The organism is Halocynthiibacter sp. SDUM655004, assembly GCF_026015885.1.
In the GTDB taxonomy this organism is placed as follows: Bacteria; Pseudomonadota; Alphaproteobacteria; order Rhodobacterales; family Rhodobacteraceae; genus Falsihalocynthiibacter; species Falsihalocynthiibacter halioticoli.
Map to the genome: position 1 here is coordinate 573406 of NZ_JAPDUG010000002.1, position 55066 is coordinate 628471.

Sequence of the window (55066 nt, forward strand, 5' to 3'; positions counted from 1 at the left end):
ATGCGCGCGTGAATGCCCCTCTGGCGCAATCACCGCTGGCCTGAAGGCGATGTTCAACGGCTATGAAATCTGGAAGAGCGACAGCCAGAAATGCACCACCTATCGTATTACCAACGAAGCCGGAGCCATGTGTGGGCGCTGCATGAAAACCTGCCCTTGGAACCTTGAGGGGCTGTTTTCCGAAGCGCCATTCCGCTGGGCCGCGATGAACTTTCCATCGAGCGCCAAGGCTTTGGCTAAGATTGATGACGCGCTTGGAAACGGCGAAGTTGTAGAGGGCAAGAAATGGTGGTGGGATCTTGAAATGCGCGATGACGGCGCTTACCGCCCACCTCTGAAACCTCCGAGCGATCGGCCCCTACAGAAGTCTCTAGACTTGAAGTTCGAAGATCAAACTCTGGCGGTTTACCCCGCACCGCTCGCGCCGCCGCCATATGCTTGGCCCTTCCATATGGATAGAGAGGCCGGCATCAAGGCATATAAAGCCATGATATCGGCGCAAGAGCATAAGGCCCGTCGCGCCAAAGGAATTCCAGCAGAACACATCTACTCACCCTCGGACGAGGACTCGCCAGTGATGCAGCTCGTCATCTCTAAAGCCGAGCAGATGAGCCCGCTGGTCACGAAGTATGAATTTGCGTCACCCGATGGCGCGCCGCTCCCTGAGGCAACGGCGGGCGCACATATCGACGTTGTCGTCGCCCCAGAGTTCTTCCGCCAGTACTCGCTATCCGGTGACCCTGCAGACCGATCCAAATACCAGATTGCAGTCCTCCGAGAAGATGAAGGGCGAGGTGGCTCTAAGCTCATGCATAGGATTTTCACCGAAGGCCGCCGTGTCTTTATCTCAAAACCGATTAATCACTTTCCATTGGTCGAAGATGCTTCCATGTCATATCTGATGGGTGGCGGGATTGGCATCACGCCGATGATTGCAATGGCACATCGATTGCATGCCCTTAACAAAGAGTTTTCAGTACATTACAGCTGCTCAAACCGACAAGACGCAGGCTTTTTGAACGATCTCGCCCAAGTACCGTGGAAGGATCGCGTCAGCATTCATATCTCCGAAGAAGGCACACGCGCAGATTTGGGGAAACTCCTCAAATACCAACCAGAGGCGCACATTTATACATGTGGCCCTGACGCATACATGGACGCTGTGCTCGAAGCCGCAAAAGTTAACGGTTTCCCTGAAAATGCGCGCCATCTTGAGTATTTCGCGGTTCCGGATGCGCCAGATTACGTTAACCATCCGTTTACGCTCAAACTATTAGACGGCACGCAGGTTAACGTTTCGTCCGAAGAAAGCGCGGCTGACGCGCTGATCGCACGCGGGTATCAAATCGACCTGAAATGCTCTGATGGCCTCTGTGGGGTCTGTAAATGCGGCTACATAAGCGGCGAGGTTGAGCACCGTGATTATGTGCTCTCCGAAGCTGAAAAAGAGAACACTTTGATCCTTTGTCAATCCCGCGCCAAAGGCAAGTCCGTGGAGATTATCCTCGACATGTGAGCTATGGCTTTTTGCCCGTAACCCATTGATATAAAATCAAGTCCAAGAAACATCCTGGCCGCCTGGGAGTGCAATGCGTGTTTGCTTGAGCGTTTCAAATGGCCACCCCATCGCGGCACAAAGGTCCATGACCCACTTGTCGTCCAACATCACGAAATCCAGCACCGACCCAAGATATTCTGGGTCTTCCGCTCCAGCACGCACATCTTTGGCGCTCGCGCCCGTTGAACCAAGGAATACATCCCAAAGTTCCTCGTTACCGGCAAGCCACCCTAATGCTTGAATTGCCCGCACTTGCGCAGTTTCTGGATTCATCGACTTTTACACTCTTTGGAAAGGAAATTTTAACTAATCTAACCAAATATGAAACGCAACGGTAGTAAATTGAGTCAAATTCGCGGGGAATGACATGGCTGGCCGAATACTGATTGCGGACAACGTCGCCACCAATCGCATTGTGCTCAAAGCTAACCTCGCGAGCGCATTTTATGATGTGAGCCAATCCGCGGACGGTGCGCAGACCATTCGCATTGCCATTAAAGAATCTCCTGACCTGATTATTCTAAGCTCTGACTTACCCGACAAATGTGGCATCACCGTTTGTGAGGCTCTGCGCCGGCACCCAGAAACCCGTGAAATCCCCATAATTATAGTCTCCTCCAGTAGCGATCCCAATACTAGATTACTAGCTCTCAAGGCGGGAGCAGATGAGTTTATTAGCAAGCCCATACACGAAGAAATTCTGCTCGCCAAAACTCGCAGTATTCTGCGCGCACGTGGGGCCATAGAGGAATTACGAGAGAACGCTCCAAGCTTTACAGACACGGGCTTTGCCGAGGCATCGAGCGGCTTTGCAACCCAAGGGCAAATCGCAATTATCTCTGCTGACCCCGCACGCACAGAAACCATCCAGCAAAGCCTTGCAAACCAAATCAGAGATCGCGTTGAGACACTTTCGCCAGATGCAGCATTAAAAGGCTTCCGCAATAAAACGTCGCCAGATGTAATCCTTTTGGCCGCCAATAGTACTTCGGCGTCCGAAATGCTCAGGCTTTTGTCAGAGCTCAAAAGTAGGCAGGATACACGCTATACCCCGATTGTAATGCTGCTCGAAAATCCTCATGGCGCGGATGCCATCTCTGCTCTTGATCTCGGCGCACATGACATTGTTGGCGCAAATGTTAACGCTGAAGAACTTGCGCTTCGGCTCCGCACGCAGCTTAAACGGAAACGTCAGGCCGACAAGCTCCGAGAAAACGTACAGGACGGGCTCCGTATGGCGGTCATCGATCCGTTAACGGGCCTTTACAACCGTCGCTATGCGTTGCCGCATCTGAAACATATCGCCAATCGCGCCAAGGGAAGCCAGCGCGACTACGCCGTGATGATGCTCGATCTGGACCGATTCAAACAGGTGAACGACACCTACGGTCATGCCGCAGGAGACGCGGTCATCCGCGAGGTCGCCGAACGCATTCGTGCAAGTCTGCGGAGCGTAGATCTTGTTGCGCGTTATGGGGGCGAGGAATTCTTGATTGCGATGCCGGAAACATCATTAGAGCAAGCCAGAATTGCCGCAGAGCGCGTCAGGCGAATAGTCGAAGCCACGCCTATTTCTATACCTGGAACCAATCACCAAATTACGGCGACTCTAAGCATCGGCGTCGCCATCGCGGATAGCGCGACACAAACTCCTGATGACCTTCTTAAACGTGCGGATTCAGCGCTTTATGTCGCAAAGTCCGACGGCCGCAATCAGGTTTCGGTCAGCGAGCACACGCATTAGTCTCTATTTATTATCTGTGCGAGGTGGCTTCTTGCCATTCGATCGGTTTCGTTTGAACTGCGCTTCAAGGCGGTCTGCGTAGGCAATGCGCTCCTCCACGCTCATCTTTGAAATCTCCTCAATCAGCGCCGCCTCGCCTTGCGTTCTACGAAGTTCTCCGAGTTCGCTCATCTTGTCGAAATAGTTTGCCAGACGTTCCGGATCGAATTCTTCCGCGCGAATGGACTCGATCAACCCAATTAACAAAACGCGTGCTTCACGCCGATCTTCACGGCTTCGTTGCGTAATTCGGCCGCTTAAATTTTCCTTCAAGGCCTGCTTGTTTTGTTCATCCATCGCGCGGCTGAATGGCCCGATATCGACCTCACCTTGTGGTGGGCGCATATGCCCTTTGCCGCCTGTTACAGCTCCGCCGACAAGCACACCAATAAAGAGGCAGTTCACCACCAAAGACCCGATCAACAGATACTTTTGTATGCTGCTGGATTTTGTTTTTTTAGTATCAGGTGCATCGCTCATAGCTGCCCCTCCAATAACGTGTAGTCATAATTCGGGAGATACTCCGCATAGCTGACCGCGTCCTCCGACCAGACGAAGCTTGCCAAGCCGTCCAAAGATTCAGGCGGAGATACACCGATCCAAACACCGACAATCGTTGCCGTTGCCAGCCCTGCCACAGACCGCCAACCACCGATCGCACCGATCAAAGCTTCCCAAATAGGTTTCGGCTTAGGAGAAGGGGCCTGCGGTGCGAACGCGTCCTGAATATCTTCAGCATCACGAAGTACACGCGCCATGAAATCTGTCGACGGTTCGTTCACGGCCTGTTTCTCGGCGGCAAAAAAACCATCAAGATCAATCGGTTTTTCAGGTGTCTTAGGCATCGGTGTATCCTAACTCGTCGCGGCGCCCTGACAATAGCTTAGCAAGCGCCCTTTTTCCCCTCGCCGTCAAACTCTCGACAGCTTCGGTACTGATTTCCAATACGTCTGCGATTTCAGGGTTTGAAAGCCCTTCGAAATGTCGCAGAACAATCGCCGCGCGCTGGCGCTCGGGAAGTGTTTCCATCGCCAGTTGAAGCGCCTTCGCCCGATCCTCTGTCTGCATGACCTCTTCGGCAGACTTAGCATCACTCAGCGGCTCAGCGATTTCGTCTAACCCAACGCCTCGGCGCTTGCGAAGCCTGTCGGTACAGAGGTTGCGGGTGACCTGATAAAGCCAAGTACTGACTTTGGCCTCCCCTCGCCTCCATTCCGGAGCAATTTTCCATAGGCGCAACATAGCTTCTTGAGCCACGTCTTCGGCTTCGGCCCGATCAGAGAGCAATCTCTGCGCAAAGGCAAAAGCTTTGGGTGCAAATAATTCAGTCAGCGCCCGCGCCGCGGCTCTGTCGCCGTTGGCATAGAGTACCAACAGTTCTTCTTCCGGAACCTCAGATAGGGTTGCGCGCGCGTTTGACATAGAGTCCGGCGTATCCGTTTTGATTAATTCTGGCAACGCACCTCTTCCCAAGCCGGCACCTTGGACCTGGGAAGAGGCAGAAACTATTTACTTTACTCGGATCCGCGCTCGCCTTTTGGTCCGCGTTTACCCTTCTTCTTGCCCAAATGCTTATGGCCAGCCTTGAGTTCTTCCATGCTCAGAAGGCCGTCTCCATCTTTATCGAGCTTTTCAAACATGTCGTCACCCATGGAGCGGGCTTGCATTTCTTCTTCGCTCACGAGGCCATCACCATCTTTATCGAGCGCCTTAATCATCCGCTCGCTACGGTTCTCTTTACGCTCTGCACGCTTCTTATCTGCCTGTGCCGCCATTTCTTCGCTGGAGATTTTTCCATCGCCATCGATATCCATCGCTTTGAAGCGCGCAGCTTGATGGGCCGCAATCTCTTCCTGAGAGATCATTCCGTCGCCATTGGTATCGATCTCTTCGATGTTAAAACGAGCGCCGCCGCGTTTGTCGCCTTTCTCGCTATCTGTCTGGGAAATCGCGGCACCCGCGGTTGCTACCAACAAGAGGCCTGCGGAAAGTCCTGCGATCAATGTCATATGTTTCATTTGTCCATCCTTTTTGAATGTTGTCACAAGCCGTCTCTCAGCTCGTGATCTGTAAATAAAACGCGTGGGGTTCGGAATTCCGTCGCCTGAAATCGAATTATTTTGCGACATCGCGCCGCAAGGACAGATTGACCACTGTTCATCTGCAGCAGGCATTGGCAAATATAGAGGCGCGAACAAGGACAACATCATGCAAAACACTGCTACAGACAGAACCGGCACAGACACCGACCGGCCAGTCAAACAGGCGATCATGCGTGGCTGGAAGCGAAAATGCCCCAACTGCGGGTCTGGCCCAATTCTGATGAGCTACTTAAAAGTACGCCCGAATTGCGCCGTCTGTAACGAGGAGCTTTATCACCAGCGCGCGGACGACGGGCCTGCGTATCTGACAATCCTGGTTGTTGGACACATCATGGCGCCGCTTCTTCTGGCGGTCTTTACTGCCTATCAACCAGACCCGTTTATTCTCGCGGGCGCCTTCTCCGTTGGCTGCGTTGCACTCTCGCTCTATCTGCTCCCCCGCTTCAAAGGGGCGATGATCGGAATTCAATGGGCCAAGAGGATGCATGGTTTCGGCACCGGCAGCGGACAAAACTAGCCGCAACGGTCGCCATTCGCCCATACCGCTCGAATGACGGGTGCATCAAGGACTTTGCCAAACCGGATGATGTCCGCTCGTTTTCCCTGCGCAAGTACACCACGATCATCCAAACCGACTGCAAGTGCAGGAGCTTTCGTCACGGTTGCCAACGCGCGCGGCAGATCATCCCACATATCGGCGAGCTGCAAAGCGCCAAGAAGCAAAGATGCCGGTACATAGTCAGACGAAAGAATATCAACGCGGTTTAAGTTGGCGAGTTCGGAGGCCGCGACATTTCCGGAATGCGACCCACCCCGCACCAAGTTGGGTGACCCCATGATGACCGAGATGTTTTGATCCGCGCAAGCATGCGCCGCTTCAACGGTCGTTGGAAACTCGGCAATCGTCACACCATGTTTGAATGAGGCCTCAACCTGCTCGCGTGTCGTATCATCATGGCTCGCCAGTGTCGCGCCGTAGCGTTTCGCAGCACCAACAGTCGCCTCTTCATGTTTAGCGCCAATGGTATCACGCAGGCCAATTAGAAAGTCGATATACTCACCAAATGTGTCTCGCGACAAACCGTTCTTGCCGCAGACGTAATCCTCGAATTTCTTAAGATCGCTGAATTGCCGCTGCCCAGGCGTGTGATCCATCAAAGAAACAATTCCGACACGATCATCTGGCCCAAACTCCTCCAACTCTTCTAGCAGTGTCTCAGAACAGACTTCCGCACGGAGATGAATATGGTGGCTTATCCCAAGAGCACCCGCATCGCGCATAGATAGGATTTCGTGAGCCATCTTACGGGCATATTTACCATAGCGTTTTTTGCTCAAGTCAGACGTGATTGATCCCACGCGGATCGCATCAAATACAGTGGTTATTCCTGCCCCTGCTAGCTCGCGGTCATGCGCAACAATCGCGGCACGGTGCGGCCAATCAACTTTTGGGCGGGGCGTCATATGGCGTTCGAGGTTGTCAGTGTGAAGCTCAATGAGGCCAGGAGCCAAGAAGTCTCCATCACAATCTATCGCGCCTGAAACCTGCGATCGGCCTTGGGTGATCTCTTTGATCTCATTTCCTGCGATCGTCAGCGTGCCGTAAATCACCTCTTCGTCCAGAATGATGTTTGCGTTCGTTAGAACTGTTTCGGATCTTTGCGTCATGTCTGGCGGCCTTTTGCAGCAGAGGTCTTTGAACTCGAATGCCGAGTCAGCGGGTGGAGTGTGGCTTGTTTTGAACGGATTGTTTACCCCCGAGTTGCGGATTTTCACGTTTGGGGCCGAGCTAGGTTAGCGGCAAGACATTGAACTGCGATATGCAAGCCTATAGCGTTGCGGTTGCGCGCAAGAACAACACCAAAGGCTCACCATGAACTCTCCTGTAATTCGCGACGCAGCTTCGCTTATTTTGCATCGCAATATCGCCGGCGCCGTACATGTCTTAATGGGGCAACGCGGACAAAAAGCAGCGTTCATGCCGAACAAATTCGTGTTTCCCGGCGGAGCGGTTGATTTGGATGACGTAAATATTCCGCTGATGCAGCCAATGGAACCTGCGTGCCAAGAACAGCTACTTCACGACTGCACGCCAGAACTGGCTCGTGCTTTGCCCGTTGCGGCAATTCGGGAACTCTGGGAGGAAGCGGGCTTGATACTGGGCTCCAAGGCCGAGTGGAAAACCCCACCCAAAGATTGGGAAACCTTTGCGCAGCGCGGCTATCGCCCTTCCGCAGAAGGATTTAGATTTGTGTTTCGCGCGGTGACGCCGATTGGCCCCAAACGAAGATTTGACGCGCGGTTCTTTCTTGTGGATGCCGAAAACCTCGCGAGTGATCCTGATGATTTCAGCGCCGCCTCTGACGAGCTTTCCCACCTACAATGGATTGAGCTGTCTAATGCGCGGAGTTTTGATTTGCCGTTCATAACCGAAGTCGTGCTTGCCGAAGTTGAGAAACATCTGAAAACGGGAGTGCGTCCTTCCGAGGTCCCTTATTTCAAGGCAACCGACAAACGCAACATCTTTACGCGCATTCCGTCGGTTGAATAACCATCCGGGTATCTTCGTTAGGCCAGCAGCACCAACAGCAAGATTGATCCCGTTAACAACAGCATTGCGACAATCTCTCTCGTTGCTGCTTTTTCCTTAAAGAAAACCGTACTTGCTATGAAGCTGAACAAAAGCTCGATCTGTCCCAAGGCTTTGACATAGGCCGCGTTTTGCAAGGTGAAAGCCGTGAACCAACCGAGCGAGCCCGCCATTGATGTTAGGCCAACCAAGCCAGAAACGCGCCAACTGCGCAGAACACGTGTGATCTCGCCGCTTTCCCGAAAATAGAGCCAGATGGCCATGGCAACAGTTTGGCTGCTCGTGACCACGGCCAGTGTGAAACAGGACCGCGCAAAAAACGGCACATCAAGCCCAAGAGACAAAGAGGCTCCCCGATACCCGATTGCGGAACATGCAAAGAGAATTCCAGATAGAAGCCCCAACCCGGCAGCGGGCGTAAACATGCGCTCAATCCAATTACGGTCATTATCACCAGGAGCGTTCGAAAGAAGGATAACTCCGGTGAAGCCAACCAGGATCGCGCCCAAGCCCCATGCAGAAATCCCTTCGCCCAAAACAACAAAGCCCAATAATGCGGTCTGCAAGACCTCGGTCTTCTTGAAGGTGATCCCCACAGCAAAACTGCGATAAGAGAAAATCGCAACAACACACATGGTCGCCAAAATTTGCCCGAGGCCGCCAGTAAGGGCCATAATCCAGAAGCGCGCGATCGGGTCCGGCATTGGTGTCTCGGAAAGGCGCAGATAGACCACAAGAAGCAGCGCGACCAACGGCGCAGAATAGAGAAATCGTGAAAAGGTCGCTCCGGCGGTTGAAAGCTCCGTCGCTTTCAAGTGCTTTTGCAGCATGAACCGCAGGTTTTGTGCAAATGCGGCAGCGATTGTAATCGGGATCCAGATATTCATATCACCTGATGCCCGAGCATCCGTACCCTGTCTAGGTTTTGTTTACCGGCCGGAACTAATCTCGGTTTCAAGGCCGAGTTCCTGTAGGAATGTTGCCGCTTGCGCTAAGAACTTCGGATTGGTTTTCACGCCACCCAATACCGCAACTTTCGGGTTTGAGAAGCCGTAAGACATCGGCCGCACGACCAGCACGAATTTGGGACGCACTGCGCAGGCTTGTATTTCATGCGCACCAAGTGTTTCGGTTGAGGATGCGATAACGGCCTCTGTTGGGCAGGTCACCTGAACTTTCTGATAAATCTTGCGCTTTAGATCAAGTCGGTCCGGAGCGCTTTCCTGAATCCAGAGCGCGCCCTCTATCGTATCAGAAAGCGTTTGATGAACGGACAGACGTGATAGTCCGTTTTCATAACCCGGTTCGCTATCGGCAAGCTGCGCAACCAGTTTTTGCAATTGATCGGTCGCGCCAGTGTCCGGATCGAAAACGCGCACCGACCAGCCCGCACGCAAGAATAGCAGAGCCCAATTGCGCCCCACTTTTCCGCATCCGATGATCGCTGCGCGTTTTTCCAAATTCAATTTCCTCTCGATTAGACCGGCATCGGGAATTCACGATATGCTTCTTTGATATCGCGTAGAACCTCATCGCTCAATTCAACAGCGTCCGAACCAAGCGCAACCTTCAGCTGTTCCACGGATGTCGCGCCAAAGATCGGCGAGATTGGGAATGGTCGTGTCATGCACCATGCAATCGCCATCTGCGACGGGTCCAAATCGTGTTTGCGCGCAATATTCAGATACGCCTCAACCGCTGGCCATACTTTGGGCGTTACACGTCCACCCAAATCGCCATTCAAATCAAGGCGAGACCCTTTCGGAATTGTTTCACCGCCATCATATTTGCCGGTCAACAATCCGCATCCGAGCGGGGAATATGCCAACAGAGTTACATCTTCGTTGACACAAAGCTCCGCTAGATCGGTGTCGAACAAGCGACAAAGAAGCGAATATTCGTTCTGGATGGTTTGCATGCGGGGCGCGGAAAGCTCGTCCGCAAGGCGAAGCCATTGCGCCGTGCCCCATGCGCTTTCGTTGGAAAGGCCGAACTCCCGAACCTTGCCGGCCTTTTGCAATTCGTCCATTGCGCGCAGCACATCAGCCATATGATCGAGCGTTTCTTGGCGATTTTGGCCACTCGCATCAAAGTCCCAATACTGACGGAAGTGATACGAACCACGGTTTGGCCAGTGGATTTGGTAAAGATCAATCACATCTGTCTGTAGGCGCTTGAGCGAAGACTCAACCGCTGCTTTCATTGTCTCGCCGGTGATGGGTTGGTCCTCTCGGACAAATCTGCCGTTCAAGCCCGCGATTTTGGTCGCAATAACCCAATCGTCGCGGCGGTTCCGGTTCTTGGCGATCCATGTGCCGATAATGCTCTCTGTATTCCCGACAGTCTCTTTCGATACCGGATTCACAGGATACATTTCGGCGGTATCCATAAAGTTGATGCCCTGCTCGGCGGCATAATCGATTTGCGCGTGCCCTTCGGCTTCGGTGTTTTGTGTGCCCCACGTCATTGTGCCGAGGCAAAGCTGCGTCACCTCAATATCACTGCGTCCCAGTTTGATCTTTTTCATCGTGCGTCCTGTTGTTCTTTTGCGTTCACCATAACTTAGGGGCATTCAACGGGGGAACAAGGGGAAAATCAGTTGAGAACAAAATGAGAACATGATAAATTTCGCTTATGTCCACCCCCCTCCTGACTCGTAAGAAGAATCGTCCGGTGCATGGCATTTCGTTTCTGGATGACTTGTCGCTGACACCATGCCGCGCTCATGAAATCTGCGGCAGCGCCCGTAAGACATTGGCGCTTATAATTGCGCGCGCAACCGAGGGGCCTGTATTCTGGGTTCATCCTCGGTGGGACAATGAACAGCTCAATCCCGCTGGCGTTCTGGAGTTTATTGACCCATCCCGCCTTGTTTTGGTGGCAACCTCCAACACCGGAGATTTGCTTGGCAGCATCGAAGAAGTCCTGCGCGCAGGTGTTGTGCCACTTGTGGTTGGCTTGCTGCCGGAACTCCCTGGCTTGACCGCAGTACGCCGCCTGCATCTGGCCGCCGCCGCTGGCGCCAAAGATCACAGCACCCGCCCGCTTGCCTTGTTGCTCACGTCCGGCAATGGCGGCGCACAAGGCTGTGAAACGCGATGGTTCATGGAGCAGGATTACAAAACCGATTCCGCAGGGTGGCATCTCGAACGTCGCCGCGCACGTATGGCGCCACCAAAAGCATGGCATGTCACGCGGCGCCAAAACGATTTCACGTTAGAACCCGCACAATTGCGCATGTATTAAGCGGTACAGAGCCCTGACATTGGGCACAAACTATTCTGAAACAAAGGTGGTAGGGGCGACGGGACTCGAACCCGTAAGCCATTTCCGGCGAGGGATTTTAAGTCCCTTGTGTATACCATTCCACCACGCCCCCAAAAGCCGCAAGCGGCTCGATTTGGCCAACAAGTGGCACAAGATTGCATGCGTGTCCAGAGCTCAGCCCTTCGTAATCGCACTCAGCTAAACTTGCATCGAGCAACGTCGGAAAAACGCCTAGGATTGCCAACGCCCGCCCTCTTTCACAGCCTGCATCGCAACATGCGTACTTGTGTGCGAAACAAAAGGAAGCGCGGAAATACGACCACCAAGAACATCACGATAATCTTTCATGTCATGGGTCCGCACTTTCAACAGGTAATCAAACTGACTCGCCAGCATATAACACTCTTCCACCTCTGCGATTTGACGGACAGCTTCGTTGAATGCGGTGAGTGCCGCCTCGCGAGTATCGGTTAGGCGCACCTCAACAAAGGCAACGTGATCTCGCCCAAGCTTGATCGGATCAAGAACAGCGCGGTAGCCAGAGATAATCCCTTCGCTTTCCAGTCGCTTTACCCGAAGCTGCGTTGGCGTCTTTGACAACCCTATGCGCTTTGCAAGATCGGTAATGCTGATCCGTCCGTTTGCACTGAGAACGGATAGTATTTTCTCATCAAAGGAATCCAAGTCTTGCATCATTCACTCCAGCACAGGGTAAAAAATTGGGCAAAATTTCTACATTTTGAGAAAATATAGAGAATATCTCCAAAAACAACATGGCATAATTAGGAAAACGAAAGGCACGCCATGTCTGATCTCTCCCAATTGCGCCAAAACATCGTAAACGCCACATACGCCGACGAGCACGCTACCCTTGCCAGTTTGCGCGACATTGCGGACCTAAGCGAAGAGGCGCGCAAGCTGATCTCCACGGAAGCCACCCAAACTGTGCGCAGGCTTCGGGCGTCGTCCAAACCGGGGTTGATGGAAGTCTTCCTTGCTGAATACGGCCTTTCAACCGAAGAAGGCATAGCGCTTATGTGTTTAGCCGAAGCGCTTCTGCGTGTGCCAGACGCGCCTACCGTGGACGCGCTCATCGAAGATAAGATCGCCCCGTCCGATTGGGGCAAGCACCTTGGCAAAGCCGCCTCCTCTCTTGTGAACGCTTCCACTTGGGCGCTCATGCTCACGGGCCGGGTTCTCGAGCCGACGGATAAGAGCATAGCCGGCGTTTTGCGCGGCGCGGTTCAGCGTTTGGGCGATCCGGTCATTCGCGTCGCCGTTAAGCGCGCAGTAAAGGAGATGGCCCGCCAATTCGTTCTTGGGGAAACCATCGAAGGCGCAATGGAGCGCGGACAGGCGATGGTCGATACGGGGTATCGCTATTCTTTCGACATGCTCGGTGAAGCGGCCCTGACCGAAGCGGACGCCAAGGTGCATTTCAACCACTACGCCAACGCAATCACCGAAATCGGCGTGCAGGATGACCCGATCAGTGGCGCAGGAATTTCAGTCAAGCTCTCGGCAATTTTTCCACGCTACGAACCCGCGCAGGAAGCCCTGGTGATGTCGAAACTTCTGCCGCGTGTGCGCACCTTGGCGAATATGGCGAAAACCAACAACATGGGCTTCACCATCGACGCTGAGGAAGCCAATCGTCTGGATCTATCCCTTAAAATCATCGAAGCCTTGCTGCGCGATCCTGATCTTGCAGAATGGGACGGGCTGGGCGTTGTAGTGCAAGCATATGGACAGCGCGCGCGCCACGTTATCGATTGGCTCGCTGCGCTTTGCGAGGAACAGGATCGTAAGATCACTCTGCGGTTGGTCAAGGGCGCATATTGGGACAGCGAGATCAAGCACGCTCAAGAGCTTGGCCTTTCTGCGTTTCCGGTTTTCACATCCAAATCCGCGACAGACATTTCCTACATAGCCTGCGCCAAACGGTTGTTGTCTTACAATGACCGCATCTTCGCGCAGTTTGCCACGCACAATGCCCACACGATCACTGCAATTCGCCATATCGCACCACCGAACACAAATTTCGAGTTTCAACGTCTACACGGGATGGGCGAAGCACTTCACGACCTGACCCGCGACGATTTCGGCACAGATTGCCGTATTTATGCGCCCGTCGGCACCCATCGCGATTTGTTGGCATATCTCGTGCGGAGGCTCTTGGAAAATGGCGCCAATAGTTCATTTGTGAATCAGGTGGTCGACGAGGATGTTCCTCCGGAGACAGTCGTTGCTGATCCTTTTGAGGCTGAAGCTGCACCGGCCCTGACCAAGGGCACCGAGTTATTTGAACCAGAACGGAAAAACTCGGCGGGTATCGATCTTGACTTTGCACTCGCATCAAAAGAGCTGCTGCGCCATCGTGATGAATTCATGCAGAAAACCTATACATTCGGCGCTGGTTCTAACGGCGAAACGGCACATTCCCTCAATCCATTCGACCCAAACGATTGTGTTGGGCATGTTCACGAGTCCAGCCCCTCTGACATCGAGAATGCACTCAAGCAAGCCGAGCTTTGGGACGCGCCAGCCTCAGAGCGTAAGCAAACACTCGATCGCGCAGCCGCGCTTTTCGAGGAAAACACAGCCGAAATATTCGCATTGCTATGCCGTGAGGCAGCGAAAACCGTTCCGGACAGTTTAGCCGAACTTCGTGAAGCCGTGGATTTCTTGCGCTACTACGGCGCGCAAGCGTTGTCTCACACGAACCCGCCCGTCGGGACATTCACTTGCATCTCGCCATGGAATTTCCCGCTGGCCATCTTCACAGGACAAATCGCGGCGGCCCTCGCGACAGGCAACGCAGTATTGGCAAAGCCCGCTGAAGACACCCCTCTCATTGCTGCCTATGCCGTTGATCTACTGCATAAAGCGGGCGTGCCAGAAAACGTTCTGCAATTGATACCTGGCCAAGGAGCTAGCGTAGGAGCGGCACTTGTTTCTGACCCACGCGTGGATGGCGTTTGCTTTACTGGCTCAACAGCCACCGCTCTGCGCATCCGCTCTGCAATGGCCGAAAACCTCGCCCCGGGTGCGCCACTAATTGCGGAAACCGGAGGGCTGAACGCGATGATTATCGACAGCACAGCGCTTCTTGAGCAAGCGGTTACTGATGTTATTGCGAGCGCCTTCCAATCCGCGGGGCAACGGTGCTCGGCTCTAAGGTGCGTCTATGTACAGGAGGAGGTCGCGGAACGCTTCACCAAAATGCTTACGGGCGCTATGGATTTGCTTTCATTGGGAAATCCCTCCCTACTGCAAACCGATATCGGCCCTGTTATTAACCTAGCCGCACAACAGAAAATCCAGAGCTATGTTGCCGCCGCCAGATCGGAGGGGCGCATTATCAAAGAGCTTCCGGCACCGTCTGTCGGCCATTTCGTGGCACCGGTATTGATATCTACCCCACTTGGCGTGAAGCAAATGGAAGAGGAAATCTTTGGGCCAGTATTACATCTTGCAACATTCAAATCCGGTGCAATTGATGAGGTATTGGACGCAGTTAATGCAAGCGGCTACGGCCTGACCTTCGGGTTGCACAGCCGGATCGACTCCCGAGTAGCTGAGGTGCAAGAAAAGCTTCACGTCGGAAACATTTATGTAAACCGCAATCAGATTGGTGCGATCGTAGGAAGCCAACCCTTCGGCGGCGAAGGTCTATCAGGAACTGGACCGAAGGCGGGCGGACCGAACTATCTTGCGCGTTTCACCTCGCATTCCGCTCCTATCATTGAGGATGCCGAAGAGTTTGAGCCGATCGAAACCGTGCAAGCAAAAATCAATGTTGCCAATGTAAGCACATCAATCGATCTTCAAATCCTCCCTGGCCCAACGGGCGAAGCGAACACACTTACCGCTTCGCCTCGCGCACCGGTTTTGTGTCTCGGACCGGGGATAGAGGCGCAAAAGGCCCAAGCAGAGGCCGTAGAAGCCTTAGGTGGCATTGCAGTTGCTGCAACGGTGCAACCCGCCGATCTTGCCGAACTCACGGGTTTCTCTGGCGCAATCTACTGGGGCCAAAATGCACGACCTTACGTGAAGGCGCTTGCGTCTCGGTCCGGTCCGATATTGCCGCTTATCACCGGACATCCCGATGCTGGGCATGTTTTGCACGAGCGCCACCTGTGTGTTGATACAACCGCCGCAGGCGGAAACGCCGCATTGCTGGCGGGCCAGACACCGTAAACCGCTTGACGGGCAGTCGCGGGTAGGCAATCTGGCACTATGTTTCCTATCCGCGATCACAACCCGTCACAGCGAACACCCTTTGTCACTTATGCATTGATCGCGATAAATATCGTGGTCTTCCTGTCATACTGGCAATACCTTGACGACCCTCGCGTGATTAATGCGTTTTTCTGGCGTTGGGCCATGGTGCCACAGTTTGTTTTTGACGGCGCACAGCTTCATACCCCTATAACCAGCATGTTTTTACACGGAAGTTTCATGCATCTTGCGGGGAATATGCTTTTTTTGTGGGTGTTTGGCGACAATATGGAAGACGCGATGGGGCACATAGGCTTCCTCGCATTTTACCTTTTTGGCGGAATTGTAGCTGGGTTTTCACACGCTTTTGCCGATCCAAGCTCAGTAATCCCTATGGTCGGGGCTTCGGGCGCAATCGCGGCAGTCATGGGTGGATATCTATTGCTCTATCCCAAAGCGCGCGTTGATGTTTTGTTTATCTTTATTGTGTTCTTTCGCATCTTCCCGATCCCTGCTTGGATCGTGCTTGGCGTGTGGTTCGGGCTGCAAGTTTTCAACGGATTCACAGCGGATTTGAACACAAGCGGCGTCGCATTCTGGGCTCATGCTGGTGGATTTGTGGCTGGTGTCATTATGACCGCACCGCTCTGGCTTCGCCTCGGAGCCACGAAATTCTGGGAGCGCAATGACGGCCATGCCCCACACCCAGAAACGGAATACAAACTTTCCAAAAGCTCTATTCCGCGTGTCACGCGTCGGAAATAGACACAAAAAAGGCGCGACCAAAGCGCGCCTTCATTAAATTGTGTTCACGCAGTTTAGCCGCGAATGATCTTGGCAAAGCTGTCAAAGACCGGCTCGTTTGCACAGATTACCGCGCCACTCTCAAGGATATTATTTTCTGGCTCAAGCGGTTCAACAAGGCCGCCCGCTTCACGCACCAACACAAGACCAGCTGCCATATCCCATGGCTTCAGGCGTCGTTCCCAGAAGCCGTCATACCGACCAGCAGCCACATAAGCGAGATCAAGCGCCGCAGCGCCCCAACGGCGCACTCCGGCACACGCAGGAAGAATACGCGCCAGATCCTGCAGTGTTTCAGGCAGATCTGCGCGCCCAGCGAACGGAAGGCCGGTTGCATAGATCGTTTCGATCATACGATGACGTCCTGAAACCCGAATACGGCTTTCGTTCATCCAAGCGCCCTGCCCTTTTTCGGCAAAGAATGTTTCATCTTTCGTCGGGTCATAGACAACACCGGCAACAATCTCGCCTTTGTGCTCAAGCGCAACAGAGACAGCCCAATGCGGTAGGCCATGCAGGAAGTTTGTGGTGCCATCGAGCGGATCAACAATCCAACGACGTGTTGGATCTGTTCCGGGAATCTCTTCGCTTTCCTCGGCGAGCCACCCGTAAGTCGGGCGCGCGCCCATAAGGTCTTCTTTGAGGATCGCTTCCGCAGAAATATCAGCTTTCGACACGAAGTCTCCGGCGCCCTTCACAGACACCTGCAGGTTCTCTACTTCGCGAAAATCCTTGGCGAGGCTGCGGCCTGCACGGCGGGCGGCTTTCACCATAATGTTGAGATTTGCACTGCCGATCATAGGGACACTCCTTGTTACGCCCGCGCATATACGCGCGGCACTGCCATTTGCCAAGGGCAAAGGGGGTTTTCGTTACGGCGAAGGCATTCCTCGCTGAAGTTTCACCGGCTCGGTCCGCGCCAATCGAATAAGATTGGACATATAAGGCTTGGCCGCATCATCGGTACGAACGGCAGCATAGAGCCGTTTGGTTTTCCCGTCTTTGCCCAAGGGCCGCGTGACGTAATCGGAATTGTAACGAACTTCACGTACAACCCAATCCGGCAAAACTGCGACCCCACGATTTGAAGCAACGAGCAGAAGAATAACCGCTGTAAGCTCAACCTGACGAACAGCAAGAGGTTCGACCTTGGCGGGTGTCAGAAGCTCGGTGAACACATCAAGCCGCGAGCGGTCCACCGGGTAGGTAATCAATGTTTCTCCGCGAAAATCCTCGGCTTCGATGTAATCTTTCTTCGCAAGCGGGTGGTTCACCGAGGCAAGAAAAACGGGCTCGTAGTCGAAAAGAGGATAGAATTCAACGCCTTCCAGCTTCTCCGGGTCCGAAGACACCACCAGATCAACACCTTCTTTCTGCAATGCAGGCAAAGCATCAAACGCAAGCCCCGGGCGGATATCGACGTCAACATCAGGCCAAGCCTTACGGAATTCTTCCAACACCGGAAACAGCCATTCAAAGCAAGCGTGGCACTCGATCGCGATATGAAGTCGGCCGCTTTTCCCAGAAAGGAGCCCTGCGAAATCCGCCTCAAGTGCTGCGACCTCGGGCAAAACTTTCTCCGCAAGCCGCAAGAGTTTCATCCCCGCAGCAGACAGCCGCAACGGTTTGGAACGGCGCACAAAAAGCTCTACCCCAGCCTGATCCTCAAGCCCTTTGACTTGGTGGCTCAGCGCCGATTGCGTGATGTTCAATACATCCGCCGCGCGCGCCAAACCGCCCGCCTCGTGAATTGCTTTTATTGTGCGTAGATGTCGGAACTCCAAGTGCATTATGCACGTGCCTCATATTAATCTTGAGAATTATGAATTTGTTTCACAAATGGAGATATGTGACAAGGGGCCAGCAAACAAGGATAGAATCGCAATGACCGCCGCCACGACCGCCCCGAAAACACCACGCATCTCTTTCGAGTTTTTCCCACCGCAGTCGCTTGAAGCGTCATTTCGGCTTTGGGACACAGTGCGCGCGCTCGCGCCTCTGGCGCCGAGTTTTTCATCGGTCACTTATGGCGCAGGCGGCACAACTCGTGATCTGACCCATGAAGCGGTTGCCACGATCCACAAGAATTACGGCCTGAACGTCGCCGCGCACCTGACATGTGTTGACGCAACGCGCGAAGAAACGCTGAAAATCGCCAATTCCTATGCAGACGTTGGTGTCAAAGAGATTGTTGCCCTGCGTGGTGATGCACCCAAAGGCGCGGACAAATTCACGCCGCACCCCGAAGGGTTTGCGGATGCCTGTGAACTCATCGAAGCACTGTCCGACACAGGAAAATTCAAAATTCGCGTTGGAGCATATCCAGAGCCGCACCCCGATGCGCCAAATGCCCAAGCCGATGTTGACTGGCTGAAACGCAAAATTGACGCTGGAGCAGATTCCGCGATCACGCAGTTCTTCTTCGAAGCCGATACGTTCTTCCGTTTCCGTGATCGTTGCGAGAAAGCCGGAATTGATGCGCCAATCATTCCAGGCATCCTCCCAATCCAAAGCTGGGCCGGAACACAAAGGTTTGCGGCGCGTTGCGGCACATCTGTTCCAAGCTGGGTTGCCGATGCGTTTGAGAAGGCAGAGCGCGATGATCGCACAGAGCTTCTCGCTACTTCGCTCTGCACAGAATTGTGCAGCGAACTGATCGACGGGGGCGTCGAAGATTTGCACTTCTATACGCTCAACCGCCCAGAACGGACACGCGACGTGTGCCATGCACTTGGCATTACACCGGAAGCGTCGCTCGAAAACGTCGCGTAACCGACTTTTCGCGGCTTTCCATTTCGTCGTTCCACACCTAGGCTTCCCCTCAACTACATTGAGAATTGAAGGGGGAGCGATATGAGCCAGTCGCCCATAAAAGTATCGAGCACAGAGGACATCCTCTCGATGTCGGGGCTTGAATACATGCAAGAAATGCTTGCTGGAAATGTAAGCCCACCGCCGATATCCGGCGTTATGAACTATCGCATTGTCGAAGTCTCCGAAGGCAATGTTGCCTTTCGCGGAACCCCGCTTCATAACCACCGCAATCCATGGGGCGCTGTACATGGCGGCTGGTACGGCACGATCCTGGATACCTGTATGGGCTGTGCCGTGATGACAATGCTCCCTAAAGGGTCGGCCTATACAACGCTGGAATACAAGGTGAATATCACCCGCTCTATTCCACTTGGCATGGAAGTCGAAGCTCGCGGGACAAGTCAGCACGCAGGGCGGTCCACAGGTATTTCCAGAGGTGAAATACGCGGAGTCGAAGATGGTAAACTCTACGCCACGGCCTCGACGACTTGCCTTGTCATGACGCCAAGCAAATCATAACGGGAATAGGACATTCAGATGGCACACACCGGTTCTTGCCTTTGCGGCGCAATTACCTTTGAGATTTCAGGTTCTCTATCCGCTCCCGACGCATGCCATTGCACTATGTGCCGCAAGACCTCTGGTCATTTCTGGGCTTCGACCGATATAGACAAATCCGCGCTCAACATCACGGATGTCTCCTCGCTCAAGTGGTTCCAATCCTCCGCGAAAGTCAGACGCGGATTTTGCGAGACTTGCGGATCAAGTCTGTTTTGGGAGCCTTTGAACAACTCAGGCAAAATTGCGGTTGCTATGGGCGCGATAAATCAACCCACTGGAATTAAGTTGGGCATGCATATCTTCACGGCCGAAAAAGGGGACTATTATGACATCAAAGATGGATTGCCCCAAAACGCGACCTAAGCCTCTATTTGTGACGTTTGCTCCGGTTTGATTTCAGGTTTCGCCGCCTGCCGCAACTCCAACGCAAGCTTGTGATCTTCTGGCACCGTCTCGTGAACGCGCTCCGAAATATCACGGCCAATCACACGAGTGCCACGGGCAACGAACAGCATACCCCAGCCCCGCGTTGACCCGACCGATGGCGCGTCTGGATCACAGTCGATGGTTGCGCGCCACCCCTCTGGCATGGTCAGCCCGACAGCTTCGGCCTTCTCCAACATCCAAACCAGTGGGATATTCGCAAGCGGACGTGCGGCCTCAAATCCACTAAGTTGCCCGCCGATATCTCCATGGGTTCCACGAAACCACATCTGCTCGACATCGCCGTGCCAGTCTGGAGGGCACGACCAGAGAACAGGCGCAAAAGCAGACCGATTTTCATCTAGCGCCAGCGCATGGTACCCGTGCTTGACGGCCCTTCCGAGCTTGTGGTTGTGAAAGGCGTGTTTCGGCTCTGTCAATCTCCACAGAAACGGAAGCCGCATGCCCAGCGCTTTTACCGTATCCCAAACACCAACCATCTGAATATCGACTTCTGTTCGACAATAGGCCGCTTGAAACTCCTCGATCGCACGAGAGTGCCTTGGCCCTTGATACAATCGATATGCGGTTCGAATATTCCGCACAGTGGCGTGCTCTGGTTTGAGCAAACCAACGCGATCAATGACTCCGGCAAGGCTTCTTACCGCGAAGGCTCCGCGTGAATACCCAAAGAGGAAAATCTTGTCGCCCGTGTGATACCTGCTTGCAAGGAAACCGTAAGCACCGCGAATTTGACGGTTAATGCCGCGCCCTTCCAACACGTCTCGCGTATTGCGCCAGCTTCGCCATTGAACTCCAGACGCGTAGCGTAAATTTGGCCGGACTTGCGCAGGCAACGCGCAGAGCATTTTGTATAATCGGCCGGCGTTTGTTTCGTGCCCTTCATCAAGGCTCGACATCGTGCCATCCAGAATGATCACATGCGTGACTGGCCCGCGCTGTAGTGTTCTTGGTGTCTGCTCTCGCCCGCCACCAAACCCAATCCAATTCCTGAGTCTGTTAAGAAGCCGCGCCATTTGCGTCCTGAAGCATCTGCCACACTCGGCTTGGCGTGAATGGCATATCTGTTTTACGCACGCCACGTTCCCAAAGAGCATCTTGAACAGCATTTGCAACGGATGCCATTGAACCGACCGTTCCTGCTTCGCCGCAGCCCTTCATTCCCATCGGGTTTGCTGTGCTTGGCGTGCCTTCGGTTGTGAAATCAACGAATGGCATATCATCCGCACGCGGCATGGCGTAATCCATAAAGCTTGCCGACAGAAGTTGCCCGTCGTCATCATAGACCACCTGCTCGGTGAGTGCCTGTCCCAGCCCCTGCGCAACGCCGCCGTGGATTTGGCCCGCAACAAGCATCGGGTTGATAAGGTTGCCAAAATCATCCGTCACAGTGTAGCGGACAACATCGACTTTACCGGTCTCCTCGTCAACCTCGACCTCTGCCACGTGCGCGCCATTCGGGTATGAGCGCCCGGGAATCTCTGCTGTCGCTGAGAAGCTCAACAAGTCTTTTCGACCATCTGCCATCGCCATCGCAGCAGCTTCAAGCATGGTTGGCGCAAGGTTCGACCCTTCAGCACGAAAGCTCACGTCATCAAACTTTACTGCCTCTTCATCGACGCCCATTTTCTCGGCGAGGTAAGGACGGTAGGCCGCGACGATCTTTGTAACAGCGGCGAGTGTCACGTGTGTTTGAACCGTCACAGAGCGCGAACCGCCTGTACCGCCACCGCGCGCGATCAAATCGCTGTCGCCCTGAACAACGTTGATCTTGTCGGCGGGAATTCCCGTTTGGTCCGACAGGAACTGCGCATAGACCGTTTCATGCCCTTGCCCGTTGCTTTGAGTACCCACGTATATGCTCGCGGTGCCGTCTTCGTGAAATTCGACCTTCGCGTCTTCCGAAGGATCACCAAGGATACTCTCGATGTAATAGCAAAGCCCCATGCCACGAAGTTTCCCGCGGCTGGCACTTTCCGACTTACGAGCGGCAAAGCCCTTGAGGTCGCATTCCTTCTCAACTCGATCAAGAACACGCTCAAAGTCGCCAACGTCATATAGTTCACCCGTCGCCGACCGATAGGGGAACTGATCTTTGGGGATAAAGTTTTTGCGCCGAAGCTCCCAAGGATCAACGTTAAGTTCGCGCGCTGCGGCATCCATCGTACGCTCAAGCGCAAAGATCGCTTCAGGTCGACCAGCGCCACGATACGCATCGACCTGCGTGGTATTGGTAAAGATGCCCTTCACCGCATGGAACGTTGTGGTGCAGTCGTACGTGCCCATCAGGACTTTGGCGAAAAGCTCGGTCTGGATCGGTTGTGCGAAGTTCGAATTATAGGCACCAAGGTTGTTTACGGTTGTGACGCGATAAGCGAGGATCTTGTGGTTTTCGTCAAAAGCAAGCTCGCAGGTCGATACAAGATCGCGGCCCGCATTATCTGTCAGTATGCTCTCTGATCGATCTCCCATCCAACGCACAGGAACACCCAACTCACGAGCGGCGGCGGCGGCAACGAAATACTCCGGATACGGCATTGCTTTCATACCAAATCCACCACCAACGTCGGGATTGGTGACCCGGATATCGTCTTCGTTCATCTTTAGAATTCGTTTGATTTGAGCCTTGTAAGGCCACACACCCTGCCCGTTGACCGAAAGGTGAATGCGCTGCCCGTCATACTCGGCGAAACACCCGCGCGGCTCGAGCGAATTCACAATGATACGGTTATCAACAACCTCGCAACTCACATGGTGCGCTGCTTTTGCAAACGCCTCTTCTGTGGCCGCTTCGTCGCCCATCGCCCAGTCATAGGCAACATTGTCCGGCGCCTCTTTATGCAAAGGCTCTCCCCCGGCGCACACTTTGACATGCGCAGGCAATTCTTCGTAATCAAACTCAATAGCTTCCGCCGCATCGCGGGCCTGTTCGAGCGTTTCTGCCACGACAACCGCTACCGGATCACCAACAAATCGGACTCGACCCTTGGCTAGAAGCGGTCGCATGGGATCAGCGCCTTTGCTCCCGTCGCGGTTTTTTACAACCGTACAGGCAAGCGTCGCGTCTAGCCCCATGGCCTCAAGCTCTGCCATGCTCAGGACGAGTTTAACCCCATCCATTTCTCTGGCATCTTCGAGGTTCAGCTCGGTAATCTCCGCATGGGCAACCGGCGAGCGCAAGAAATAGGCATGCAAAGCACCCTCTGGCGTGATGTCATCAACATACCGGCCCTGCCCTGTCAGAAACCGGATATCCTCTGTTCGCTTAACAGACTGACTTTTACCAAATTTATCCATCGAAACTCGCCTCTTCCCTGTCCGCATGATCGGGCATCCTCAGCCATAGACCTTAACTCCGCCAGCCTCACTGTCCAGCAGGTTTTGCAAATATCCGAGTAACCTCGCATGCCGCAAAACTTGACAAGTCGCCAAGCCTAGCGCCTTAAATTGTCTGCGAACATTCTCGCCGGCAACCGATGAAACCCAGATGGATGCACTCGACCGAACCTTGATCTCCGAGCTTAGCACAGATGCACGGATTTCCGTTGCCCACTTGGCGCGCAAACTCGGCGTGGCGCGTAGCACCATTCAAACACGCATCGAAAAGTTGGAGGAAAGCGGCACGATCGCCCGTTACACCATCCAGCTGGGCGATACCTCAAGCATCGGCAAAATCTCTACAACTGTTCTCGTTGATGTCGAGCCGAACGCGCTACCCGAAATTCTGAAGGCTTTGGAAAAGATCGCCGAGGTCAAACGCATTCACACGACCAGTGGCCGTTTTGATCTCATGCTTTGGGTAATCGTCGACACCCCCCCAAACCTCGATGCGGTCATCGACAAAATCGCTGCGATCACCGGTGTTCGTCGCTCCGAGAGCCTAATTCACCTGTCTACCAAGCTGGATCGCGCCACTTAATTCATCGCGCCCCCTTTCCCTTGCGCCCTCTATTGGGTATGGCAACGAGAACCAGATTTATCCGAACCGAGGGCCCTGAAATGGCGATGGAAAAAACATTCAACGCGGCAGAAGCCGAAAGCCGCCTGTATGAAAAATGGGAAGACGCTGGCGCGTTCAAAGCGGGCGCAAACGCCAAGCCCGGTGCTGAAACCTTTTCCATCATGATCCCGCCGCCCAACGTGACCGGCTCGCTCCACATGGGCCACGCGTTTAACAACACGCTTCAGGATATTCTTGTGCGTTGGCACCGGATGCGCGGCTTTGATACGCTCTGGCAACCGGGGCAAGACCACGCGGGCATCGCCACGCAGATGGTTGTCGAACGCAAACTCGCCGCAGAGAACCAACCTTCCCGCGCAGAACTTGGCCGCGAGAAATTCCTAGAGAAAGTCTGGGAGTGGAAAGAGCAATCCGGCGATACGATCATCAACCAGCTTAAACGTCTCGGCGCGACCTGCGACTGGTCTCGCAACGCCTTTACCATGGACGACAATTTCCAGCACGCCGTGCGCAAAGTATTCGTCGACATGTACAACAAAGGGCTGATCTATAAGGGCAAACGTCTCGTTAACTGGGATCCGCACTTTGAGACGGCTATTTCCGACCTCGAAGTCGAGAACATCGAAGTTGCGGGCCATATGTGGCATTTCAAATACCCGCTCGCAGGTGGCGAAACCTATGAGTACGTCGAGAAGGATGAGGACGGAAACGTTACCCTGCGCGAGACGCGCGATTACATTTCTATCGCCACGACCCGTCCTGAGACCATGCTGGGTGACGGCGCGGTTGCGGTTCATCCTGATGATGCGCGTTATGCGCCAATCGTTGGCAAGCTTTGTGAGATTCCGGTCGGCCCGAAAGAGCAGCGCCGCCTGATCCCGATCATCACAGATGAATACCCCGACATGAACTTCGGCTCAGGTGCGGTCAAGATTACCGGCGCGCATGACTTCAACGACTATCAAGTTGCCAAGCGCAACGACATTCCGCTCTATTCCTTGATGGACACCAAGGGCGCGATGCGTGCGGATGGCCTTGCCTATGCCGACGCAGCAGCCCAAGCCCAAGCCATCGCTGAAGGCGGAGACGCGCCCGCAGACGTCACTGAAATCAACCTCGTTCCCGAAGAGTACCGTGGTCTTGACCGCTTCGAGGCCCGCAAGAAAGTCATCGCGGACATCACCGCCGAAGGCCTTGCGGTCATGACTACAGAGACAACCAAGGACGAAGACGGAAACGAGCAAGAAGTTCAGGTTCCGTTTGTTGAGAATAAGCCAGTGATGCAGCCGTTCGGCGACCGCTCCAAAGTGGTGATCGAGCCGATGCTAACCGATCAGTGGTTTGTGGACACCGCCCAGATCGTTGAACCCGCGCTTGAAGCCGTTCGCAATGGCGACACTCAAATCCTGCCCGAAGCCAATGCCAAAGTGTATTTCCACTGGCTGGAAAACATCGAGCCTTGGTGTATCTCGCGCCAACTGTGGTGGGGCCATCAGGTTCCGGTTTGGTATGATGACGAGGGCAACGAATATTGCGCCGCCACCGAAGAAGAAGCCATTGAGCTTGCGGGCGGCAAATCCCTGACCCGCGACCCAGACGTGCTTGATACGTGGTTCTCCTCTGGCCTTTGGCCCATCGGAACGCTCGGCTGGCCGAACGACACCGAAGAGCTTAAGAAATACTTCCCGACGGATGTACTCATCACAGGGTTTGATATCATCTTCTTCTGGGTTGCCCGCATGATGATGATGCAGCTTTCTGTTGTTGATCAAATCCCGTTCCACACCGTCTATGTCCACGCGCTTGTTCGCGATGAGAAGGGCAAGAAGATGTCAAAATCGGTGGGCAATGTGATTGACCCGCTTGATACAATCGACGAGTTCGGCGCGGATGCGGTGCGGTTTACGCTGACGGCCATGGCCGCGATGGGTCGTGATCTCAAGCTGTCGACAAGCCGCATTCAGGGCTATCGCAACTTTGGAACGAAGCTTTGGAATGCCGCTCGATTTGCCGAAATGAATGATTGCGTTCCGAGCAAGGATTTCGATCCAACAGCCGTAAAGCAAACTGTTAACCGCTGGATCATTGGCGAAGCGGCCAAGGCACGTGTAGAGTTTGACGCGTCGCTTGCAAACTATCGTTTCAACGATGCCGCAAATGGGCTCTATTTCTTTACGTGGGGCAAGGTTTGCGACTGGTTCGTGGAATTTGCCAAACCCCTGCTCAACTCGGATGACGCAGAGATCGTCGCGGAAACACGCGCAACGATGGCTTGGGTTATTGATCAGTGCCTTGTGCTACTGCACCCGATCATGCCGTTCATCACCGAGGAGCTTTGGGGCTCAATTACTGCTCGCGACAAGATGCTGATCCACGCGGACTGGCCAACATATGGCGAAGACCTGATTGACGAGGACGCGGACCGCGAGATGAACTGGGTCATCGGCCTGATCGAAGGCATTCGCTCTATCCGCGCGGAAATGCGCGTTCCCGCAGGCGCCAAACTTCCAATGCTGCAAATCGAGCTTGATGCAAAATATCAAGGCGCCTTGTCGCGCAACGAGGCGCTGATCCTCAAGCTCGCACGCATCGAGAGTATTGCCGCTGTGGATGCCCTGCCAAAAGGCTGCGTTACCATCGCCGTACCGGGCGGAACATTCGCGCTGCCGATTGCCGACATCATCGACCTTGAGGCTGAAGAAGCCCGCCTGACCAAAGCACTTGGCAAGGTCGAAAAAGAGTTTGGCGGATTGAACGGCCGGCTTAACAACCCGAAATTCGTGGCCAGTGCGCCTGAAGCCGTGGTTGAGGAAAGTCGCGCCCGATTGGCGGAGCTTGAAGAAGAAGCCACCAAACTTAAAGCGGCCAAACAACGCCTCGCAGAACTCGCTTAAGCAATACAAAATCAGTTTCGGGCGGCCTTGGACTTCTCCAGTGGCCGCCCGATTTGTTTCTGCCACTTGAACACCCTTCAAATCCCGCGATAATCCCCACCATGACAGCACCCAAAACAACCGCCATCGCCCAAACCCTTTCGGCAATCAGCCCCTTTGTCGGGCCGGAAACCAACGAACGTGCACGGGGCAAACCCTTTGCGGCTAGGTTGGGTGCAAACGAAAGTGTGTTTGGCCCCTCGCCCAAGGCAATTGCAGCGATGCAAGATGCTGCCAAAGACGTGTGGATGTACGCGGATGCGGAGTGCTTTGAGCTTCGAAATGCGCTGGCCGACTATCACGGGCTATCCGCGGATAACATTCTAATTGGCGAAGGGATTGATGGCCTGCTGAACTATGTTGTGCGGCTGTTTATCGAACCGGGAGATTGCGTTGTGACCTCGGCTGGAGCCTATCCGACATTCAATTATCATGTCGCCGGATTTGGCGGGAAAATCGAAACTGTTCCGTTCAAGGACGATCGCGAAGACCCTGACGCGCTGCTGGATAAAGCCCGCGAATGCGCCGCGAAGCTCGTCTATATTGCAAACCCAGACAACCCAATGGGCTCCTGGCACAACGCGGACGTCATCGAAGATATGATTGCGAGGCTACCTGATGGGTGTTTGCTAATTCTTGATGAAGCTTACATCGAATTCGCGCCTGAAGGCACCGCACCAGAATGGGACATGGATAACCCGCAGGTCTTGCGAATGCGGACCTTTTCAAAGGCGTACGGCATGGCAGGAGCGCGTGTGGGCTATGCCATCGGGCATCCGGATTTGATCCGCGACTTTGGGAAAATTCGCAATCACTTCGGCGCAAGCCGCATCAGCCTTGAAGGTGCAGTTGCCGCTCTCGCTGATCAAGACTATCTGGTGCAGACTCAGGATAACGTTGCACGATCCCGCGCTCGGATTGCTGAAGCCGCCAGAGCAAATGGGCTTGAGCCCCTGCCTTCGGCCACGAATTTCGTGACGATTGATTGCAAAAGCGACAGCGCATTTGCCAAGCGCGTTTTGTCGGAATTGATGGAACGGGATATTTTCGTACGGATGCCGTTTAACCCACCGCAAGACCGTTGCATTCGGATTTCTACGGGGCCGGAGCGGGAAATGGAACTATTCGAAGAAGCCCTACCAAAAGCACTGACTGCTGCGCGCGCCGAAGACTAAGCCTCTGCGATAACCCGCACCGCCGCATCCATCGCGCCACTTCCATGCTGGATGTTGAGCGCCTTTAGGCCAGCGTCAATGCAGCCAATAACTCCGAGCACCATATGCGCATTTACATGCCCCATGTGGCCAATGCGGAAGTGGCCGTGCCACTCTGGTGATCCGGAAGGCGCCATGCCCAGCCCAATCCCAAGGGTCACGCCCAAATTTTCAGTTAAATAATCGCGGAGCGCAGTTGCGTTGGGCGCATCGATATTAACAGATGTGACAACAAAGCTGCGAAGGCTTTCATCAGCGATGTTTAACGCGATTGACCCTTCTTTGCCCCATGCCTCGAGAGCAGCCCAAACAGCCCGTGCGAGCGTTTTGTGTCTGGCATAGGCATTCTCGAGCCCTTCTTCATGGACCAGCATCGTCAGCGCCTCTCGGAGCGCAAATAAGTGATGCGTTGGCGCAGTCCCAGCGAAGTACTGGTAAAATTCGTCCGGATTCGCGCGCGGGTTCCAATCCCAATACGCCGAGATTTGGTTTAGCCCGTTTCGCGCTTCTGCGGCTTTCGGGCCAAAAAACACAAAACCTACGCCTGGCGGTGTCATGAGTCCTTTTTGACTTGCTGCGATCATGACGTCGACGCCCCAATCATCCATCCGGAATTCTTCGCAGCCAAGGCAGGCAATACAGTCAACCATCAACAATGCTGGATGCCCGACCTCGTCTATTGCATCCCTTAACGCCTTGATATCATTGCGAACTGATGTGGAGGTATCAACCTGCACAGTCGTAATCGCCTTGATCTCGCACTCGGTGTCAGCACGAAGGACCTCTTTGATAACTTCGAGATCGTAAGTTGCGCTCAACCCGAAATCGAGAACACGCGGTTTAATCCCAATCCTCGCTGCCATCTCGGCCCATCCCGCACCAAAACGCCCCGTAGCAAGCGCAAGCACTGTCTCTCCCGGTGCCAAAGTGTTTGCGAGTGCGGCCTCCCAAATTCCGTGGCCATTGGCGATATAGATTGCGACGTTATGTTTTGTGCCTGCAATTGCCTTAAGATCAGGAACAACGCTCGCCACCAAGTCAACCAACTCACCCGAATATATGTTCGGCGCCGGACGATGCATTGCCTGCAGCACACGGTCGGGCATGACCGACGGCCCAGGAATTGCGAGATAGCTACGTCCGTTTGCGAGGCTCATATTCGGATCCTTTGAAAGTACTCCAAATCGGATTACTCACCAAATTTATCGACGTCAATTGATCTTGAGCCGCCTTGCCTCTCTTTGGCATTGCTTTAGGCGAAAACAACAATGCCAGAGCGGTCTTTTGCGGCGAAATCCGTTTTTTATCGCCGCACACACCAATTTAAGAACTTCGATTTCACGAAGAAGATGTGGCGCTATAGCCTTTGGCCAGCGTCTCTGGCGAGGCGCCAAGCAAGTAACGCGTGAGTGTTATCCAGTTGCGCAATACGCGCCGCGTGTACCCATCGCGTTCATAGCGCTCAGCACTGGTTTCCACATCACAACCAGCAGGTTTGAGCCTGCCCCGCAGCGCGCGCGCAATTGCTACGTCTTCCATAAGAGGTTGATCGCGGTAACCGCCAATTTCTTCATACAAAGCCTTAGAAATCAGCAGAGATTGATCACCGTAAGGCAGCCCCATCAGCGACGATCGCAGATTTGCTCCTCGGGCAATAAGTCCTGCTTTGATCCCGCCTTGGGCGAACTTGAGCTTGCCGTAACCCGCTTGATCTGGGCGAGCGGCAAACGAACTTACCGCCTTGACCCAGCCTGCGGCGAGCTTTGTGTCAGAGTGCAGAAACAGGAACCATTCGCCATTCGCTGCGTTTGCGCCGCGACGAAGCTGCCCCCCGCGTGACGCAGGGCCAGAAACAATTTCGGCTCCAACATCACGAGCAATTTCGAGCGTTCTGTCGAATGAGCCTCCATCGCTCACGATCACTTCGCGTATGATACCTTGAGCAACACCTTCCATCAGGCTCGCGAGCGTATCCGGAAGCCCCGCTTCAGAATTCAGTGTCGGAATAACAATCGAGAGAGGTGCCCGCATTTTCACGCAATCATTAGATTTGCTTCTGTCCTTTTCACAACAGATACACCTATATTGGTCTCTGCTGTGAAAGAGGAACATACAATGTCTAGCGATACACGCAACGTCTTGAAAATATCCGGCAAGGATCGCGTAGAGTTTCTTCAGGGGCTCGTCACCAATGACGTTATAAAAGGCGGCCTTATCTATACCGCGCTGCTCACCCCTCAGGGCAAGTATCTCGCCGATTTTTTCCTGCTGGATACGGGTGAAGAGTTTTTAGTGGATGTTGATAGCAGCCTCACGGCGAGCCTTGTCCAACGGCTAAACATGTACAAACTACGAGCCGATGTTGCGATCGAAGAAACCTCGCTCCGCGTATCCAACGGCTTGGGCGAAACTCCTGACGGCGCACATGCAGATCCAAGGCACCCTCAACTAGGCTGGCGATCCTACGGAGAGTCGGACGATACAATGGACCTAACCGCGCTTCGCGTCGCGCACACTATTCCACAAAGCGGTGTTGAGCTAACGCCCGACACTTATATCCTCGAAGCTGGCTTTGAGCGGTTGAACGGTGTGGACTTCAAGAAAGGCTGCTACGTTGGGCAAGAAGTTACCGCGCGCATGAAACACAAAACCAAGTTGCGTAAGGGGCTAGTAACCGTCGAGATTTCTGGCGCGGCGCCCATAGGGACCGAAATTACGAATGCCGGCAAACCGGCGGGCACGCTCTATTCGCAAGCGGGAACCCAAGCGATTGCCTATCTTCGGTTCGATCGCGCAAAAGGTGATCTAAATGCAGGAGACGCTCGCATTACCGCAAACCTCTAACGCACTAGTATGTTAAATTAGAGGGGTGCACAAAAAAGCCCCGCGTTGGCGAGGCTTAAATGACTTTTCTTAACCTTAGGCGCGCTCGGAATATTCCATCGTTTCGGTATTCACGACAACATCCTCATCCTGCCCTACAAAGGGTGGAACCATGATTTTAACGCCGTTGTCCAAAATTGCGGGCTTAAAAGAATTGGCAGCTGTCTGCCCCTTTACCACCGGCTCAGTCTCGACAACCTTACACACGACTTTCTGTGGAACCGTCGCATTAAGCGCCTCTTCATCATAATATTCGATCACAACTGTCATACCATCCTGAAGAAAAGGACGTCGATCACCAAGAATATCAGAAGGCAGTTCGATCTGGTCGTAGGTCACCGTATCCATGAAGACCAACATTCCATCATTCTCGTACAAGAATTGTTGATCTTTCTGCTCCAGACGCACGCGTTCGACCTTATCGGCGCTGCGGAAACGTTCGTTCAGTTTTGAACCGTTGCGGAGATTTTTCATCTCAACTTGGGCAAAAGCGCCGCCTTTTCCTGGCTTTACGTGGTCTACTTTAACCGCAACCCACAGCCCGTCATTGTGTTCAAGCACGTTTCCAGGCCGAATTTCGTTCCCATTGATTTTTGGCATTTCAAATCTCGTCGCAAAGGTTGATGTAAACGTTTGTGTACCTATATATTGAGCGACGATAGAGAACAAGACGACTATATCGGACGTTTGAACTACAGAGCTATGCGCTCAACGCATAAGTGATATGCATTTCAAGGTATACCGAATCGCGCAATTATCGCCATATTCGGCAAACGCCCCAAAGTGCAAGAGCAAGAATCAAAAGGACGACGAGATGGCTGATTTCGTTGATGGCACCGCTTTCAACCACGAACAAGGTAATCGCTCGCGAAAGTTATTCGCAGCGGTGGTTTTGGCTGCATTGGATGATGCAATTGCAGATGACAAAAAATATGGCAACGGTCCTGAACAGATCGCACGCTGGGCACGTTCGCGTGACGGCCGTGAAGTTCTGTCCTGTGCCGGAATTGACCCGAACGAACGTGTTGTCGAAGGGTTGATGGAATTTGTTTCCAACGGCGTGCGGACGTCTGTTGCGCTCTCCCGCGAGGAAAGCGAACGCCGCAACCAGCAGGCCGAAGCTGCCTAAATCCTCACTGCATGTGAGAGTAACAAGCGCGCCCTCAGGGCGCGCTTTGTTTTTGTGCGCCTAGTTCTTGTACTTCGCGGGACTTTCCCCGACATTGCCTAGAAACAAGCGACAGTCGGAGCATCTTCTTGGCAAAAGCAATCATGATACAGGGCGCGGGCTCTAACGTCGGCAAGTCAATGATTGTTGCCGGCCTCGCGCGCGCGCTGGTCAATCGCGGCTATTCGGTATGCCCCTTCAAGCCACAAAACATGTCAAACAACGCAGCAGTAACGCGTGACGGCGGAGAGATTGGGCGCGCGCAGGCTCTTCAAGCCATGGCTGCCCGTGTAGCCCCCATTGTCGACATGAACCCAATACTTCTCAAACCAGAGACAGACGTCGGTGCGCAGGTCGTGGTTCGCGGTCAACGACGATGTAGCATGAAGGCCAAAGAATATGGCGCATTTAAAGAAAGCCTGCTTCCAGAAGTGCTGTCGAGTTTTAAGCGGTTGGCAGGAAGCTGCGACATTGTTCTCGTTGAGGGCGCAGGCAGCCCTGCCGAAATCAACCTTCGTGCAGGCGACATTGCCAATATGGGCTTTGCAGAAGCCGCGTCTGTTCCCGTTGTCCTTATAGGAGACATTGACCGCGGCGGTGTAATTGCACAGGTCGTAGGCACCCATGCGGTCCTTCCCGAAGAAGACCGCCAAAGGATCAAAGCCTTCGCAATCAACAAGTTTCGCGGCGATGTCAGCTTGTTTGACGAAGGGTTAACAGAGATTTGCGATCGGACCGGATGGCGCTCTCTCGGCGTTCTCCCTTGGTTCCCTGACGCAGGAATGCTGCCTGCCGAAGATATAATGGACATTCGAGCAACGCACCAGGGAACGTTCAAGATTGCGGTGCCCCGCCTCAACCGGATTGCCAACTTTGACGATCTTGATCCACTCCTCGCCGAAGAGACGATTAGCGTGGAAATCGTTGAACCCGGGTGCCCACTGCCGGGCGATGCCAATCTCATTCTGATACCAGGCAGTAAGTCGACTATCGCCGACCTCGCCCATTTCCGCGCGCAAGGATGGGATATTGACCTCGCCGCCCATATTCGCCGTGGCGGACATGTCTTAGGAATCTGTGGGGGCTATCAGATGCTCGGCAAAGAGTTGATCGACGACATGGGCCTAGAAGGTACGCCAACACGCGTGAAGGGCTTGGGGCATCTTGACGTCATAACAAAAATGCTGCCCGAAAAACGGCTAGAGCTGTCCAATGGGCGTCATATTGAAACCGGCCTTTCGATCAAAGGCTATGAGATCCACATAGGCGAGACCGATGGGAAAGACTGCGCCAACGCAGCCTTCGAAGTTGGTGGCCGCCCAGAGGGTGCAGCTTCCGGGAATGTTGTCGGGTGTTATCTACACGGAATTTTCGCCGCTGACGAATTTCGGCGGGCCTTTTTCGCGAAACTAGGCTTGGACATCAAACCAAGACAGCATGAAGCGCAAGTCGAAGAAACGCTCGACGCGCTCGCTGCGCATCTAGAGCTGCACTTTGACATCGATGGTTTGTTAGCGCTTGCCGAGCCCGTCGAAACTTAGTCCAACAAACTCTGGCAAATTTCAGTCGAAATCGGGCGAGCTTACGATCCGGTGAATTTCACGACGCACAAGTTTGCGCACATTGCGTGTAATTCTCTCACCAAGAGCACCTTGGAGTTCGCTACGAACAATCTCTGAAACCAACTCGCGCAATGCCTCTTCGTCAAAGGCACTCTCTTCTTGAGGAAGGTTCTCGGTGGTGGGCTGCGGTACGATCTCGTGGACGTTTGCAGCGGTATCGTCTTGTGCAGGCGTCTCTACTGGCTGAAGAACTGGTTTGCTCTCCTGAGCCTTTTGACGGCGCATGAATGCGATATCGATGGGCTGCTCCGATGGTGTCAGAGCCCGCGCCAATTCGGCATCGATCTCGTCATCTACTTCTTCTAGCGGCTGTGTTTCAGGAGTCGACCCAGCGATTTCGCTTCCGTCCGGTTCCCAATCGCTTTGCTGGCCGGAAATCGCGGCTTCGAGTTCGGCAATCGTCGCTTCCAAACGCGACTGCGCCCGTGAAATATCGGCGCGCAATTCGTCACTGGAGCTTGATGCACTTGGCGTATCGTCTTTGATCTGCTCGTCGCTCAATGGCGTACTGAGGACAAGCGGATCAGTTCGATGCCTGAACAATGCTTTACGGGGCTTTTCCGTTTCGCGATTTTCGGAAGCAGCACTGTCATCAGCCGATTCTAATTCCCGCACTGGCTTTGCTTCAGACTCTTGGCTCTCATTCACACGAAAAGCTGGCGTTAAAACCAGCGCATCACGCGGCTTTGCTTCTGCCAGAGGCTTGTCGCTTTTAAGCTCAAGCACACTTGCTTTTTCAGTCTTTGCAACGACGTCATCGTCTCGCTGTGGCTTGTCCTCTTTGAACAAGCGGCGGATTGATGAAATTACGTCTTCGACTTCAACATTTGTCACGGAATCGGACATGATTTTTCCTGCTGTCACCTCACGAAAGAGTGTACTTCGATTTCCCCCGTCTGCCAACAGATAGAGAAAATTCGATTATTTCGAGAGGCTCTTTAGCACACGATCCAATGCTCGACCTTGCTGGCTGAATGCCGCCGGCGCGTTTTCAACAGCTCTGTAATAGGTCTCTGGGTCGTATGTTTGCACGTTCAAATTGAGGTTTTCCGCAGTCAGAAGCCCCATTGACGCCAACAAACCATAGGCCGCGAGGTACTGGTTGGTTGTTGCATCAATGACACGCGCGCGCGCATCCAAGAGGTTCTGTTCGGAGTTCAAAACGTCGAGCGTTGTACGCGCACCAAGGCGGGCTTCCTCACGAACACCTTCAAAAGCGTCCGTTGCAGCAACAACCTGAGCCTTCAGAGCCTCAAGGCTGGCACGCGACACGAGGAGAATAGACCATGCACGTCCAACGTTTTCGTCAACGTACAGTCTTGCCTGGTGAAGGTTCGCGCGTTGCCCCTGAACATTCGCCAATGCCTGACGTTGAACCGAAGGAATGCGGCCACCTTGATAAATCGGACCGGACAGCTCCAGACCGACCGATGCGTCAGAACGGTTAAATGTTTGTGAGTACGCTGTGTAGCCAGCACGTGCGGTTGCCGAAAGTGTAGGACGGTAAGCAAGACGTGCGGCTTGTTCGTTGATTTCCGCAACTCGGACGAATTTCTGTGCAGCGAGAATATCCGGATGCGTACGCAGTGCGACTTGACGTGCGGCTTCAAGCGACGAAGGCGTCGTCGGTGCGCGCGGTGGTTCCACATAGCCTGTTGGGTATTTGCCAATCGCGGTCCGATAGACTTCGCGGGAGATCGCTTCTTGGCCCTGCGCTTCGACAAGATCGCTACGTGATGATTCGAGGCTAGCCTGAGCGAGCGATACGTCTGTTCGCGTTACTTCACCAACATCAAAGCGGTCCTGAGTGGCCTGAAGTTCTTGTGTCAACACTGCAAGGTTGCTGCGCGCGAGGCGAACAAATTCTTGATCTCGGTGCAGACCCATATATGCCGAAACGGCGTCATACAAAACTTGCTGTTCAACAGAGATCAGGCCCTGCCGAGTAGCGAGGACTGCTTCTTTAGCGGCTTCAACAGAAAGCTGGTTACGACCAAAGTCGAAAAGGATGACTTGCGCGCTGATGAAAATATCACCACTGAGGACGCTGCCCTGACCAATCGCAGGGTTCTGTGCATCAAAGTAATCGCCATAGGTACGCGCGATATACGATAGTGTCGGGCGAAGGGATGCCATGGCTTGCGCCACGTCTTCGTCTGCAGCGCGCAAAACCGCGCGGTTCTGCTCAAGCAAGCCACTATTGTTGTATGCAGCTGCCAATGCCGAAGGCAAAGATTCTGCGCGAACGACGGTGGAACTCGCCAAAACAATTGTCGCCGCGATGGCCGCTCCACGTTTCAGAAACTTAAGTCCCATATCCACACTCCCGGTTCATTGACCAATTATTACTTAATAAAACACAGAGGAAACGACTCTCCGGTTTCTGTTATAGTACAAATTCTTCTGTCTTTTCAAATCCTAGCAGCACAGGTGCATCCGCATTGAAGGCTCTGCGCCACGCAATTGTGCCATCCGTTTTCTGACCGATCCGAACCTCGCCGAGTGTTCCCTCTACAAATAGAGCCGCAATTCGGCCGCCATCTTTGAGTTGATCCGCGATGGATTGAGGCAATACTTCGATACCGCCTTCGATAACGATAATGTCGTAAGGACAGTGCTTCGCCGCACCGTTAGCAAGTGGCCCTGCGACGACTGCTGCGTTGTCTATTCCACCGGCCGATAGCGTTTCCTGAGCAGTATCCGCCTGTGCTTCATCGCTCTCCACACCCACGACAGTATCGCCCATATGCGCGAGCACTGCAGTCGAGTACCCAAGCCCACAGCCCACATCGAGGATCAGGTCACTTGCCTGAATATCAAGCGCATCAAGCATTTTACCGAATGTACGTGGCTCCAGCAGCACCCGCCCTTCGCCTAACGCGATATTTCCATCAAGATATGCCGCTTCCCGCAGCTCCTCTGGAACATAATCTTCGCGCGGCACTTCTAGCATAGCCGCAATAATCGGGAATTTGGTAACATCGGACGGGCGAATTTGTGTATCGACCATCATTGTGCGGCGGGTAGAAAAATCAGTCATTGACTAAACTCGTTCGTCTAGTTTCGTTTCATCTGTGATGCCACAGTTCAAGAAGATGAGCAATAATCGCTGGCAGCCAGAGATGTATTCTTTTCAAGACCATCAAAAACGTTGAACAATTACCACATTTAGCTGGAATTGTTCGCATTTTTGACGGTCGCGGTTTCGCTCAGTGGAAAAGAGCACTTGAAGTGCTCTAGATATGCTCCTAAACAACGCACGAACGGCGACTCTTAACGAGATGCCACACCACAAAAGGCGAGTTGGCGGAGTGGTGACGCAGCGGATTGCAAATCCGTGTACACCGGTTCGATTCCGGTACTCGCCTCCATTTAAAAACAATCACTTACATCACTCCTTGCCGTGTTTGAGGCCCCGCGTTTACAGGGGCGTTTACATTTTTGTGTCTTGAGACAGTGATTTTGCTCGATTGAGCTTGCGCAAAACCGCATCGCTTTCGTCCGGGCTAACCTGCGCATAATGCTCGATTACCTGCGCCGCGTAGCGAACCGACCACCCCATCAGCACCGCAATCTGGCGCAAAGACAGATCGGCATTCAGCAATCTTGTCGCCGCCGTCCCGCGTGTATCAGACAGAGTCTTCTCCCTGCCGTCGATCCAAGGGGGGATCTGAGCTTCGCGCCGCCACTTGGTGATCTGGTTCGATGCCCAACGGGCCGTCAAAGGCCTGCCAAGCTCTGACACCAGCAACACCTCTTGGCCTTCCGGCGTCTCTGCGATCAATTTCTCAAGTGCCGATGTGGCAGGGATATATGCGATCTGGCCGCGCTTACTGGTCCTGAAACGAAGGCGCTTGCCGTGCGGCGTGTCTTCGAATTGGTCCATTTTGACCTGAACCAGATCGGCCGCTCGCAAACCGGTTTCGCATCCGGCGGTCAGGATCCTCTGCACCCATTTCGGTGCGTGCTTATTGAACTGAGCGATATCGCCGCTCGTCCAGATAATTTCTGTGCGGTTCGATTGGTAGAGTTTCTTGAGCTTGTGGCAGTGGTGCTCTTTCAGCTTCCCCTCTTCCACCGCCCAATTGAGGACGCGCGCCGCATGGGTGCCTGCCATATCGTGCTGCTTGGGCGAATGAAGCCACTTCTTGCGCCAATTGTTAACCTCGCCCCTTGAGGCGCGCTCTTCGAACATCGCGACAGGATCGGCACCGAACTCCTCGCGGAACAGTTCCAGCCATTTGCGGATATCAGCCTTTGAACGCTCAGCCTTGGGCAAGGACGCACTGGACAGAAAATCGTCGACCAAGTGAGTCGTCAGATATTCAGCCGGGCTCACGGGCTTACCGCACTGCGAAAACGCATGGAAGAATTCGGGCTCTTTGGGGTTCGGGTCCGTCCCCTCCCAAAATTTGGGGCCGCCCCGCCAGGCATAGAAATGGTAGCGAACACCAGACACAACTTTGCGCCGGACACGGTGGACGCCCTTGGGAAGGTTACTTCTGGGCACGGCGCGCTCTCCGCTGTGCAACGAGGCTCGGTTGCGAAGTGGCCTCGCGTTCTGCCGCGCTGATGCCCTGAACAGCATCCAATCGCGCGCGAATGAGTTTCGGGTCATACCACCCGCGCCGCCCTGGCACCGGAGCGATACCAGTCCTACGGCAGAAGTCATAGAAGGACGCGCTCGGCTCACTGTAGCCGAAGAGAAGCGCAAGCTCTGGGGTCGGAATCAGCTGAATATGGCTTGGGCTCATTTTTCAGCCCTCTCACCCACGGCTTCTTGCCGCGACATTGCTGCCCGCAAACAAGACACCACCTGAGCGCCCTGTGAGCGTAAGTTGCGCACAGCCTCCTCTTCGAGCCAGGCTTTCACGTCCGCTGGAAGGTTAAGTTTGAATTGGGTTGTCTTCATATTTACACCTCAACAAAAGGACATAAAATGTCCATACCATTGAGGACAAATATTGTCCATCATGCAATCATGAAAGAAGAAGCCTTGGTCCAATTCAAACTCTTGCTTCCTGCCGCGCTCAAGAAGCGTCTGGAAACGCATGCCACACTGAACCGGCGCAGCCTGTCTCAGGAAATCGTCGTCGCCCTAGAGGAGAAGTATCCGGCCGCAGAACCGGATGCGACATCCGATCCAGCGGCCCGTATGCTGTTCTGGCTCGCCAAACGCATCCGTCGAAGAAACCCAAAGCCTGGGACGCCAAGGGACAAACAAGCCGCGCTATATGAACGCATTGCGGGCGATATCGCGGAACGCATGAAAGACATCGGCGAATAACCCTAGTAGGCCACCCACTCATATCCGTGGTTGCCCTCGTGATCTTCCCATTCAACACCGACGCCACGCAGCCAACTCGATGACGAACAGCGCCGCGACGGCAGTACCCATTGCGGGGCGGCGGCTGGTGTCGTGCGGTGCCAGCCGAATTCGCCCTGCGTGCCATAGGTCCCGAGGCGCATGTTGTAGCTCTCAGAACAATCATCATCGCGACCACGTTCACGATGACTGTAGTGTCGAACATCCCAGACACGGATCGAGCGCACGAAATCGAATTCCAGACCGCTGATGTCGATATCGGCACTGCCTTCGACCACCTGAGCCAGGATGACTTGGCCAAGCGTCTGACTTGATTGGTTGCTGGCCTCCCAGACTTTAGGGGCAATACTTTGCAACGGCGCGCGCTCAGAAACCCCCATCGGGCAGCGCCAGATTTGCAACGGCGGCTCAATCGGCCAGGGCGTGATCCGGCGGATAAACACTGCTCGGGCGTGGGCACATTCTGCTGACGCGGGCCAACCACCGGCCAGGCAAAGCAGAATGGCGCAATCGACCTGATAGGCCTTTGCCGCCTGCGGGGCCACGGTTGAAAGAAGAGCCACGACAGCTCCGGCGCTCAAATTTCTGATAAGTCTGCACCACATATCAATAAATGCCTTCTGACTACATTACTGCATTATTGATACACTAGCTCCAATCTCAATCTCCACACCATATGCGAGCATAGTGTTTATGATGTTCGCGCGCGTTTTGTGGAATATATTCCGTAGAGCGGTTCTTGTGATCTGGCCGAATAGAGGCCATGAAATTACGGGAACGAGTAGGGTTAAATGTCCGGAATCTAAGAAGTTCCAGAGGATTGAGCCAAGAACAGCTAGCTTTGGCTGCGGATGTAGATCGCAGCTATATCAGCGAGATCGAACTCGCCAAAAATTCAGCATCAATCGATGTTCTGGAGCGGATCGCACTTGCTCTCGAAATCGACCCACAAGAGTTATTAAACAAGAGGGGCTGATATTGCCCGAAATTACGAGTGTTCGCACAACGGCCGAAGCCATCGGCCGTATTTCATGCATCAAAACAGGTGAAGAAATCGGCCTTCTGTATCGCTGGGACAACGGCGAGACGCAGGCTGCGTTGCACAATGACGGCGAGCCTATAGCGCAACACAACTCAGAGCTTACCACTGAACCAGACATTGGTGGAAAACGCAGCTAACGGCCGGAAAGAGCCCATTCTGTTGAAAAACTCACCCTTGATCGAGGCCGAAGTCACTGATTCAATTTCCATATTGAACGGGGGATTGAGTGATGATGGGACCGAGACAAGAAGCGCAGGCGGCTTTGTTTTACGAGTTTTCGCTGGAAGATCATGTGCCTCAAGCCCACCTGTTGCGCTCGATTGATCGGTTTGTCGATCTGAGTGGCATTCGCACCCATCTTGCGGAGTTCTACAGCCACACGGGCCGCCCTTCTGTCGACCCTGAACTCCTGATCCGCATGCTTCTGGTGGGGTATTGCTTTGGCATCCGCTCCGAACGCCGCCTGTGCGAGGAAGTGCATCTGAACCTGGCCTATCGATGGTTCTGTCGGCTCGACCTCAATGACCGCGTGCCCGACCATTCGACCTTCTCGAAAAACCGACATGGGCGGTTTCGGGAGAGCGAACTGCTGCGCCATTTGTTTGAGACGACTGTTACCCGTTGCATCGCAGAGGGTCTCGTGAGCGGCCAACGTATGGCCATCGACGCCAGTCTGATCGAGGCTGACGCCAACAAGCAGAACTCGACACCGAAGGAAGAATGGGACGCGACAACCATTGATCCCATGGATGCACCACGCGCCGTTCGAGAGTATCTCGACACATTGGATGAGGCGGCCTTTGGCGCTGCCAGCAATGTGCAGCCGAAGTTCACATCACATTCCGACCCCGCCAGTCAATGGACGGCAGCCCGCAAAGGTCCTGCATTCTTCAGCTATTCCGACAATTATCTGATCGATACGGATTATGGGGTCATCGTCGACGTCGAGGCCACACGATCCATTCGGCAGGCCGAGGTTGGGTCCACCAAAACAATGCTCAGGCGCGTGAAAGACAGGTTTGATCTGCACCCGGAGCGCCTAATCGCAGATACCGCCTATGGCACCGGGCCGATGTTGGGCTGGCTTGTCGAACGCAAGATCGCCCCACACATTCCTGTCTTTGACAAGTCCAGCCGCAGCGATGGCACATGGACGCGTGCTGACTTCGAATGGGATGCAGAGAACGATCAATACATCTGTCCGGAGGGGCACGCGCTGAAGCAGTTCCGTCGCAACTATTCCGACCCGAACCGAGGACCCACCGGCAAAGGCACAGCCCGCTATCGCGCATTGAAACTGACCTGCCAGGCCTGCCCATCAAAGGCCAAATGCTGCCCGAATGCCGACGCTCGCAAGATCACACGTGAAGAACACGAAGACGCACGTCAAGTCGCTCGCGACATCGCCAAGACCCGCCAATACGAGATCTCAATGAAGCTCCGAAAGAAGGTCGAGATGCTCTTCGCTCACCTCAAACGCATTCTCGGCCTCGGGCGGCTCCGATTACGCGGACCATGCGGTGCAAATGACGAATTCCTCCTCGCCGCAACCGCCCAAAACCTCCGCAAACTGGCAAAGATCTTTCCCGCACCGCAGCAAACGCGCAAAGCCTGATAGAAAAGGCGCTCGCGCTATGTTCAGCACCGCGCTTTCTGCGTCAGCAACACGTTGTTTTTCCACAGAATCAGCCCAAAGTGAACAATGCTGCATCGCGTTCCAATGTAGGCTCTCATAGCCGAGGATGAAAAAGTGACAAAATCAAACCGAGTTTCGCCAAGGGTTTGTGGCAGAGTATCGACACCGGTAAGATCCAAAATGCTTGTAAAATTGGCCTGTGATCTGTCAGATGCCAGCGGCAGAAGGAGAGCCATCCCTTCACGAGGACTTGATCATCGCTCATAAATGAGGCCTTGAACCTATAGTGGCTTGAGGTTCTACAAGGCACTCGAGGCATCCAAGCCGCGGCTGGAGGTGCACAAACAATTTCTTTGGAGTAGGACCTATGCTGACCCGGCGCCATTTCATTTCCACGTCCACTGCGATGTTTTCGTTACCGATCGCGGGACCGGCTTTGGCCAGTAGCTGGCCAACGACCGGCCAAAAAGCGTCGTGGGATTCTCAGGTAACGCCCAGCAACTATGACCCGGCGACATCCAATCCGTGGGGGCTGCATCCCCGTTTCTTGCCGCAACGTGTTGCTGCGAAAGATGGCCTTGTGCCAGGTGACATCCATGTCGATGCAGTCGCCCGCTATCTCTATCACATTGAAGAAGGTGGTACAGCGATGCGGTATGGAGTGGCGATCGCGCGTGGAAATCTCTACGAACCAGGAACCTACACCATTCGGCGAAAGGTCGAATGGCCACACTGGACCCCAACAGCGTCAATGATCGAACGAAATCCGGAAAACGCAGAATTTGCGGATGGGATGGAGCCGGGGCCGAAGAATGCACTCGGGTCACGTGCTCTTTATCTCTACGTTGGCAACCGAGACACTTACCTTCGCATCCACGGGACACCTAAACCTTGGTCGATTGGCGGTCGAGCGAGTTCTGGCTGCGTCCGGATGGTCATGGCACATATCAATGATCTCTATTCAAACGTCGCCATAGGGTCGACCGTATACCTGTATTCTGCCGAACAGAGTGTTGTTTCGGACAGCTAGTGCAGGATTGTGACGCGTTGATCTTCGCTCCGGCCCTCAACGTGGGCCGGAGATGTCAGGAAGATCGTTACGTTTACCGAGCAACACAAATCGGGTTGCCACCAGCGGTTCTGAGGGGAAGCAAGGTCTTTTCTACGGGTCCGTTGTGTTCATACCAGTAGCATCCGTCTTCTTCGCGGAGCCGGGCTGTTGCAAGGTTTTGACTTGGATCAGCCAGTTCCACGATAGCCTCTGGCACGTTTCCGATTTTTTGGGATCCGTTCTGATCTGTCGTCGCGCATGCGCCAAGCAGCAGTACCCCAAGTAGCGGTAGTCCGATCGGTCCGGCAAATTGCTGAGTCTTCATAAATTCCTTGTCGCCTTTCTTCGTTGATTGCGTGTCCGCCGATTGGTTTTATACTCGCGCGCCCCTTGGCAGCCGAAAACTATATACGAAACAAAATACCTCTTGAACCTCTAGCGACTGTAGGAGTTATGGTCCAGCCAAGCAATGATTCTGGAGATGCCGAATGGCCGCCAAAACTGAAACTGTGGTATCTGAAGTACACCCAACTGATAGAGCCAAGTCAGAAACATGTGCAAGTGAACATGCCTGCTGTGGAGGAAGCCATTCACACGAAGAGTTTGGTCCCGTGCCACAAGATGGAGCGGGCCGGAGTTTTCAGGTCAGCGGTCTTGATTGCGCAGAAGAAGTGGCGATCCTCAACAAGGTCGTTGGACCGAAAGTCGGCGGGGCGGAGCACCTGGCATTCGATGTCATCAACGGACGCATGATCATACTCCACAGCGCTGCCGCAGTGTCGGATGGAGAGATCACTCAACTGGTTGCGACCACGGGTATGAGCGCAAAACCCTGGGATGCCGAGAACGCTTCGGAGGATCAAGCTGCGCATCTTGCCCGTCAGCGCCTGTTCACAATGCTGAGCGGAGGCTTTTGGGCGGCAGGATTTCTGTATCACATCGCAGAAACCGGGATGGGCGGTGCGATCGGTCTCTTTTCCGGCCATGGAGAAGCAGTGATGCCTTTGGTCGAAGCGGGGCTTTTTGCTATCGCGATCCTGGCTGGCGTTTGGCTTGTCGCCCCGAAGGCGTGGTCATCCGCGCGGCGCGTATCGCCCGACATGAACCTCTTGATGGTGGTCGCTGTGGCCGGGGCTATCGGCCTTGGCGAGTTTTTCGAGGCGGCAACGGTCGCGTTCTTCTTCTCTCTCTCGCTGTACCTTGAAAGCTGGAGTGTCGGGCGGGCGCGGAACGCTGTCTCGGCTTTGCTCGACCTAGCGCCACCTACTGCAAGGGTTGTCTACGAAGATGGTTCTGAAGCAGATGTTCCGGCGTCAGCCGTCGCCATCGATGCACATTTCGTGGTGCGTGGCGGGGACCGCATTCCATTGGACGGGCAAGTGATCGAAGGCGCCGGGGCCGTTGATCAAGCCCCGATCACTGGCGAAAGCGCATTGGTGCCGAAGGAGCCGGGTGACGAGGTCTATGCGGGCACGATCAATGGCGAGGGCACGCTGACGGTACGCGCGACCAGGGCGGCCTCCGACACGGTGCTCGCCAAGATCATCCGCATGGTAGGCGACGCCCACACCCGCCGCGCGCCCGTGGAGCAATGGGTGGCGAAATTTGCGCGCGTCTATACGCCCATCGTGATGGCGCTCGCCATTGCCGTCGCGATGCTGCCACCGCTCGTATTTGGTGGAGCCTGGGATGACTGGTTCTACAACGCCCTCGTCCTTCTGGTGATCGCCTGCCCTTGTGCGCTGGTCATTTCGACGCCCGTGTCCATCGTCGCCGCGCTCACAGCCTCGGCCCGCGCCGGGGTGCTGATCAAGGGCGGTGCTTATGTCGAAGCTCCGGGACGCACTTCAGCCTTGGCCATGGACAAGACCGGTACGATCACCATCGGCGAGCCTGAAGTTGCTGCAATGTATCCGCTAGGGAATGCGTCGACGCAGGATCTGATGGGCGTAGCGGCGGCGCTTGAAGCGCGATCCTCCCACCCGTTAGCGCGCGCTATCCTTGTACGTGCAGAAGTCGACGGCCTTGATGTATCCGCGGCGGACGATACGCGGACCGTACCGGGGCGTGGGCTTGAAGGCAGGGTACAGGATCGGGCGGTCTGGCTCGGCTCTGACCGGTTCGCCGAGGAAAAAGGGCTTGGAAGTGCCATTCCGACAGACCTTCGGCACCGTATCGAAGTTGCCGGTAGTACGTTGGTGGCTGTTGGTGATGCAAATGGGGTGATGGGTATTCTGGAACTGCGCGACCGCATCCGCCCCGACGCCAAGGGAATCGTGGCTCGTCTGCATGCGCAGGGCGTGAAAACCATCGTCATGCTGACGGGCGACAATGAACGCACCGCGCGCGCGGTCGCGACAGAGGTCGGCATCGACGAGGTGCGCGCGGAGCTTCTGCCCGAGGACAAGGTGACGGCCATCGAAGACCTGGTCGAAGCGCACGATATGGTGGCCATGATTGGCGATGGCGTAAACGATGCCCCCGCCATGGCGCGGGCCCACTATGCTATCGCCATGGGCGCGGTTGGTTCCGACGCGGCCATCGAGACGGCGGACATTGCCTTGATGACTGATGACATTGGCAGGGTGCCCTGGCTCATAGGCCATTCCCGCCGTGCGATGTCGATCATCCGTCAAAACATCGCAACCTCGCTGGCAACCAAGGCCGTTTTCGTGGTGGCGACAGCGTTTGGGATGGCATCGATGTGGGGGGCCATTGCCGCAGATGTTGGCGTGTCACTGCTGGTTGTCGCAAATGCGCTCAGGCTGTTAAACGGACACCACGCGGAGACTCCGCCCAAAGGCGGTGACCGCGTCGGCGACAGACTGGCCGAAGGTGCTTTGGCGCACGGCCATTGAACGGGCTGGCACAGCACGCTAGTGTCAAGTTTGAAAAACCTCATGAAAGAGGCATTGAGCAGTGAATTTTCGAGTTACACGTCGCACAATCCTCCTGGGAGCTCTGGCGACAATTCTTTCTGGATGTGCAAACAAATTCCGCACTTACAGGGGGCCGGAGGTGACCCGGGTGCGGGTCTACAAGGGGCAGCGCATGATTGTCCTTGATGGACCAGAGGGTGTTTTGCGCACTATCCCAATGGGCCTTGGCTTTGCGCCTGAGGGTCACAAGCAATTCGAAGGGGACGGGCGCACGCCAGAAGGATCATACGTGATTGACAGGCGAAATCCCGAAAGCCTGTTTCATCTTTCCATCGGGATCTCGTACCCGAACGAGGCGGATATCGCATACGCAAAGGCTCAGGGCCGTTCCCCTGGTGGAGATATTTTCATCCATGGGGGGCCGCGCCCTGGCATTGACCCGACAAACAAGCGCGACTGGACGGCCGGATGCATTGCCGTTTCGGATCGGGAGATAGAAGATATCTATGCAATGGTGAAGAACGGGACACCTATTGATATCTACTCATAACCGAATTTGTCTGGAAACGGTGGCGGCTGTGCTTCTCAAAAAAACTGTTGTCGGTGCGGCAGACTGACAGTTTCAAGGTAGACTGATCAAACCGAAGAACACAGGTAATGAGCAAGATAGGCGAACCCCAGTTCAGTGGGTCTGGCGAACGATGAATGGTAGGGAAAGCTCTTCGAATGGCACTACGAAACTGAAAACGCTGCGAAATCTGAATTTTCCGACCTTCCTTGATCAAAATCGTCACGAAAACCGCTTTTGTAAAACCGAATTTAGACCTTCGAACAGCAGCACAAGAGCGATGATGGCAAGCGTGACAGTTGCAGCTTTGTCGTATTGGAACGAACGCACGTAAGTCTGAACGTACAGACCGATGCCCCCGGCGCCAACGATACCTAAGATCAAGCTTTCGCGGAGGTTCAGTTCAAAGCGGAAGACAGTGTCGCGGAGCACAACTGGTGCCATCTGTGGCCAGATCGCCCACCGCAATAATTGCGCTCGGCTGGCACCTGCGCTTTCCAATGCAGCAAGTGGTGCGGCACCGACATTGTCGATTGCTTCAGCATAGAATTTGGCCAGCATGCCGGTGGCATGAAAAGTGATTGCAAGAATACCGGGCAGTGGGCCCAGCCCGACTGCCCCCACCATCAGCATCGCCACCAAGATCAGCGGAATCGACCGGATCACTGCCAGCAGCGCACGTACCGGGCGCCAGATGGCTGCGGGTACAAGGGTCTCAGACGCAAGTACAGCCAGCCCCGCCGACAGGACGACCGCAAACAGCGTCCCAAGAATGGCGATTCTCAGTGTCTCGGTTAGGCCTGTAAGGACTTCCGGCCAGACAGAAAGGTCCGGTGGTATCATCCGGCCTAGAAATTCTGCTAGCCTCGGACCCGCTCCGGGCAGTTTTTCCAAGCCGATGTCAGCGTTTCCTGCAGCCCACAGCACAGCAAGCCCGAGTACCATCCAAACCAAGATCCGGCTCATCAGCTCACCACCCGCAATCCGTCACCAGGTACTGTTCCATGGTACAAATCGCTGATGTCATCGTTGCCGACCATCGCGGAGGGCTTGTCAAACAGCACCGCGCCCGCGCGCAATCCAACGATACGGTCGGCAAAGCGCCGCGAAAGCTCTGGCTGATGCGAACTGAAGACTACAGCGATGCCGCGATTTCGCGCTGTGTTGGTGATCAGTTCCAGAATGCGTTCGGCGTGGGCTGGATCGAGGTTGCTGACCGGTTCATCCGCCAGTATCAACTCAGGCTCCTGCGCCAGGCAGCGGGCGATGGCCACTCGCTGGCGCTGACCACCTGAAAGCTGATCTGCACGGCGCTGTGCCAACTCCGTTAGGCCGGTGTCCTCCAGCGCGATGGTCGTCTTGAGGTGATCCTGCGCACCGTATCGCCCCCAAAGCGACGGCCAGAGGCGCATTCGCCCCAGCCGCCCGTTCATCGCATTCTGGTAAACGCTCTGCCGGTCAACCAGGGCGAACTCCTGAAAGATGAAGCCAGTCTCTAGCCGGGTTTTTCGTTCTGGTGCCCGATCATTTGGAAGCCGGTTGCCCAGTACCTCAGCCCGACCGCGCCATCCCCGGACCCGCCCATCCAGCAAGGCCAGCAGGGTCGACTTGCCGGCGCCCGAAGGCCCCAGCAAGGCCACACATTCCCCCGGTGCCACCTGCAGCGACACATCCTGCAGGGCCTCAGCGTCGTCAAAGCAATGCGACACAGCATGGAGGGCAAGCGCTTGGGTCATTTTAGATAGCCGTAACGGCGTGCCATCTGCCTGACCCCGTCATAGACCTTGGGATCTGCTGCCACATAGCCGTCTGGGCCGTAGAGATAGGCCAGCAAATACTGGTTCTCAGCCTGGTTCAGGCGCAGCATGGCATCCACGAAGCGGGCCTGCAAGGCCGCATCTAGACCAGGCCGGGCAATGATGGCATGGCTGGGGATCTGCGCGCTTTCGCCCAGCACCCTGACCTCGGCCTGCTGCTCAGGCGTCAGATAAAGATCGGCATACTGGCTGGCACCCGCAGCATCCACTAACCCGTTGGCCATAGCCTGCATTGCCTGCTGATAACCACCGGCAAAGAACTTCTGGCCAAAGAACCGGTCCGCATCGCCTGCATCCGCAACGAGTCCTTCGCGCACAAACAGGTCGAGCGGATAGAGATAGCCGGACTCCGACACCGGATCGGCAAAGGCAATGTCACGGCCCTGCAGGTCGGCCAGCGTCTCGATGCCGCTGTCCTTGCGCACAAACACCCGGCCCGAATAGCTCGGCTGGCCGCGGTAAACCTCGGACAGAAGTGGCACCGCCCCGATCTGGTCTTCTGCCAGCACAAAGGGCAAGGCACCCATGAAGGAGATATCGGCATCACCATTGCGCAATGCCTCAACTGCCGCAGCATGATCAAAGGTAACAAAGCCGGTGACTGGAACCTCCAACTGCTGGGACAGCCAGGCAGTGATCGCCTCGATATCCCCCAACAGCTTCTCTGGGTTTTCTTGCGGAATGAAGGCGAGTTTCAGTGCCTCTTCCGCAGAGGCAGTTGCTGGCACTGTTAGGGCGGCAGCGACAGTGGTCAAAAAGGTACGGCGCGACAGCATCAGAACATCCTCTCATCAATCTCGGCTTGCATGGTTTTGAAAGCGTCCCACTGGAGGCTCGCCTCAGCCCAGTCGCCAGCGGCGCTGGCATCGCCAACTGCCTGAAGAATTGCGGCAAATCGGTAGATTTCTGGCTTAGCGTTTTGATTGATCATAACGCTCGCATCTGCCGCCAGATCCGGTGCAACAGTATCAATCAATACGGCGATGTTCTCCGCATCCCGCATCGGGATCAGTGTGTCCAGCGTCGAAGCAAAAGTGGTAAGCTCTTCCCACGACAGGCGGAACACGCTGTCTCGGCCTTCAAAGCGCTGGTAGGGCTCCTCACCATCTCCTACCGCGCGCAGATAGGCAGTTAAATCGGCGCGCTGTTCCGCATCCAAGCCCAGATCCTTGGTATCGTTGAACCAGTCTACAACCCCCGCTAGGGTCGCCAGCGATCCGTCATGCATGTAGGGCGCGGTGAAGTTGACATTGCGCAATGTGGGCGTTTCGAATGGGGTTGCGGTGCCGCCCGGGAACGGCGGCTCGGCCGAGCCAATGTCATAGGTCTGCCCATCTCGGAAAAACCGGTCCGGGGTGTGGCAGGAGGCGCAGGACCTGTCGCCAAGCCCGGCAAATTCGGTATTGAACAGTACCTCACCGCGTTTCGCAGCCTCAGAGGCCTTGTCAGTCAGCCGCCCGGCCTCGTCTATCTGTGGGTTGGGCAGAAAGTCAAAGGCGCGCAAGTAGGCGACCATCGCATCGAGTTGGAACGGCGTTGGCTCCGCTCCGGCAAACTCGGTCACGATCACATTGCGTACAAAACTGCGCAGGCTCGGCTCGCGCCCATCACGCCCGTAAGGCGCTGTAAAGCGGATGCCTCGCATTGACGGCGTATCCAGGTGATCGTCTTCCCGGTCATTGAACATCGGATTGAAGAAGGAGCTGTCCACATCCATCCCGCCAGCATGGCTAGAGAGGCCGGGGATAAAGAAATCCCGGTTCACATCGGACCGGTTGTGGCAAGTTGAACAGGCAATGCCCAGGTCACGTGCTGGGGAACCAAAGATTTCAGGGCTGTCGAACAGCATGTCGCCATAGGCCACAAGCGGCAGGTTGGCCTCATCCTCGCCAGCCTCTTCAAACTGGAGCACCAGCCGGGGTAGCTCGCGCTGATCAGCAATATTGGAGCCCGGTGGGAGTGTGGCGGGCAACACTACCGGCGTACCGGAGCGCACTGCGCTCTCCGGTGCCGGGGTCAGCTTGCCACGTTCGACAAAAACGGAGGGCAGATAGTTTGTCTCAATGTACTCCACGATAACTTTTTGCGCCTCAGCAAATCGCGCCACATTCGGGTCTTGAGCGCCATTGTTCAAAATACCGGTGCTACCCAGAGAAGAATTCAGAACCAGCCAGGCGCGACCTAGGTCGTGTGCGGCCTGCTTGTCCGCCGCCAGGATGCCGTCCTCGAACGCGCGGTACAAGGCCGCAGACTGCGCAACCTCAAATGCGGCTTCAGGCTGGCCAAGTGTCGCCTCGGCTGCCTCTAGGTGCTGCAGAATACCTTTGGCCAATGCCGTTGTAATGGCAGCAAACAGGGCCTGTCGGTCTTCCGCAGCCAGCGCTGCACGAATGTTCTGGGCGTCGCTATCCGATACCCGTGACAGTGCCTCCACCGCAACTGCGCTGCCGGGTGCCGGAGCAGTCCAATTGTTTTCAATCTTCTCCCAGGGAACGGGTGTCAAGTTCGCCATGAATAGGCTCAGCCGGTAGGCTGCGGCCCGAGGTGCCCAAGGGGCTTCTTCAATGGCAGTGGCCCCCACACTAAGCGGAAGCAGGCCAATCAAGGCAGATGCAATCAGGTGTTTCATGGTTCAGTCTATAATTATTAGCCTTGGCTAAGTTTTGTAGAAAAGTCTATGTCATTGTCAAGGCCCGCGTCGCTGGTGCATACACAATAAGGCGCGGCAAGCAGGGTTCCGCACCAGCAATAGACACCGAGAGCAGAATGACCGATCAGAAACCACAACTATTCGGACGTAAACCTGACGACCAGGTGAGCGGTTTCGAGGCAGCCCGCGCCGCCCGACAAAGCGAAGTTGTGGAGGATTATGTCGAGCTGATCGCGGAGCTGATTCACCAGAACGGTTCAGCGAGGCCCGTGGAGATTGCCGAGCGGCTCGGCGTGACCCAGCCCACTGTGTCCAAGAACCTGACCCGGCTTAAACGCGAGGGCTTCATTGTGCAGGAACCTTACCGATCAATACGCCTAACGGATGCTGGGCGGCGATTGGCCGAGGCTTGTCGAAAGCGGCACCGAATTGTTGTGGAGTTCCTTATCGCCCTGGGTATTTCCAAAGACGTGGCCGAGCACGATGCTGAAGGTATCGAGCATCATGTAAGCGAAGAGACGCTTCGCGTATTCAAGGATTTTTCACAGAGTAAAATGAGCCGATAGCGAGTTGGTTCATGCTATTGCCATTTGCCATAATGATGCGCTCAGGGGAGGATTGCATTCGATCCTGACATGCAAACCATGGCAATGCAGGGGCGCAAGGCCCCTGCGACCGAAGTTCAGTCAAGATCTGAGTTTTGCTCAGGAGCCGTCATCGTCTGCTTGAACGATTAGTTTGGCCTCGACGGGCAAGCCCCCAACCATTAGCGGGCTGTGGCTGTTGCCATTGAGGGAAACTTTTATCTCAACGTCGCCATCCGGCAGTGATGGGAGGTGTATCCAGTTGGCATAAAGGCGCCCCAGCTTTTCGCCGTTGATATAGACATGCGCGTGACCTTCACCAAGTATTTCCTCAGTAGAGGCATTCTCAGGAGAAAATCGGAAGTTTTGCGGTGTCACGTGCAAGTTCCAACCTGCCATCGGATCTTTAATCATCTTGATCGCCACGCTGGGGGCATTGCTGTCGGCCGGTAAGTTAGTGACAGCAGAGTGGTCATGGGCTGCCATCTCCGCATTGCTACCATGTTGAGACGGGTCAGCATGGTCGTGGCTGTCAAAGGTGCTGCCGCTGCCGGCCGCGATCACAAAGCCGACGCCGCCGCCAAAAATCAGCCCGATGGCGAAGAGAGCGAGTGAACGGGACATTTTGTCCTCCTCAATAAATGAAAGCTCCCGCCGGCGGTGACCGGCGGGAAAGCAATAGAGGAAAGGAATCAGGCGGCGGCGTTCGCGCGTTTGCCTTCAGCCTGCCAGAAGTATCCGGCAAAGCTTCCCAGCAACACCCAAGCGGCCATGCCGATGCCAAAGGCTCGGGCGGCAAATAGCGCGCCGATCTCGGTCGGAACCGGGCCAGCGAAGGTGTCGGGTTCAGGCGCACCGACGACGTGAGGCGCTATCAGCAGTCCAGCGGCGATCAGATAGCTCACCAAGTTGCCTCCAAAGGCGATCAACCACATGGCGACGCCAGCTGTGGCAACAGTAGCAGTCCACCATACTTGGCGCACACCGACATCTGCTGCGGCTACGCCTGGCACTTCAGGCGCCAGCGACAAGCCAGGCGCAAAGTGGAAGGCAACAAAGCCAGCCAAGCCCCAAAGCAAACCGGTGCGACCGTTAATCTCACGACCCTGTTGTTCGGCAATCGACATAAGCGCCACAAGGGCCAATGCATAGCCAGTATACGTCAGCATCGTGAAGATGATGCTTAGGCCGTCGCGCACCGGCTCGGCGAACATGCCGGGCAACTCGGGATGCGCAGTCACAGGATCAGCGCCAAAATGCACCAAATCGCCACCCTCATAAAGTTCGGCGTGGAGAAGTACAGGCTGCACGAAATAAAGCTGCAGCAAGGCGGCAATCAGCCCCGCTGCAGCACCAGCGAACAACGCGCTGGTCAGAATACGACTGAACATGGTCTTAGTGGCAGGGAAAGCCAGTTGCGTGGCGCACATCGTGAGCAGCGTCATGCAGGCCAGAAGCTTGAGCATGGCCGGTCACAGTAACAACACCCAAACCCAGAATAAGGGCGAACACTGCGGGCAGAATGGTTGATCCTACAGCGGATGCTTTGATAGCGTTTGTCGTCATTATAGTCCTCCTTGCCGTCACACCCGACGGCGCAAGTTACGTTCAATATACGGCCGGTCTCCTGACTCGCGGGTCGATGCCGTCTTCCCCCTTCCCAGCACTCTCGCACCAGTGGAAATGGAAGGTAGCTCGCCGCTCACAGTCGCGGGGGCGGTTGAGGTTTCGGTGCCGCGATTTGGTCCACCGTCCTCATTCCCGTTTCAGCTCTAATGCATTTGCACCTTTGAGCACCGTAATGACTGTTTCTGTCCGATTAGGCGGTAGCAGGTCAAGTACGAAACCGGCATGCCTAAGTTCCGCAGCGCCAAATTGATTTGAAATCTGCTGCTGTCAACACTGTACTGAATGCAATAATTCACCGCAGGAGCTACTAATATCGTGGTGCGGGTGGTTTACTGCACATCTGCGGGAATGCGAGCAATAGCCTTGAAACGCAGCTTTCCAAGTGGCCTTGCATCCGCGAAGTTACCGTCTGGGCTTTCCTGATACATCCGGATGAATGTCAGGATGTCCGGCAGGTCTTGAGCAGTTATCTCACCGAAAAGATAAGCAGTCTTGTCGTTCTGTCGGACTGCAAGCGTTTGTGGTCGCATGCAGCCGGACATGCAATCGACGTGCTGCAATTTTGCCTTCACATTCGCTGCCTTTAGCGTTGATACCACTTGATCATACAGGGTTGGATCCGCGTCACGGCAGGTTCGGCATAAAGTAAGCGTTGGTAGGTGCATGCGCCGAGCAAGTCCTTTTTTGAGCAACCTTCTTTATGATTCAATATCTGCGGGTGGTTACTGGTTCGATTTCGAAACTTGGTTTTGTCGCGGTGCCTTTAGAAAAGTCAATACTTGAGCGATCGGCAAGCTCGCCGGAGTAGGCACCTACAATGCCAACATAGATTATTCAGACTTGTGGCACGAGAAATTTTTCTTGTCCGGCAAATCGAGGAAACAGTTGCTCAGGCAAAAAATCCGCCGAATGAAACTTGGGGCAATGTCTTCAATGATCGCCCTCGAAGTGCCTCTGGATCACTGGTACCACCAGCAGTAATCCGGCACCTCCGACAATGAATACGTCTGCCATGTTGAAAGTCGGCCAGTGTGCAGATCCAATGAAAAAATCAAGGAAGTCTGTTACGGCTCCATAATGGATGCGATCAACGACATTGCCGAGCGCGCCACCTATGATCGCCCCATACGCAATCGCTTCTATACTGCTCTCTGTGCGAAGCATCATGATCAGGAGCCAGGCACAAATGATAAGCGCAAGAAGCAAGAGGCCCCACCAGGGGGCGCCACCCAAAAGCCCGAAGGTTACGCCATCATTGCGATGGAACGTGAGATTAAGCCCGGGAAAGACAGCGATCCCGTCTTTTAGGGTATCGGCGCTCGCGACAACCCAGGCTTTTGTTACCTGATCAGTGGCGACGGCGCCGACGACAGCTAGTATGCCGAGTACTTGTGTTTTGTTGACTGTCAACATGTTGCAACGTAACTACTTTGGATACCATTGGCCGGTCTGCGCTGAAGCGGCTGAATAGGTTAGCTAGATTGGGGAAAGGACTTCCATAATTCGGCTCGGTTACCCTGCTGGGTAGCTCGAAAATATTTCGGTCGAGCCGTCTTTCTGGATCAAGAAGACGTCGTAGGCATCGCGTTCGTCTTCCGGCCCCATCCCTGGCGAACCATAGGGCATTCCGGGGACTGCGAGACCGACCGCATCGGGGCGTTCGTTCAGAAGGCGGCGGATGTCGGCTGCAGGCACATGTCCCTCGATCACGTAACCGTCCACGAGCCCAGTGTGACAGGAGACCATGCGCTGCGGCACTCCGTTGTCGAGTTTGAAGCGCACGAGAAGGCCGCCGAACATGTCCTGGCCTATTGGTGCGAAGCCGTTCTCCTCAAGATGATTCATCCAGGACAGACAGCAACCGCATCCATTGGTCTTGCGGACGTCTATTGGGGTTGCCTCCGCGAGGGCCTGCGCCGCCGGTAACAGGGCGAGTGTGATGGCAAGAGCTTGGATCAT

59 protein-coding genes, 2 tRNA genes and 1 riboswitch (2 of these 62 running past the window's edge) are annotated in these 55066 nt (G+C 54.8%); of the genes, 25 read left to right on the forward strand and 36 right to left on the reverse strand.

The genetic code is table 11. The features are described from left to right. Positions 1 to 1516, forward strand: partial view of a reductive dehalogenase gene (locus tag N9C89_RS10440; RefSeq protein WP_263953823.1) — the 3' end only. 1664 nt of this gene lie to the left of the window's left edge; only the last 1516 of its 3180 coding nucleotides appear in the window; the start codon falls outside the window, past its left edge; the stop codon is at positions 1514 to 1516. Positions 1517 to 1552: 36 nt separating this feature from the next. Here N9C89_RS10440 and N9C89_RS10445 read toward each other — a convergent pair whose 3' ends face one another. After that, positions 1553 to 1831: a DUF3572 domain-containing protein gene (locus tag N9C89_RS10445; protein WP_263953824.1), complete on the reverse strand. Its 279-nt coding sequence runs from the start codon at positions 1829 to 1831 to the stop codon at positions 1553 to 1555. 94 nt (positions 1832 to 1925) lie between these two features. Between N9C89_RS10445 and N9C89_RS10450 the strand changes: the two genes are divergently transcribed. Continuing rightward, positions 1926 to 3302, forward strand: a complete 1377-nt coding sequence (locus N9C89_RS10450) for a diguanylate cyclase (RefSeq protein ID WP_263953825.1) — start codon at positions 1926 to 1928, stop codon at positions 3300 to 3302. Positions 3303 to 3305: 3 nt separating this feature from the next. Here N9C89_RS10450 and N9C89_RS10455 read toward each other — a convergent pair whose 3' ends face one another. From N9C89_RS10455 to N9C89_RS10470, 4 genes are all read right to left on the reverse strand, one after another. Beyond that, positions 3306 to 3821, reverse strand: a complete 516-nt coding sequence (locus N9C89_RS10455) for a periplasmic heavy metal sensor (protein WP_263953826.1) — start codon at positions 3819 to 3821, stop codon at positions 3306 to 3308. Continuing rightward, positions 3818 to 4186: a hypothetical protein gene (locus tag N9C89_RS10460; protein WP_263953827.1), complete on the reverse strand. Its 369-nt coding sequence runs from the start codon at positions 4184 to 4186 to the stop codon at positions 3818 to 3820. Before N9C89_RS10460 ends, N9C89_RS10455 begins: the two co-directional genes overlap by 4 nt. Further along, positions 4179 to 4763, reverse strand: a complete 585-nt coding sequence (locus N9C89_RS10465) for an RNA polymerase sigma factor (RefSeq protein ID WP_263954437.1) — start codon at positions 4761 to 4763, stop codon at positions 4179 to 4181. The genes N9C89_RS10460 and N9C89_RS10465 overlap by 8 nt, the downstream gene beginning before the upstream one ends. 92 nt (positions 4764 to 4855) lie before the next feature. Beyond that, a complete protein-coding gene (locus N9C89_RS10470) occupies positions 4856 to 5359 on the reverse strand; it encodes an EF-hand domain-containing protein (protein ID WP_263953829.1) in 504 nt (167 codons plus the stop codon). Positions 5360 to 5549: 190 nt separating this feature from the next. On the opposite strand from N9C89_RS10470, the gene N9C89_RS10475 reads away from it, so the two are divergent. Then, positions 5550 to 5960 carry a DUF983 domain-containing protein gene (locus N9C89_RS10475; RefSeq protein WP_263953830.1) on the forward strand — a complete coding sequence of 137 codons (411 nt, stop codon included), beginning with the start codon at positions 5550 to 5552 and terminating at the stop codon, positions 5958 to 5960. Here N9C89_RS10475 and N9C89_RS10480 read toward each other — a convergent pair. Continuing rightward, positions 5957 to 7111, reverse strand: a complete 1155-nt coding sequence (locus N9C89_RS10480) for an alpha-D-ribose 1-methylphosphonate 5-triphosphate diphosphatase (protein WP_263953831.1) — start codon at positions 7109 to 7111, stop codon at positions 5957 to 5959. The genes N9C89_RS10475 and N9C89_RS10480 overlap by 4 nt on opposite strands. 205 nt (positions 7112 to 7316) lie before the next feature. Between N9C89_RS10480 and N9C89_RS10485 the strand changes: the two genes are divergently transcribed. Next, positions 7317 to 7994, forward strand: coding sequence for an NUDIX hydrolase (locus tag N9C89_RS10485; protein WP_263953832.1), 678 nt, complete (start codon positions 7317 to 7319; stop codon positions 7992 to 7994). 17 nt (positions 7995 to 8011) lie between these two features. Here N9C89_RS10485 and N9C89_RS10490 read toward each other — a convergent pair whose 3' ends face one another. The 3 genes from N9C89_RS10490 to N9C89_RS10500 are packed head-to-tail and all read right to left on the reverse strand — an operon-like array spanning position 8012 to position 10560. Beyond that, positions 8012 to 8920, reverse strand: coding sequence for an EamA/RhaT family transporter (locus N9C89_RS10490; RefSeq protein WP_263953833.1), 909 nt, complete (start codon positions 8918 to 8920; stop codon positions 8012 to 8014). A 42-nt stretch (positions 8921 to 8962) separates the two neighbouring features. Next, positions 8963 to 9493, reverse strand: coding sequence for a 3-hydroxyacyl-CoA dehydrogenase NAD-binding domain-containing protein (locus N9C89_RS10495; RefSeq protein ID WP_263953834.1), 531 nt, complete (start codon positions 9491 to 9493; stop codon positions 8963 to 8965). A gap of 17 nt (positions 9494 to 9510) precedes the next feature. Continuing rightward, positions 9511 to 10560, reverse strand: coding sequence for an aldo/keto reductase (locus N9C89_RS10500; RefSeq protein ID WP_263953835.1), 1050 nt, complete (start codon positions 10558 to 10560; stop codon positions 9511 to 9513). Positions 10561 to 10667: 107 nt separating this feature from the next. On the opposite strand from N9C89_RS10500, the gene N9C89_RS10505 reads away from it, so the two are divergent. Beyond that, complete coding sequence (locus N9C89_RS10505; protein ID WP_263953836.1) at positions 10668 to 11279, forward strand: ImuA family protein; 612 nt, start codon at positions 10668 to 10670, stop codon at positions 11277 to 11279. Positions 11280 to 11326: 47 nt separating this feature from the next. On the opposite strand, the gene N9C89_RS10510 is transcribed toward N9C89_RS10505, so the two are convergent. Both N9C89_RS10510 and N9C89_RS10515 read right to left on the reverse strand, forming a co-directional pair. Further along, positions 11327 to 11412 (reverse strand) — tRNA-Leu (locus N9C89_RS10510). A 119-nt stretch (positions 11413 to 11531) separates the two neighbouring features. Next, positions 11532 to 11996, reverse strand: coding sequence for an Lrp/AsnC family transcriptional regulator (locus N9C89_RS10515; protein ID WP_263953837.1), 465 nt, complete (start codon positions 11994 to 11996; stop codon positions 11532 to 11534). Positions 11997 to 12104: 108 nt separating this feature from the next. Here N9C89_RS10515 and putA point away from each other — a divergent pair, with 108 nt between their 5' ends. Together putA and N9C89_RS10525 are read left to right on the forward strand one after the other, a co-directional pair. After that, a complete protein-coding gene (gene putA, locus N9C89_RS10520) occupies positions 12105 to 15500 on the forward strand; it encodes a bifunctional proline dehydrogenase/L-glutamate gamma-semialdehyde dehydrogenase PutA (protein ID WP_263953838.1) in 3396 nt (1131 codons plus the stop codon). Positions 15501 to 15539: 39 nt separating this feature from the next. After that, complete coding sequence (locus tag N9C89_RS10525; protein ID WP_263953839.1) at positions 15540 to 16286, forward strand: rhomboid family intramembrane serine protease; 747 nt, start codon at positions 15540 to 15542, stop codon at positions 16284 to 16286. Between the two features lie 53 nt (positions 16287 to 16339). Here N9C89_RS10525 and N9C89_RS10530 read toward each other — a convergent pair whose 3' ends face one another. After that, positions 16340 to 17125, reverse strand: coding sequence for an inositol monophosphatase family protein (locus N9C89_RS10530; RefSeq protein WP_263953840.1), 786 nt, complete (start codon positions 17123 to 17125; stop codon positions 16340 to 16342). Between the two features lie 72 nt (positions 17126 to 17197). Beyond that, complete coding sequence (locus N9C89_RS10535; protein ID WP_263953841.1) at positions 17198 to 18115, reverse strand: LysR family transcriptional regulator; 918 nt, start codon at positions 18113 to 18115, stop codon at positions 17198 to 17200. 94 nt (positions 18116 to 18209) lie between these two features. Between N9C89_RS10535 and metF the strand changes: the two genes are divergently transcribed. The 3 genes from metF to N9C89_RS10550 all read left to right on the forward strand — a co-directional run bounded on the left by metF (position 18210) and on the right by N9C89_RS10550 (position 20063). Further along, positions 18210 to 19097, forward strand: coding sequence for a methylenetetrahydrofolate reductase [NAD(P)H] (metF, locus tag N9C89_RS10540; protein WP_263953842.1), 888 nt, complete (start codon positions 18210 to 18212; stop codon positions 19095 to 19097). Positions 19098 to 19178: 81 nt separating this feature from the next. Beyond that, complete coding sequence (locus N9C89_RS10545) at positions 19179 to 19658, forward strand: PaaI family thioesterase (protein ID WP_263953843.1); 480 nt, start codon at positions 19179 to 19181, stop codon at positions 19656 to 19658. 18 nt (positions 19659 to 19676) lie between these two features. Continuing rightward, positions 19677 to 20063 (forward strand): GFA family protein, encoded by a 387-nt coding sequence (locus N9C89_RS10550; protein ID WP_263953844.1) that lies wholly within the window; start codon positions 19677 to 19679, stop codon positions 20061 to 20063. Here N9C89_RS10550 and N9C89_RS10555 read toward each other — a convergent pair. Together N9C89_RS10555 and N9C89_RS10560 are read right to left on the reverse strand one after the other, a co-directional pair. Next, positions 20060 to 21160: a DUF2235 domain-containing protein gene (locus N9C89_RS10555; RefSeq protein WP_263953845.1), complete on the reverse strand. Its 1101-nt coding sequence runs from the start codon at positions 21158 to 21160 to the stop codon at positions 20060 to 20062. The genes N9C89_RS10550 and N9C89_RS10555 overlap by 4 nt on opposite strands. Continuing rightward, positions 21144 to 23441: a xanthine dehydrogenase family protein molybdopterin-binding subunit gene (locus N9C89_RS10560; protein ID WP_263953846.1), complete on the reverse strand. Its 2298-nt coding sequence runs from the start codon at positions 23439 to 23441 to the stop codon at positions 21144 to 21146. Before N9C89_RS10560 ends, N9C89_RS10555 begins: the two co-directional genes overlap by 17 nt. A gap of 190 nt (positions 23442 to 23631) precedes the next feature. On the opposite strand from N9C89_RS10560, the gene N9C89_RS10565 reads away from it, so the two are divergent. The 3 genes from N9C89_RS10565 (at position 23632) to N9C89_RS10575 (ending at position 28213) form a co-directional block, all read left to right on the forward strand. Beyond that, positions 23632 to 24063 (forward strand): Lrp/AsnC family transcriptional regulator, encoded by a 432-nt coding sequence (locus N9C89_RS10565; RefSeq protein ID WP_263953847.1) that lies wholly within the window; start codon positions 23632 to 23634, stop codon positions 24061 to 24063. A gap of 80 nt (positions 24064 to 24143) precedes the next feature. After that, the gene (locus tag N9C89_RS10570; RefSeq protein WP_263953848.1) at positions 24144 to 26999 is read left to right on the forward strand and encodes a valine--tRNA ligase; all 2856 of its coding nucleotides are present in this window, start codon (positions 24144 to 24146) and stop codon (positions 26997 to 26999) included. A 101-nt stretch (positions 27000 to 27100) separates the two neighbouring features. Further along, entirely contained in the window at positions 27101 to 28213 is a 1113-nt protein-coding gene (locus N9C89_RS10575; RefSeq protein ID WP_263953849.1) for a pyridoxal phosphate-dependent aminotransferase, read from the forward strand. Here the strand turns inward: N9C89_RS10575 and N9C89_RS10580 are convergent. Together N9C89_RS10580 and N9C89_RS10585 are read right to left on the reverse strand one after the other, a co-directional pair. After that, positions 28210 to 29409: a pyridoxal-phosphate-dependent aminotransferase family protein gene (locus tag N9C89_RS10580; RefSeq protein ID WP_263953850.1), complete on the reverse strand. Its 1200-nt coding sequence runs from the start codon at positions 29407 to 29409 to the stop codon at positions 28210 to 28212. The two genes, N9C89_RS10575 and N9C89_RS10580, sit on opposite strands and share 4 nt — an antisense overlap. 181 nt (positions 29410 to 29590) lie before the next feature. Continuing rightward, a complete protein-coding gene (locus tag N9C89_RS10585) occupies positions 29591 to 30283 on the reverse strand; it encodes a TIGR04283 family arsenosugar biosynthesis glycosyltransferase (RefSeq protein ID WP_263953851.1) in 693 nt (230 codons plus the stop codon). Between the two features lie 84 nt (positions 30284 to 30367). On the opposite strand from N9C89_RS10585, the gene N9C89_RS10590 reads away from it, so the two are divergent. After that, positions 30368 to 31096 (forward strand): YgfZ/GcvT domain-containing protein, encoded by a 729-nt coding sequence (locus tag N9C89_RS10590; RefSeq protein ID WP_263953852.1) that lies wholly within the window; start codon positions 30368 to 30370, stop codon positions 31094 to 31096. 75 nt (positions 31097 to 31171) lie between these two features. On the opposite strand, the gene efp is transcribed toward N9C89_RS10590, so the two are convergent. Beyond that, positions 31172 to 31735, reverse strand: coding sequence for an elongation factor P (gene efp, locus N9C89_RS10595; protein ID WP_263953853.1), 564 nt, complete (start codon positions 31733 to 31735; stop codon positions 31172 to 31174). 214 nt (positions 31736 to 31949) lie between these two features. On the opposite strand from efp, the gene N9C89_RS10600 reads away from it, so the two are divergent. Together N9C89_RS10600 and N9C89_RS10605 are read left to right on the forward strand one after the other, a co-directional pair. Continuing rightward, on the forward strand, positions 31950 to 32264 hold the full coding sequence (locus tag N9C89_RS10600) for a DUF6280 family protein (RefSeq protein ID WP_263953854.1): 315 nt from the start codon (positions 31950 to 31952) through the stop codon (positions 32262 to 32264). 128 nt (positions 32265 to 32392) lie between these two features. Continuing rightward, complete coding sequence (locus N9C89_RS10605) at positions 32393 to 33844, forward strand: cobyric acid synthase (protein WP_263953855.1); 1452 nt, start codon at positions 32393 to 32395, stop codon at positions 33842 to 33844. Positions 33845 to 33865: 21 nt separating this feature from the next. Here the strand turns inward: N9C89_RS10605 and N9C89_RS10610 are convergent, their stop codons facing one another. The 3 genes from N9C89_RS10610 to N9C89_RS10620 all read right to left on the reverse strand — a co-directional run bounded on the left by N9C89_RS10610 (position 33866) and on the right by N9C89_RS10620 (position 36965). Further along, positions 33866 to 34771, reverse strand: coding sequence for a hypothetical protein (locus N9C89_RS10610; RefSeq protein ID WP_263953856.1), 906 nt, complete (start codon positions 34769 to 34771; stop codon positions 33866 to 33868). Positions 34772 to 34846: 75 nt separating this feature from the next. Next, a complete protein-coding gene (locus N9C89_RS10615) occupies positions 34847 to 36241 on the reverse strand; it encodes a TolC family outer membrane protein (protein WP_263953857.1) in 1395 nt (464 codons plus the stop codon). A 70-nt stretch (positions 36242 to 36311) separates the two neighbouring features. Continuing rightward, on the reverse strand, positions 36312 to 36965 hold the full coding sequence (locus N9C89_RS10620) for a protein-L-isoaspartate O-methyltransferase family protein (protein WP_263953858.1): 654 nt from the start codon (positions 36963 to 36965) through the stop codon (positions 36312 to 36314). Positions 36966 to 37222: 257 nt separating this feature from the next. On the opposite strand from N9C89_RS10620, the gene N9C89_RS10625 reads away from it, so the two are divergent. Then, positions 37223 to 37296: transfer RNA gene (locus tag N9C89_RS10625), tRNA-Cys, on the forward strand. Between the two features lie 62 nt (positions 37297 to 37358). On the opposite strand, the gene N9C89_RS10630 is transcribed toward N9C89_RS10625, so the two are convergent. From N9C89_RS10630 to N9C89_RS10640, 3 genes are read right to left on the reverse strand one after another with little or no spacing between them, the layout of a single operon-like run. Further along, the gene (locus N9C89_RS10630; RefSeq protein WP_263953859.1) at positions 37359 to 38435 is read right to left on the reverse strand and encodes a tyrosine-type recombinase/integrase; all 1077 of its coding nucleotides are present in this window, start codon (positions 38433 to 38435) and stop codon (positions 37359 to 37361) included. Next, a complete protein-coding gene (locus tag N9C89_RS10635) occupies positions 38422 to 38679 on the reverse strand; it encodes a hypothetical protein (protein ID WP_058239027.1) in 258 nt (85 codons plus the stop codon). Before N9C89_RS10635 ends, N9C89_RS10630 begins: the two co-directional genes overlap by 14 nt. Then, positions 38676 to 38837 carry an Arc domain-containing protein gene (locus N9C89_RS10640; RefSeq protein ID WP_088634878.1) on the reverse strand — a complete coding sequence of 54 codons (162 nt, stop codon included), beginning with the start codon at positions 38835 to 38837 and terminating at the stop codon, positions 38676 to 38678. The genes N9C89_RS10635 and N9C89_RS10640 overlap by 4 nt, the downstream gene beginning before the upstream one ends. Before the next feature lie 27 nt (positions 38838 to 38864). Here N9C89_RS10640 and N9C89_RS10645 point away from each other — a divergent pair, with 27 nt between their 5' ends. Continuing rightward, on the forward strand, positions 38865 to 39212 hold the full coding sequence (locus N9C89_RS10645) for a hypothetical protein (RefSeq protein ID WP_263953860.1): 348 nt from the start codon (positions 38865 to 38867) through the stop codon (positions 39210 to 39212). A gap of 2 nt (positions 39213 to 39214) precedes the next feature. Here N9C89_RS10645 and N9C89_RS10650 read toward each other — a convergent pair whose 3' ends face one another. Beyond that, positions 39215 to 39856, reverse strand: a complete 642-nt coding sequence (locus N9C89_RS10650; RefSeq protein ID WP_394358499.1) for a hypothetical protein — start codon at positions 39854 to 39856, stop codon at positions 39215 to 39217. A gap of 158 nt (positions 39857 to 40014) precedes the next feature. Between N9C89_RS10650 and N9C89_RS10655 the strand changes: the two genes are divergently transcribed. From N9C89_RS10655 to N9C89_RS10670, 4 genes are all read left to right on the forward strand, one after another. Further along, a complete protein-coding gene (locus tag N9C89_RS10655) occupies positions 40015 to 40227 on the forward strand; it encodes a helix-turn-helix domain-containing protein (protein WP_170349196.1) in 213 nt (70 codons plus the stop codon). 2 nt (positions 40228 to 40229) lie between these two features. After that, on the forward strand, positions 40230 to 40430 hold the full coding sequence (locus tag N9C89_RS10660) for a hypothetical protein (RefSeq protein WP_058260737.1): 201 nt from the start codon (positions 40230 to 40232) through the stop codon (positions 40428 to 40430). A 92-nt stretch (positions 40431 to 40522) separates the two neighbouring features. Beyond that, the gene (locus tag N9C89_RS10665) at positions 40523 to 41908 is read left to right on the forward strand and encodes an IS1182 family transposase (protein WP_035253452.1); all 1386 of its coding nucleotides are present in this window, start codon (positions 40523 to 40525) and stop codon (positions 41906 to 41908) included. 388 nt (positions 41909 to 42296) lie between these two features. Beyond that, positions 42297 to 42959, forward strand: coding sequence for a L,D-transpeptidase (locus tag N9C89_RS10670; RefSeq protein ID WP_046212120.1), 663 nt, complete (start codon positions 42297 to 42299; stop codon positions 42957 to 42959). A gap of 73 nt (positions 42960 to 43032) precedes the next feature. Here N9C89_RS10670 and N9C89_RS10675 read toward each other — a convergent pair whose 3' ends face one another. Next, the gene (locus N9C89_RS10675) at positions 43033 to 43305 is read right to left on the reverse strand and encodes a hypothetical protein (RefSeq protein ID WP_081806555.1); all 273 of its coding nucleotides are present in this window, start codon (positions 43303 to 43305) and stop codon (positions 43033 to 43035) included. Between the two features lie 346 nt (positions 43306 to 43651). Between N9C89_RS10675 and N9C89_RS10680 the strand changes: the two genes are divergently transcribed. Beyond that, positions 43652 to 45838 carry a heavy metal translocating P-type ATPase gene (locus N9C89_RS10680; RefSeq protein ID WP_035253421.1) on the forward strand — a complete coding sequence of 729 codons (2187 nt, stop codon included), beginning with the start codon at positions 43652 to 43654 and terminating at the stop codon, positions 45836 to 45838. 94 nt (positions 45839 to 45932) lie between these two features. Continuing rightward, positions 45933 to 46409 (forward strand): L,D-transpeptidase family protein, encoded by a 477-nt coding sequence (locus N9C89_RS10685; protein ID WP_046212149.1) that lies wholly within the window; start codon positions 45933 to 45935, stop codon positions 46407 to 46409. Positions 46410 to 46649: 240 nt separating this feature from the next. On the opposite strand, the gene phnE is transcribed toward N9C89_RS10685, so the two are convergent. The 4 genes from phnE to N9C89_RS10705 are packed head-to-tail and all read right to left on the reverse strand — an operon-like array spanning position 46650 to position 50873. Then, complete coding sequence (phnE, locus tag N9C89_RS10690; RefSeq protein WP_046212119.1) at positions 46650 to 47393, reverse strand: phosphonate ABC transporter, permease protein PhnE; 744 nt, start codon at positions 47391 to 47393, stop codon at positions 46650 to 46652. Continuing rightward, on the reverse strand, positions 47393 to 48163 hold the full coding sequence (locus tag N9C89_RS10695) for a phosphonate ABC transporter ATP-binding protein (protein ID WP_035253388.1): 771 nt from the start codon (positions 48161 to 48163) through the stop codon (positions 47393 to 47395). The genes phnE and N9C89_RS10695 overlap by 1 nt, the downstream gene beginning before the upstream one ends. Continuing rightward, positions 48160 to 49020 (reverse strand): phosphate/phosphite/phosphonate ABC transporter substrate-binding protein, encoded by an 861-nt coding sequence (locus N9C89_RS10700; RefSeq protein ID WP_035253390.1) that lies wholly within the window; start codon positions 49018 to 49020, stop codon positions 48160 to 48162. The genes N9C89_RS10695 and N9C89_RS10700 overlap by 4 nt, the downstream gene beginning before the upstream one ends. After that, complete coding sequence (locus tag N9C89_RS10705) at positions 49020 to 50873, reverse strand: cytochrome c peroxidase (RefSeq protein ID WP_035253393.1); 1854 nt, start codon at positions 50871 to 50873, stop codon at positions 49020 to 49022. Before N9C89_RS10705 ends, N9C89_RS10700 begins: the two co-directional genes overlap by 1 nt. Positions 50874 to 51010: 137 nt before the next feature. Here N9C89_RS10705 and mntR point away from each other — a divergent pair, with 137 nt between their 5' ends. Further along, positions 51011 to 51460 (forward strand): manganese-binding transcriptional regulator MntR, encoded by a 450-nt coding sequence (gene mntR, locus N9C89_RS10710; RefSeq protein ID WP_035253395.1) that lies wholly within the window; start codon positions 51011 to 51013, stop codon positions 51458 to 51460. Between the two features lie 138 nt (positions 51461 to 51598). Here mntR and N9C89_RS10715 read toward each other — a convergent pair whose 3' ends face one another. From N9C89_RS10715 to N9C89_RS10740, 6 genes are all read right to left on the reverse strand, one after another. Next, positions 51599 to 52102, reverse strand: a complete 504-nt coding sequence (locus N9C89_RS10715) for a hypothetical protein (protein ID WP_035253397.1) — start codon at positions 52100 to 52102, stop codon at positions 51599 to 51601. Positions 52103 to 52170: 68 nt separating this feature from the next. Beyond that, a complete protein-coding gene (locus tag N9C89_RS10720) occupies positions 52171 to 52869 on the reverse strand; it encodes a CbtA family protein (RefSeq protein WP_035253423.1) in 699 nt (232 codons plus the stop codon). A 4-nt stretch (positions 52870 to 52873) separates the two neighbouring features. Further along, positions 52874 to 53044, reverse strand: coding sequence for a CbtB domain-containing protein (locus N9C89_RS10725; RefSeq protein ID WP_074964317.1), 171 nt, complete (start codon positions 53042 to 53044; stop codon positions 52874 to 52876). Between the two features lie 33 nt (positions 53045 to 53077). After that, a riboswitch (cobalamin riboswitch) is annotated at positions 53078 to 53294 on the reverse strand. A gap of 142 nt (positions 53295 to 53436) precedes the next feature. Continuing rightward, a complete protein-coding gene (locus N9C89_RS10730; protein WP_035253399.1) occupies positions 53437 to 53772 on the reverse strand; it encodes a DUF1636 family protein in 336 nt (111 codons plus the stop codon). Between the two features lie 265 nt (positions 53773 to 54037). Then, complete coding sequence (gene lspA / locus N9C89_RS10735) at positions 54038 to 54520, reverse strand: signal peptidase II (protein WP_035253400.1); 483 nt, start codon at positions 54518 to 54520, stop codon at positions 54038 to 54040. A gap of 99 nt (positions 54521 to 54619) precedes the next feature. After that, positions 54620 to 55066 carry the 3' portion of a DUF411 domain-containing protein gene (locus N9C89_RS10740; protein ID WP_035253402.1) on the reverse strand. Its footprint extends 9 nt past the window's final position, so the window shows 447 of its 456 coding nt (coding positions 10–456); the start codon falls outside the window, past its right edge; the stop codon is at positions 54620 to 54622.

Bases quoted from the DNA above. Each gene is read 5' to 3' on its own strand.
- N9C89_RS10715 (WP_035253397.1), bottom strand. From the start codon at position 52,102: ATGTCCCGTTCACTCGCTCTCTTCGCCATCGGGCTGATTTTTGGCGGC.
- N9C89_RS10610 (WP_263953856.1), bottom strand. From the start codon at position 34,771: ATGTCCGATTCCGTGACAAATGTTGAAGTCGAAGACGTAATTTCATCA.
- mntR (WP_035253395.1), top strand. From the start codon at position 51,011: ATGACCGATCAGAAACCACAACTATTCGGACGTAAACCTGACGACCAG.
- N9C89_RS10640 (WP_088634878.1), bottom strand. From the start codon at position 38,837: ATGAAGACAACCCAATTCAAACTTAACCTTCCAGCGGACGTGAAAGCC.
- N9C89_RS10695 (WP_035253388.1), bottom strand. From the start codon at position 48,163: ATGACCCAAGCGCTTGCCCTCCATGCTGTGTCGCATTGCTTTGACGAC.
- N9C89_RS10590 (WP_263953852.1), top strand. From the start codon at position 30,368: ATGTCTAGCGATACACGCAACGTCTTGAAAATATCCGGCAAGGATCGC.
- N9C89_RS10645 (WP_263953860.1), top strand. From the start codon at position 38,865: ATGTCCATACCATTGAGGACAAATATTGTCCATCATGCAATCATGAAA.
- N9C89_RS10560 (WP_263953846.1), bottom strand. From the start codon at position 23,441: ATGGATAAATTTGGTAAAAGTCAGTCTGTTAAGCGAACAGAGGATATC.
- N9C89_RS10730 (WP_035253399.1), bottom strand. From the start codon at position 53,772: ATGCACCTACCAACGCTTACTTTATGCCGAACCTGCCGTGACGCGGAT.
- N9C89_RS10620 (WP_263953858.1), bottom strand. From the start codon at position 36,965: ATGACTGATTTTTCTACCCGCCGCACAATGATGGTCGATACACAAATT.
- lspA (WP_035253400.1), bottom strand. From the start codon at position 54,520: ATGTTGACAGTCAACAAAACACAAGTACTCGGCATACTAGCTGTCGTC.
- N9C89_RS10490 (WP_263953833.1), bottom strand. From the start codon at position 8,920: ATGAATATCTGGATCCCGATTACAATCGCTGCCGCATTTGCACAAAAC.
- N9C89_RS10485 (WP_263953832.1), top strand. From the start codon at position 7,317: ATGAACTCTCCTGTAATTCGCGACGCAGCTTCGCTTATTTTGCATCGC.
- efp (WP_263953853.1), bottom strand. From the start codon at position 31,735: ATGCCAAAAATCAATGGGAACGAAATTCGGCCTGGAAACGTGCTTGAA.
- N9C89_RS10665 (WP_035253452.1), top strand. From the start codon at position 40,523: ATGATGGGACCGAGACAAGAAGCGCAGGCGGCTTTGTTTTACGAGTTT.
- N9C89_RS10525 (WP_263953839.1), top strand. From the start codon at position 15,540: ATGTTTCCTATCCGCGATCACAACCCGTCACAGCGAACACCCTTTGTC.
- N9C89_RS10705 (WP_035253393.1), bottom strand. From the start codon at position 50,873: ATGAAACACCTGATTGCATCTGCCTTGATTGGCCTGCTTCCGCTTAGT.
- metF (WP_263953842.1), top strand. From the start codon at position 18,210: ATGACCGCCGCCACGACCGCCCCGAAAACACCACGCATCTCTTTCGAG.
- N9C89_RS10500 (WP_263953835.1), bottom strand. From the start codon at position 10,560: ATGAAAAAGATCAAACTGGGACGCAGTGATATTGAGGTGACGCAGCTT.
- N9C89_RS10550 (WP_263953844.1), top strand. From the start codon at position 19,677: ATGGCACACACCGGTTCTTGCCTTTGCGGCGCAATTACCTTTGAGATT.
- N9C89_RS10570 (WP_263953848.1), top strand. From the start codon at position 24,144: ATGGCGATGGAAAAAACATTCAACGCGGCAGAAGCCGAAAGCCGCCTG.
- N9C89_RS10455 (WP_263953826.1), bottom strand. From the start codon at position 3,821: ATGAGCGATGCACCTGATACTAAAAAAACAAAATCCAGCAGCATACAA.
- N9C89_RS10445 (WP_263953824.1), bottom strand. From the start codon at position 1,831: ATGAATCCAGAAACTGCGCAAGTGCGGGCAATTCAAGCATTAGGGTGG.
- N9C89_RS10700 (WP_035253390.1), bottom strand. From the start codon at position 49,020: ATGCTGTCGCGCCGTACCTTTTTGACCACTGTCGCTGCCGCCCTAACA.
- N9C89_RS10515 (WP_263953837.1), bottom strand. From the start codon at position 11,996: ATGATGCAAGACTTGGATTCCTTTGATGAGAAAATACTATCCGTTCTC.
- N9C89_RS10615 (WP_263953857.1), bottom strand. From the start codon at position 36,241: ATGGGACTTAAGTTTCTGAAACGTGGAGCGGCCATCGCGGCGACAATT.
- N9C89_RS10725 (WP_074964317.1), bottom strand. From the start codon at position 53,044: ATGACGACAAACGCTATCAAAGCATCCGCTGTAGGATCAACCATTCTG.
- N9C89_RS10475 (WP_263953830.1), top strand. From the start codon at position 5,550: ATGCAAAACACTGCTACAGACAGAACCGGCACAGACACCGACCGGCCA.
- N9C89_RS10565 (WP_263953847.1), top strand. From the start codon at position 23,632: ATGGATGCACTCGACCGAACCTTGATCTCCGAGCTTAGCACAGATGCA.
- N9C89_RS10460 (WP_263953827.1), bottom strand. From the start codon at position 4,186: ATGCCTAAGACACCTGAAAAACCGATTGATCTTGATGGTTTTTTTGCC.
- N9C89_RS10635 (WP_058239027.1), bottom strand. From the start codon at position 38,679: ATGAGCCCAAGCCATATTCAGCTGATTCCGACCCCAGAGCTTGCGCTT.
- N9C89_RS10580 (WP_263953850.1), bottom strand. From the start codon at position 29,409: ATGAGCCTCGCAAACGGACGTAGCTATCTCGCAATTCCTGGGCCGTCG.
- N9C89_RS10465 (WP_263954437.1), bottom strand. From the start codon at position 4,763: ATGTCAAACGCGCGCGCAACCCTATCTGAGGTTCCGGAAGAAGAACTG.
- N9C89_RS10655 (WP_170349196.1), top strand. From the start codon at position 40,015: ATGAAATTACGGGAACGAGTAGGGTTAAATGTCCGGAATCTAAGAAGT.
- N9C89_RS10555 (WP_263953845.1), bottom strand. From the start codon at position 21,160: ATGGCGCGGCTTCTTAACAGACTCAGGAATTGGATTGGGTTTGGTGGC.
- N9C89_RS10650 (WP_394358499.1), bottom strand. From the start codon at position 39,856: ATGTGGTGCAGACTTATCAGAAATTTGAGCGCCGGAGCTGTCGTGGCT.
- N9C89_RS10600 (WP_263953854.1), top strand. From the start codon at position 31,950: ATGGCTGATTTCGTTGATGGCACCGCTTTCAACCACGAACAAGGTAAT.
- N9C89_RS10505 (WP_263953836.1), top strand. From the start codon at position 10,668: ATGTCCACCCCCCTCCTGACTCGTAAGAAGAATCGTCCGGTGCATGGC.
- N9C89_RS10675 (WP_081806555.1), bottom strand. From the start codon at position 43,305: ATGAAGACTCAGCAATTTGCCGGACCGATCGGACTACCGCTACTTGGG.
- N9C89_RS10575 (WP_263953849.1), top strand. From the start codon at position 27,101: ATGACAGCACCCAAAACAACCGCCATCGCCCAAACCCTTTCGGCAATC.
- N9C89_RS10535 (WP_263953841.1), bottom strand. From the start codon at position 18,115: ATGCACTTGGAGTTCCGACATCTACGCACAATAAAAGCAATTCACGAG.
- N9C89_RS10450 (WP_263953825.1), top strand. From the start codon at position 1,926: ATGGCTGGCCGAATACTGATTGCGGACAACGTCGCCACCAATCGCATT.
- phnE (WP_046212119.1), bottom strand. From the start codon at position 47,393: ATGAGCCGGATCTTGGTTTGGATGGTACTCGGGCTTGCTGTGCTGTGG.
- N9C89_RS10585 (WP_263953851.1), bottom strand. From the start codon at position 30,283: ATGCGGGCACCTCTCTCGATTGTTATTCCGACACTGAATTCTGAAGCG.
- N9C89_RS10530 (WP_263953840.1), bottom strand. From the start codon at position 17,125: ATGATCGGCAGTGCAAATCTCAACATTATGGTGAAAGCCGCCCGCCGT.
- N9C89_RS10670 (WP_046212120.1), top strand. From the start codon at position 42,297: ATGCTGACCCGGCGCCATTTCATTTCCACGTCCACTGCGATGTTTTCG.
- putA (WP_263953838.1), top strand. From the start codon at position 12,105: ATGTCTGATCTCTCCCAATTGCGCCAAAACATCGTAAACGCCACATAC.
- N9C89_RS10480 (WP_263953831.1), bottom strand. From the start codon at position 7,111: ATGACGCAAAGATCCGAAACAGTTCTAACGAACGCAAACATCATTCTG.
- N9C89_RS10545 (WP_263953843.1), top strand. From the start codon at position 19,179: ATGAGCCAGTCGCCCATAAAAGTATCGAGCACAGAGGACATCCTCTCG.
- N9C89_RS10470 (WP_263953829.1), bottom strand. From the start codon at position 5,359: ATGAAACATATGACATTGATCGCAGGACTTTCCGCAGGCCTCTTGTTG.
- N9C89_RS10720 (WP_035253423.1), bottom strand. From the start codon at position 52,869: ATGTTCAGTCGTATTCTGACCAGCGCGTTGTTCGCTGGTGCTGCAGCG.